42 protein-coding genes, 1 tRNA gene and 2 pseudogenes (1 of these 45 running past the window's edge) are annotated in these 57,671 nt (G+C 56.7%); 28 read left to right on the forward strand and 17 right to left on the reverse strand.

All coding sequences use genetic code 11. The features are described from left to right. The 4 genes from JSS95_00005 to JSS95_00020 form a co-directional block, all read left to right on the forward strand. Window positions 1–3,774, forward strand: a 3,774-nt coding sequence (locus JSS95_00005) for a hypothetical protein (GenBank protein MBS1798186.1), incomplete at its 5' end; no start/stop codon positions are given. A gap of 207 nt (window positions 3,775–3,981) precedes the next feature. Beyond that, window positions 3,982–4,281 carry a hypothetical protein gene (locus JSS95_00010; GenBank protein MBS1798187.1) on the forward strand — a complete coding sequence of 100 codons (300 nt, stop codon included), beginning with the start codon at window positions 3,982–3,984 and terminating at the stop codon, window positions 4,279–4,281. Between the two features lie 83 nt (window positions 4,282–4,364). Continuing rightward, a complete protein-coding gene (locus tag JSS95_00015) occupies window positions 4,365–5,687 on the forward strand; it encodes a hypothetical protein (protein ID MBS1798188.1) in 1,323 nt (440 codons plus the stop codon). 15 nt (window positions 5,688–5,702) lie between these two features. Beyond that, entirely contained in the window at window positions 5,703–6,206 is a 504-nt protein-coding gene (locus JSS95_00020; protein ID MBS1798189.1) for a hypothetical protein, read from the forward strand. Between the two features lie 243 nt (window positions 6,207–6,449). Here JSS95_00020 and JSS95_00025 read toward each other — a convergent pair whose 3' ends face one another. After that, window positions 6,450–7,226 carry a hypothetical protein gene (locus JSS95_00025; protein ID MBS1798190.1) on the reverse strand — a complete coding sequence of 259 codons (777 nt, stop codon included), beginning with the start codon at window positions 7,224–7,226 and terminating at the stop codon, window positions 6,450–6,452. Between the two features lie 77 nt (window positions 7,227–7,303). Between JSS95_00025 and JSS95_00030 the strand changes: the two genes are divergently transcribed. From JSS95_00030 to JSS95_00045, 4 genes and pseudogenes are all read left to right on the forward strand, one after another. After that, window positions 7,304–7,672, forward strand: coding sequence for a hypothetical protein (locus tag JSS95_00030; protein ID MBS1798191.1), 369 nt, complete (start codon window positions 7,304–7,306; stop codon window positions 7,670–7,672). A 96-nt stretch (window positions 7,673–7,768) separates the two neighbouring features. Further along, a complete protein-coding gene (locus JSS95_00035) occupies window positions 7,769–8,710 on the forward strand; it encodes a hypothetical protein (protein MBS1798192.1) in 942 nt (313 codons plus the stop codon). Between the two features lie 31 nt (window positions 8,711–8,741). Beyond that, a pseudogene (locus JSS95_00040) lies at window positions 8,742–9,203 on the forward strand (recombinase family protein). Further along, a pseudogene (locus JSS95_00045) lies at window positions 9,180–9,515 on the forward strand (recombinase family protein). The pseudogenes JSS95_00040 and JSS95_00045 overlap by 24 nt, the downstream one beginning before the upstream one ends. A gap of 663 nt (window positions 9,516–10,178) precedes the next feature. Here the strand turns inward: JSS95_00045 and JSS95_00050 are convergent. Then, window positions 10,179–10,255, reverse strand: a tRNA-Pro gene (locus JSS95_00050). 318 nt (window positions 10,256–10,573) lie between these two features. On the opposite strand from JSS95_00050, the gene cysD reads away from it, so the two are divergent. The 5 genes from cysD to JSS95_00075 are packed head-to-tail and all read left to right on the forward strand — an operon-like array spanning window position 10,574 to window position 15,564. After that, on the forward strand, window positions 10,574–11,515 hold the full coding sequence (gene cysD / locus JSS95_00055) for a sulfate adenylyltransferase subunit CysD (GenBank protein ID MBS1798193.1): 942 nt from the start codon (window positions 10,574–10,576) through the stop codon (window positions 11,513–11,515). Next, window positions 11,515–13,164: a sulfate adenylyltransferase subunit CysN gene (gene cysN / locus JSS95_00060; GenBank protein MBS1798194.1), complete on the forward strand. Its 1,650-nt coding sequence runs from the start codon at window positions 11,515–11,517 to the stop codon at window positions 13,162–13,164. The genes cysD and cysN overlap by 1 nt, the downstream gene beginning before the upstream one ends. Further along, the gene (locus JSS95_00065; GenBank protein ID MBS1798195.1) at window positions 13,161–13,856 is read left to right on the forward strand and encodes a phosphoadenylyl-sulfate reductase; all 696 of its coding nucleotides are present in this window, start codon (window positions 13,161–13,163) and stop codon (window positions 13,854–13,856) included. Before cysN ends, JSS95_00065 begins: the two co-directional genes overlap by 4 nt. A gap of 38 nt (window positions 13,857–13,894) precedes the next feature. Then, window positions 13,895–15,010, forward strand: a complete 1,116-nt coding sequence (locus tag JSS95_00070) for an XdhC family protein (protein ID MBS1798196.1) — start codon at window positions 13,895–13,897, stop codon at window positions 15,008–15,010. Continuing rightward, window positions 15,007–15,564 carry a nucleotidyltransferase family protein gene (locus JSS95_00075; GenBank protein ID MBS1798197.1) on the forward strand — a complete coding sequence of 186 codons (558 nt, stop codon included), beginning with the start codon at window positions 15,007–15,009 and terminating at the stop codon, window positions 15,562–15,564. The genes JSS95_00070 and JSS95_00075 overlap by 4 nt, the downstream gene beginning before the upstream one ends. A 49-nt stretch (window positions 15,565–15,613) precedes the next feature. On the opposite strand, the gene JSS95_00080 is transcribed toward JSS95_00075, so the two are convergent. After that, on the reverse strand, window positions 15,614–17,335 hold the full coding sequence (locus tag JSS95_00080; protein MBS1798198.1) for a S8/S53 family peptidase: 1,722 nt from the start codon (window positions 17,333–17,335) through the stop codon (window positions 15,614–15,616). A gap of 239 nt (window positions 17,336–17,574) precedes the next feature. Between JSS95_00080 and JSS95_00085 the strand changes: the two genes are divergently transcribed. From JSS95_00085 to fucP, 3 genes are all read left to right on the forward strand, one after another. Beyond that, on the forward strand, window positions 17,575–18,402 hold the full coding sequence (locus tag JSS95_00085) for an amidohydrolase family protein (protein ID MBS1798199.1): 828 nt from the start codon (window positions 17,575–17,577) through the stop codon (window positions 18,400–18,402). Window positions 18,403–18,424: 22 nt separating this feature from the next. Next, window positions 18,425–19,426: a zinc-binding alcohol dehydrogenase family protein gene (locus JSS95_00090; GenBank protein MBS1798200.1), complete on the forward strand. Its 1,002-nt coding sequence runs from the start codon at window positions 18,425–18,427 to the stop codon at window positions 19,424–19,426. A gap of 153 nt (window positions 19,427–19,579) precedes the next feature. Beyond that, entirely contained in the window at window positions 19,580–20,830 is a 1,251-nt protein-coding gene (fucP, locus tag JSS95_00095; GenBank protein MBS1798201.1) for an L-fucose:H+ symporter permease, read from the forward strand. Between the two features lie 132 nt (window positions 20,831–20,962). On the opposite strand, the gene JSS95_00100 is transcribed toward fucP, so the two are convergent. From JSS95_00100 to treS, 6 genes are all read right to left on the reverse strand, one after another. After that, window positions 20,963–21,601 carry a PepSY-associated TM helix domain-containing protein gene (locus JSS95_00100; GenBank protein ID MBS1798202.1) on the reverse strand — a complete coding sequence of 213 codons (639 nt, stop codon included), beginning with the start codon at window positions 21,599–21,601 and terminating at the stop codon, window positions 20,963–20,965. A gap of 33 nt (window positions 21,602–21,634) precedes the next feature. Next, on the reverse strand, window positions 21,635–23,122 hold the full coding sequence (locus tag JSS95_00105) for a DUF2271 domain-containing protein (protein ID MBS1798203.1): 1,488 nt from the start codon (window positions 23,120–23,122) through the stop codon (window positions 21,635–21,637). Further along, the gene (locus JSS95_00110; protein MBS1798204.1) at window positions 23,123–23,965 is read right to left on the reverse strand and encodes an EF-hand domain-containing protein; all 843 of its coding nucleotides are present in this window, start codon (window positions 23,963–23,965) and stop codon (window positions 23,123–23,125) included. Between the two features lie 112 nt (window positions 23,966–24,077). After that, window positions 24,078–24,809, reverse strand: coding sequence for a hypothetical protein (locus JSS95_00115; protein ID MBS1798205.1), 732 nt, complete (start codon window positions 24,807–24,809; stop codon window positions 24,078–24,080). A 46-nt stretch (window positions 24,810–24,855) separates the two neighbouring features. After that, window positions 24,856–26,070, reverse strand: a complete 1,215-nt coding sequence (locus tag JSS95_00120; protein MBS1798206.1) for a hypothetical protein — start codon at window positions 26,068–26,070, stop codon at window positions 24,856–24,858. A 56-nt stretch (window positions 26,071–26,126) separates the two neighbouring features. Further along, window positions 26,127–27,860 carry a maltose alpha-D-glucosyltransferase gene (gene treS, locus JSS95_00125; protein ID MBS1798207.1) on the reverse strand — a complete coding sequence of 578 codons (1,734 nt, stop codon included), beginning with the start codon at window positions 27,858–27,860 and terminating at the stop codon, window positions 26,127–26,129. 200 nt (window positions 27,861–28,060) lie between these two features. Between treS and treY the strand changes: the two genes are divergently transcribed. The 4 genes from treY (at window position 28,061) to JSS95_00145 (ending at window position 36,909) form a co-directional block, all read left to right on the forward strand. Next, window positions 28,061–30,760: a malto-oligosyltrehalose synthase gene (gene treY, locus JSS95_00130; protein MBS1798208.1), complete on the forward strand. Its 2,700-nt coding sequence runs from the start codon at window positions 28,061–28,063 to the stop codon at window positions 30,758–30,760. Further along, the gene (gene treZ, locus JSS95_00135; protein ID MBS1798209.1) at window positions 30,753–32,510 is read left to right on the forward strand and encodes a malto-oligosyltrehalose trehalohydrolase; all 1,758 of its coding nucleotides are present in this window, start codon (window positions 30,753–30,755) and stop codon (window positions 32,508–32,510) included. The genes treY and treZ overlap by 8 nt, the downstream gene beginning before the upstream one ends. Before the next feature lie 191 nt (window positions 32,511–32,701). Continuing rightward, window positions 32,702–33,889 carry a hypothetical protein gene (locus JSS95_00140; GenBank protein ID MBS1798210.1) on the forward strand — a complete coding sequence of 396 codons (1,188 nt, stop codon included), beginning with the start codon at window positions 32,702–32,704 and terminating at the stop codon, window positions 33,887–33,889. 50 nt (window positions 33,890–33,939) lie between these two features. Then, window positions 33,940–36,909 carry a TonB-dependent receptor gene (locus tag JSS95_00145; GenBank protein ID MBS1798211.1) on the forward strand — a complete coding sequence of 990 codons (2,970 nt, stop codon included), beginning with the start codon at window positions 33,940–33,942 and terminating at the stop codon, window positions 36,907–36,909. A gap of 260 nt (window positions 36,910–37,169) precedes the next feature. Here JSS95_00145 and JSS95_00150 read toward each other — a convergent pair whose 3' ends face one another. Both JSS95_00150 and JSS95_00155 read right to left on the reverse strand, forming a co-directional pair. Then, a complete protein-coding gene (locus JSS95_00150) occupies window positions 37,170–39,080 on the reverse strand; it encodes a M61 family metallopeptidase (protein MBS1798212.1) in 1,911 nt (636 codons plus the stop codon). 92 nt (window positions 39,081–39,172) lie between these two features. Then, on the reverse strand, window positions 39,173–39,739 hold the full coding sequence (locus JSS95_00155; protein MBS1798213.1) for a glutathione peroxidase: 567 nt from the start codon (window positions 39,737–39,739) through the stop codon (window positions 39,173–39,175). A 77-nt stretch (window positions 39,740–39,816) separates the two neighbouring features. Here JSS95_00155 and JSS95_00160 point away from each other — a divergent pair, with 77 nt between their 5' ends. Continuing rightward, window positions 39,817–41,685, forward strand: coding sequence for an APC family permease (locus tag JSS95_00160; GenBank protein ID MBS1798214.1), 1,869 nt, complete (start codon window positions 39,817–39,819; stop codon window positions 41,683–41,685). A 67-nt stretch (window positions 41,686–41,752) separates the two neighbouring features. Here JSS95_00160 and JSS95_00165 read toward each other — a convergent pair whose 3' ends face one another. Next, window positions 41,753–42,253: a hypothetical protein gene (locus JSS95_00165; protein ID MBS1798215.1), complete on the reverse strand. Its 501-nt coding sequence runs from the start codon at window positions 42,251–42,253 to the stop codon at window positions 41,753–41,755. Window positions 42,254–42,384: 131 nt separating this feature from the next. Continuing rightward, window positions 42,385–43,572 (reverse strand): cysteine desulfurase, encoded by a 1,188-nt coding sequence (locus JSS95_00170; protein ID MBS1798216.1) that lies wholly within the window; start codon window positions 43,570–43,572, stop codon window positions 42,385–42,387. 136 nt (window positions 43,573–43,708) lie between these two features. Here JSS95_00170 and JSS95_00175 point away from each other — a divergent pair, with 136 nt between their 5' ends. After that, the gene (locus tag JSS95_00175) at window positions 43,709–44,311 is read left to right on the forward strand and encodes a DinB family protein (GenBank protein MBS1798217.1); all 603 of its coding nucleotides are present in this window, start codon (window positions 43,709–43,711) and stop codon (window positions 44,309–44,311) included. Window positions 44,312–44,314: 3 nt separating this feature from the next. Here the strand turns inward: JSS95_00175 and JSS95_00180 are convergent, their stop codons facing one another. The 3 genes from JSS95_00180 to JSS95_00190 all read right to left on the reverse strand — a co-directional run bounded on the left by JSS95_00180 (window position 44,315) and on the right by JSS95_00190 (window position 47,726). Then, the gene (locus tag JSS95_00180; GenBank protein MBS1798218.1) at window positions 44,315–45,295 is read right to left on the reverse strand and encodes a hypothetical protein; all 981 of its coding nucleotides are present in this window, start codon (window positions 45,293–45,295) and stop codon (window positions 44,315–44,317) included. A gap of 123 nt (window positions 45,296–45,418) precedes the next feature. Continuing rightward, on the reverse strand, window positions 45,419–46,552 hold the full coding sequence (locus JSS95_00185; GenBank protein ID MBS1798219.1) for a citrate synthase: 1,134 nt from the start codon (window positions 46,550–46,552) through the stop codon (window positions 45,419–45,421). Between the two features lie 100 nt (window positions 46,553–46,652). Next, complete coding sequence (locus tag JSS95_00190; GenBank protein ID MBS1798220.1) at window positions 46,653–47,726, reverse strand: FAD-dependent oxidoreductase; 1,074 nt, start codon at window positions 47,724–47,726, stop codon at window positions 46,653–46,655. 111 nt (window positions 47,727–47,837) lie between these two features. On the opposite strand from JSS95_00190, the gene JSS95_00195 reads away from it, so the two are divergent. Beyond that, window positions 47,838–48,659 carry a hypothetical protein gene (locus tag JSS95_00195; GenBank protein MBS1798221.1) on the forward strand — a complete coding sequence of 274 codons (822 nt, stop codon included), beginning with the start codon at window positions 47,838–47,840 and terminating at the stop codon, window positions 48,657–48,659. A gap of 403 nt (window positions 48,660–49,062) precedes the next feature. Further along, complete coding sequence (locus JSS95_00200; GenBank protein MBS1798222.1) at window positions 49,063–50,256, forward strand: acetyl-CoA C-acetyltransferase; 1,194 nt, start codon at window positions 49,063–49,065, stop codon at window positions 50,254–50,256. 6 nt (window positions 50,257–50,262) lie between these two features. On the opposite strand, the gene JSS95_00205 is transcribed toward JSS95_00200, so the two are convergent. Then, window positions 50,263–51,774, reverse strand: a complete 1,512-nt coding sequence (locus tag JSS95_00205) for an L-serine ammonia-lyase (protein MBS1798223.1) — start codon at window positions 51,772–51,774, stop codon at window positions 50,263–50,265. 150 nt (window positions 51,775–51,924) lie between these two features. On the opposite strand from JSS95_00205, the gene JSS95_00210 reads away from it, so the two are divergent. The 4 genes from JSS95_00210 to JSS95_00225 all read left to right on the forward strand — a co-directional run. Then, window positions 51,925–53,517: a YifB family Mg chelatase-like AAA ATPase gene (locus JSS95_00210; protein ID MBS1798224.1), complete on the forward strand. Its 1,593-nt coding sequence runs from the start codon at window positions 51,925–51,927 to the stop codon at window positions 53,515–53,517. A 629-nt stretch (window positions 53,518–54,146) separates the two neighbouring features. Beyond that, the gene (locus JSS95_00215) at window positions 54,147–54,368 is read left to right on the forward strand and encodes a DNA-directed RNA polymerase subunit omega (GenBank protein MBS1798225.1); all 222 of its coding nucleotides are present in this window, start codon (window positions 54,147–54,149) and stop codon (window positions 54,366–54,368) included. 164 nt (window positions 54,369–54,532) lie between these two features. Further along, window positions 54,533–55,783, forward strand: a complete 1,251-nt coding sequence (rho, locus tag JSS95_00220) for a transcription termination factor Rho (GenBank protein ID MBS1798226.1) — start codon at window positions 54,533–54,535, stop codon at window positions 55,781–55,783. A gap of 247 nt (window positions 55,784–56,030) precedes the next feature. Next, a protein-coding gene (locus JSS95_00225) for an EAL domain-containing protein (GenBank protein MBS1798227.1) crosses the window boundary here: on the forward strand, window positions 56,031–57,671 show its 5' portion. The gene runs 549 nt beyond the window's last position; the window shows 1,641 of its 2,190 coding nt (coding positions 1–1,641); the start codon lies at window positions 56,031–56,033; the stop codon falls past the right edge of the window.

The following is a 57,671-nucleotide window of genomic DNA, read 5'->3' on the forward strand; positions in this document are numbered from 1 at the left end:
CTGAATGCCGATGGCACCACGGGATCACTCAGCCGTGTCACAACGGACGGCACACGAACCTATGGACGATCACCCAGCACCAATGGTTCAACGACCACCTTGCAGGATGAGGCGCTGAATCAGACGCTGTACACCTTTACCGATACGAGCGATTCATTTTACGAAACACATCGACAGGTTTATCAGGGGTCTGTGGCTGCCAGCACTCCCCTTCTCGATAGACAGACTTGCTACAACAATGCGGCGACGCCCTGCGACGGACAGGCAATTACACTTCCGATTACAGCAACAAAGATTATTTCGAGCCAAAACGGCGGAAGTTCGAGTCAGACTCAAGACACTTATGACGGCCCAAGCGGGCTGCTTATCACCCATAAAGACCTTGACTATGGTTCTGCTCTTCTCCAGACGACAACATATTCCTATGTCACCCCAGGCAGAGTTTCGAGTGTTTGGGTACAGGATGGCGCAGGCCATACTGTATCCCAGGTGACCTATGGCTACGACGAGCAAACACCGACTGCGACTTCGGGGCTTCCACAACACAATGCAGTCTCTGGTCCGCGTGGGAACCTGACATCGTCGCATACCGTAATCAATCCGGTTGTCGGCGGGGCGACGCTCGATACAGCCGCTACATATTACGATACCGGTGTTCCCGTTAGCTCCACCGATCCCAATGGAACGACACAGTACAGCTATGAGTCCACGCAGGGCTTCGCGACGCAGGCGACGCCACCTACTCCATCCAGCGGGGTCTCGCTTCCAGCGACAGCAAGCTACGATGTCGCCTCAGGCATTCCACTTTCAGCATCGGATGCCAATAACACCACCACGCCGATGGTGCAATTAACCCAATACGACAGGTTGCTGAGACCAAAACAGATTAACACTGTGGACGGCGGAAGCACGACGTACAACTACGGCATGTACTCTACCTTTCATACTGTCGACGTTTTGACTCCGAACGGAGGGTATACATCAACACTTTATGATCCGTATGGACGCACCAGCCGAGTTGCCGTTCATAACGGCAGCAGTGATCCACAGAAGGACTGGTATCAGGTCGACTACTGCTATGACGTTGCCGGGAACCTTCAGTTTGTTCCGTCACGGTATCAAGGGGCAGGATTTGATACGCCGAAACAGTGCTCAGGCACCGGAACCACGTACACCTACGATGCTCTTGGCCGCGTCACCAATATCAATACTCCCGATGGCAATACAACATATCAATATGCCGGCCGCGCGGTGAAGACCACCGACGTCAACCAGGTCATAAAGATCACGCAGTACGATGCGTTGGGGAGGATCGCAGCGATCTGCGAAGTTTCGGGCACCTCTTACCAGAGTGATTCACCGCAGAACTGCAATCTGGACATTGCTGGCACAGGCTATCTCACGACCTACGCCTATGATCTTGTCAACCACACAACAACGATCACTCAGAACGTACAGCAACGCATCTTCCAGACAGACTCGCTGGGTAGAACGATCTACACCAAAGAGCCTGAGCGGGGAGAGACGACGTACAGCTATGGATATAATTCGACCGGGTTGCAGGTGACTCGCACCAGGCCCAAAGCCAACCAAACCAATACCGCTACAAAGACCCATACTGTTACTCAATACGACTCTGCGGGCCGCGTTGTTTCGGTAAGCTATGACGACGGTACGCCAACAAAGACATACCAGTATGACCAGGCGACTGCCTGGGGAGCAGGCACCTTGAGCCTCGGAAGCAGTAAAGGGCGACTTACATCTGCAATCGCAAACCCTCCAACCAATTGGGTGGGAGGCGCCTACTTTATCTATGATTCGATGGGACGAGTTACGAGCACATCCCAGTGCCTTCCATCCGGATGCGGAAACGCCACTTACGATAAGACTCTGATTTACACATACGACACTGCCGGGAACATGACGAGTGCAACGGACGGCGCAGGCGCGTCGACCACATATCAATACTCGCCCGCATCTGAGGTCACCAGCATCACCTCGTCGGTGAATACGCCGACGAATCCTCCTGCTCTGGTTTCGTCCATCACCAATGGCCCCTTCGGGCCTACGGGCTGGAGCCTTGGCAATGGCCTGAATGTACTGAAGAGCTATACGAGTACAGGGAGGCCGTATGAGAGCCGAGTCTGTCAGGGAACGGCCAGCCTGAGTTGCGCGACGCAACCCTATGGCTTCAACGTCTATTGGGCCGGGAGCAACGTGAGCTGGGTGGACGACAACGTGATGCAGGCTGGAACGCAATATCAATACGACGACCTTGGAAGAATCTCGCAAACCAATATCGAGTTGTGGGCGCAGGGAAATCCGCTGACATACTACCGCTATGGTTATGACCGCTATGGCAATCGCGTGAGCCAGAGCATCACCCAGGACAGCAATGGGAGCGGACCCACCACGTCATACGCCATCAACACTGCCAGCAACCAGATCTCCGGCATACAATATGACGCGGCGGGCAACATGATGAGCGATGGCCTGACTCACACCTACGTCTATGATGCGGAGGGCAATGTCATCCAGGTGGACAACAACATCCACTATTACTACAACGCATTCAACCAAAGGGTCCGCGCGGAAAACGCCAGTTCGTCAACCGAATACGTCTACAACATCCTGGGACAGAGGGTTTCCGTGTGGGACGGCAGCACTCATTCTGAAATCAGCGGACAGTATTACTGGGGAAACAGCCCGGTGGCCTTCTATCAGGGGGGAGCTATTCACTTCCAGCACCAGAACTGGATGGGAACAGAGCGCTCCCGGACGGACCACAACGGCGCTGTGGAAGGCACCTATCAATCCCTTTCTTTCGGCGATGGCTTTAGCGCATCCGGCACCGACAATGACGCTTATCACTTTGCCGCGCTGGACCGTGACGCCGACGACACCCACCATGCCCAGTTCCGGCAATACTCCTCAACGCAGGGGCGATGGTTGAGTCCTGATCCCTATGATGGCAGCTATGACGCATCCGATCCCCAGAGCTTCAATCGCTATAGCTATGTGGGGAACAGGCCGCTAAGTTCGTTCGATCCAAGTGGGCAGCTTTGCGTCAGTGCCTTTCCATATGGCAATGCCGAGGAGCCCTACATTGATCCCTTTATTAACAGCGCAGAGGACTGCGGGGCTGCGTATGGCATTTGGTATGACTCAGACTCATCCATAACTGTAACCACCGACGAACCTGATCCGATGGACCCATCCTCCGGCCCTGGACTCGGTGCCATTGCCGTCAACCCCTCCAACTCCGGCGGTAGCAACAATGGCGGTGGCGGCGGTAGCAGTTCTACCCCGTTCCCAAATAAGACGAACTGTTCGGCGACTCCGAGTCTATGGCCCCACGGAATCGCTGGCGTTGTCGGGGGTGAAGGCACTCTAGGACTATCAAAACTTGGTGCAACAGCTCAAGGTTCAGCGGGCTTTGGATTGTTCGGGGGTAAGCCCGGAGGATTTTTTAACTATGTTGCAACTGCTGTTGCAGGTTTCCACAATCCGGGAGCACCGTATCAGCAGGGTGGCACGAACCCGACTATCTTTGGGGCCGGATTAGGAGCAGGACTAGGTGGAATGATTACCAATGCAGCAAGCGTCCAGCAAACTAGAGGTACCTTTCAACAATTCACACTATCTCTTCCGGCTGTGTCGTTTAGCTTTGCTTATGGCGGTGGAATCTGGACCGTCAATGTGACCGTTGGCCCAGGGTTCGCTGCTGCCACGACATCTACAACAACCAATACCAAAGTGAAGGGGCCGTGCTGAGGTCTACATGAGTAGCAAAGCAGAAATAGCGTACTTGCTGTTTACGTGCGCGGTATTTGCCGGTTTAGCCCTCAAGCCCGAGTGGCTTGCATTTGCCATTTTTAGAGGGAGTGACACGCCAAACGTTCGTATTTTGCAAGTAATCCGAATTGGTGCTCTCGTTTGTAGTGCAAGTGCACTCCTAACCCTGATTTGTGAGGTTCAATCATGTTGATAACGCATAAATGGCTGTCTCTTCTGGTGCCATTGGGAATCGGGATTTGGGTAGCTTGCGGGGTAGCGTCCGGGCTGTATTTCCTAAGGCGTCAGATCAAAGATGTTGAAAAGAAAATCATCTCGATCATTGGATTTGGCTCAACGTTGCTGGCCTATTCGATTGTCTATCAAGGGCCACTAGGCACGCGTCTTGGAAAAGCAGCGGTAGTTGGAACAACTCTTTTGTCAGTAGGGGTTGTCGTGGTTGGTGCGATCATGTGGCTTAGATCAGACACACGCCACAAAGTCTGACGGTAACGGACGGGTGGCTCCTACATCAACCCAGCCGATACCTCGAACCCGATAGATCCTCCCCACCCGGTTCACCTACGGTTATGACCGGCTATGGCAATCGCGTGAGCCAAAGCATCACCCAAGACAGCAATGGGAGCGGACCCACCACGTCATACGCCATCAACACTGCCAACAACCAGATCTCCGGCATACAATATGACGCGGCGGGCAACATGATGAGCGATGGCCTGACTCACACCTACGTCTATGATGCTGAGGGCAATGTCATCCAGGTGGACAACAACATCCACTATTACTACAACGCATTCAACCAAAGGGTTCGCGCGGAAAACGGCAGCTCGTCAACCGAATACGTCTACAACATCCTGGGGCAGAGGGTTTCCGTGTGGGACGGCAGCACCCGTTCTGAAATCAGCGGACAGTATTACTGGGGAAACAGCCCGGTGGCCTTCTATCAGGGAGGAGCTATTCACTTCCAGCACCAGAACTGGATGGGAACGGAGCGTTCCCGGACGGACCGCAACGGCGCTGTGGAAGGCACCTATCAATCGCTGCCGTTCGGCGACGGCTTTAGCGCATCAGGCTCCGACAACGACGCTTACCACTTCGCCGCACTGGACCGCGACGCCGACGACACCCACCATGCGCAGTTCCGCCAATACTCCTCGACGCAGGGACGATGGATGAGTCCCGACCCTTACGACGGCAGCTATGACGTTTTCAGCCCGCAAAGCCTCAACAGGTATAGCTATGTGGGGAATCGACCGCTCACCGAACTGGACCCTCTCGGACTTAACCCTGGTGACATAATAGGTAGCGACAATGGGGTCCCCACTATGCAAGGACCTGGCCTGATAGGGTGCGGCTTTAGTTGTTGGGGATGGGGTGCCGTTGGCGGAGGTGGTCCTACTCACCTTGAGCCAATGCAGCCGATACCATCCGACGGTGGAGGGGGAGTTGCGCCAATTGCCGTAGCCACTGCGAGTGTTGTCTTCATCAAATCCGTGCCCCCTTCTTGCCAGAAACAATTAGAAGACATGCTCGACGACATCAACGCCATCAGACCGCCGGGTGCAAGCATGATAATAAAGAAAGGCTTAGCTCAGCGATTTAGACAACTGTTCAACTATCGTGACATCGATGTGCTTCAAACGCATATCGGCGAATTCCAAGGTCGTCAACGTAATCTCAAGGATAAAATTGACCAATATCGCAATTCTTGCGGCGAACCTCCACCATTCATTGCCGAATGGGCAGACCAACCTGTTGTTGCCCCGTGGCCTAGAACTTCTAATTCCTCTGCACCGTATTGGATAGGAGCGGGCGTTGCAGCCGCAGTATGTGGTGCGCTAATCCCTGGTTGTTTAGAAATCGAAACCTTTGGCGCTCTAGCCCTTCCTTAGTTTTACGAGGAACATATGACTTTACAAGACAAGACTGTGACAAAGTTGCGTGAAGCGATTAAACGCTACTTCCCCGCGAATACTTATTTGGGAAAACTTACTCCTGTAGATCTACAGTGGACCGAGGAACTTGATGAAGAGAAAGCTCTCTATGAAAGCCTAAAAGGCAAGAATTGGACTCAAATACCCGGCGAGATACTGGATTCCCTTCCCAGCGGATACATGCTTTTGACAGATCAAGCATTTCCCCTTTTTTTCCCCGCTTGGTTGATGCGTTGTTTGGAGCAAGTAAGCCCAAGTGAAATCCAATCGTTTTTGATCTATTCCTTTTCGCCGAAACGTGACTTGGTGCCCGATACGACTAATCTCGCAGTAAGGAAGCTTAAGATACTGAACTGTGAGCAATTATCTACTTTGCGATACCTAATAGACGAAATTTCAAATTCTCATTCATCAGAGTACGTGCGTGAACTGGCAACAAAAGCGATAGCCTTGATCGATGAAGTCAGCGTGATCTGATCCTGATGTTTGCAGCCGAAAAGGTTAGGTATGGCCCCTCCACTCCCAGTAGAGGGTGCCAACAGCACAGAAAGTATCCGTCCCTCTCCCGGATGCCATCGTATAGATACGCCGTAACACTTGACGTGCTCCCCTGTATCCGCACATAGCGAAGTACGATTTTGTACTTTTGAGGCGGCCCCAAAAATCCGTACCAAACGGACTGCTGATTTCTGATCAAAAGGGCAGTTTGGTTGGGAGTAATTATCCGGGCATTCCTGCCTTCCAGAGTATGAGCAAGTGGTCTGCTGTAAGTCCACCGATGTTCAGGTCTTTGGTTCGGTATTTGCGCAAAAAGTTGGCCAGTTCTGCAAGGTTTGACGATGCGGATAGCTTCTGATAGAGCCTCGGGTGCTCTCTGCGGATATACGACCTCATGGCGCGGTGGTCAATGCCAAATCCGACTTGAATTCGCTGGCAACGCTTCAGCGATGCCCAGAAACCGAGGTCAGGACATCCGGCCAAGGCATTCGCTAATTGGCGAGGATTCGACGCAAATCTCCTCTGCTCTTTGGCAAGAAACACCTGAAGTTCTGAGAACGTTTTCGGTAGCAGAAGTCTCTTCGCGGCTGCGCTATGGTTTCCCACGAAACCAAATGGAAGCGATTGCACCGGAGTTCCCCAGGGAGTTGGGCGGGAGCCTGGATTAGCGAATGCTTCGAACGCTTGCTTAAGACCTTTGAACTTCGGCGTTGGTGCGCATAGTGGTTCCAACTCCGGCCAGTTCATTTCGAAGAACTGGACCAGTTCATCGCGCCGCTTTGCCAACTCGGAATCGGATATGCTCTTCGGTCCTCTCTTCTGAACCGGCTTCCCGACTTGAACATTCAGCAAGCCTTCGTAGGGATCGGCTTCGAGTCTCGCAATCTTGCCCTCCAACCGTCGCACCCGCGCCTCAAGTTTGCGCCACGACTGCCGTGCGTCGAATTTATTGCCGCTATGCACGCTATACGTCGAATTGTTCTGCGATTTGCGCGCCATGCGTGATGTTCTTTTTCTTTGCAAAATCAAAGTCTTTTTGAGGGATACAACAACAACAGTGTAAATCGACCTGGACAATGAAACTCGACGGACAACGCGCATCCGAGATGGACCTAAGCAACGAAGCGACTGTCGCGTCCAGTTCGGTACCGGTTGAGTTTGCAGAACGCGACGAACACCAGAGCGGGCAACGGTTCTTGAACGGCTCCGCCCCGCGACTTAAACGGCATGTCGCGTTCTGTGACACGGCAGCCGGAGATATAGCATCCCCGGCTGCCGGTAAGGATCAAAAGCCGTTCCGGGAGTTTGAGGGCAGCGCCCTCATCGGCGGCGAAGCCGCCGTGCCTTCCCCATTTCTGGACGACGATGATCTCCAAAAGCTAATCGAATTCTTTATCCTGCTGGACGCATGGGACCGGAGGCGCAATGTTTCTCCGGTCATGTAGCGGCAGATTTCCGGCGGTGCCGGGTTGCAGGCTGTGTCTAATAGCCTGCAACTCACGTCACGGTGACGAGGTTGGACAAAATTTGGAGTTGGTCCTGTGATCGACAAGATCGAACTCCGCTTGCCCGTCTCGACGTATTTCCGCAATCCTGTCAATGGTTTGTTGCGGCGCTACAGAGTTGCCAGACCGTCTCAGCACTATATCGGCGTCATGGACCTGCGGCCACATGGGTTTGACGCCATGCTGCACTACGGCAAGCGGCGCGAGCCGCATACGCACAAGCTCGAACTCTTTGAGACAGGGAAGAAGCCCTACAGCGAGTTGGTCGGCCTCGTGGAGAGCATCGTAGAGATGGATTCTTCGAAGTTTGAATTAACCCGTATCGACCTCTGCGCCGACATCCCAGATGTACCGGTTGTGTGGTTCCACGAACACGCAAGCTTCCGGTACAAACGCATCTCGCGCCGCGTCGGCAAGCTCAAATGGGATGTCATCAGCAACACCGACATTGAGACGATTACGGCGGGCGCGAGACCGAACGTCTACCGCATCTACAACAAGACGGCTGAAGAGCTATCGAGGTTTCGCAAGGCTCAGAGAAAACAGAGCCGCGATGCGGACCCGTTAGTCTTCGAACAGGAGTACGGGCACAAGGAAACGAACATGCTCACACGGATTGAACGACAGTACGGAGGTGGACGTTTGCCGAAGGAAGTACGAACTTTCGGAGAGCTGCACCGCGCGGCGGAGATCGACCCGTTCGACGCAATGATGATCGACAGCGCGCCGGTTTGCTTACCGCGCATCGAAGATGAGGAGTTCAGCGAGTGGCTGAAGGGAATGGCTCTGCGTCATGAAGCACAAGCACGAGGAAAACAGGAGTTCTGTCGCTGGCTCAATCGTCACTCCAAAGGAAATGGGGCGCGTTGGATGCGAAGGTATGCAGCCTACTTTCCCGGCTCGGGGGAGCGAACCCCCGATAAAGATTCGATTCGGCACACCTATCAGGAGTCAACTATACGGCAGTTGGCTGCGTAGCCAACCGGCCTGATAATACTCGTACTCGAAAATGAACGGAGAAATGATGACCGAAGCCCTTATCTACACCCGCGTATCGAGCCGCGAACAAGAGCAGGAAGGATATTCGCTTGGCGCACAAGCCAAGTTGCTCAAGGATTACGCTACCCGGAATGGCTTCAAAATCGTTGCAGCCTTCGAAGATGTAGAGACGGCCAAAAAGACTGGTCGTAAGCAGTTTGGAGAGATGATGGCCTACTTCAAACGAAACCGGTCCTGTCGGATTTTATTGGTGGAGAAGACTGACAGACTGTACCGAAATCCCCATGATGCTCTAAAAGTCCATGATCTCGATATCGTCGTCCATTTCATCAAAGAAGGACACATCATCTCGAAGGAATCGAAGTCGAATGACATTTTCATACACGACATCAACATCGCTCTCGCGCGGCACTATATCAAGAATCAGAGCGAAGAAGTGAAGAAAGGTATGCGGGAGAAGGCATCGCAAGGTATCTTTCCCGGCCACGCGCCATTCGGCTATAGGAACAACAAAGCGGAACGCACCATCGAAATCGATCCTGAAGATTCCATTACGGTGAAGCGGATGTTTGAGTGGTACGCAACTAGCGCACACACGCTCACGACGATAGCTAAAAAGATACGTATCGAGACGGGCAAGACGATCAGCCGCGCAAACATCCATCGTATTCTCACCAACCGCTTTTACATCGGTACGTTTCTTTGGCGAGGGGAAAGGTATCCCGGCACGCATCCGGTATTCGTAATGCCCAAGCTCTTCGATCAGGTACAAGGAATACTCTCAGGCCACAACAGGCCGAAGTATTCGAAACGCGACATTGCTTTCCGTGGCCTGATGCAGTGCGCCTATGACGGCTGTATGGTCACAGGCGACGTCCAGAAGCAAAAATACGTTTATTACCGCTGCACTGGGCATCGCGGCAAATGCGATCTTCCACGTTTCAGGGAGGAAGATATCGCTGAACGTCTGGGAGAGCCGCTGAAGGGCCTTCAGGTGCCGCAGGAGGTCGTCTCACGCATCGTTGCCACGATACGTAAAGACCAGCAACAATTTGCCAGCAGGGTCAATGCGGAACGTTCGCGCCTTGAATCCCGGCTGGCAGCGATCCGTAAAAGGATGGATGGAGCCTATGCGGATAAGCTCGACGGCAAAATCCCGGAAGACTTCTGGGAACGCAAGATGAGCGATTGGCGGATGGAAGAGCAGCAGGTCAGAATGTCCATGGACGGCCTGAGCAACGCCGAAACGGGCGACCGGGCATTGGACATGCAAAGGATTTTCGAACTCGCAAATAAGGCCTATTTCCTGTATGTTTCGCAGGATTCCACCGAAAAAGCCAAATTGCTCAGAATGCTATTTTCGAACTGCTCCGTAGACGCCGTAAGTGCAACGCCCACATACAGAAAGCCCTTCGACATTATCTTCAAAAGGGCCAAATCAGAAGAATGGTCGGGGCGATTGGATTCGAACCAACGACCCCCTGCTCCCGAAGCAGGTGCGCTACCAGGCTGCGCTACGCCCCGACTCTGTGCTATGAATGGCCGCAATCCGTAACGTCCGTGTCTTCAGGCGAGTTTCGGGACTCGCTGAGGCATTGCTCAGGACGCTGGTTTCCGACTGAGTTAGTTTAGCAGATATTGTTGCTCCGCTGCGATGTCGGTTCTATACTCATAGAGATGGTTGTTTTCGTAAATCGCGCGTGTTGTTGTTGCCGGATGCTCCCGTGTCCGTGTCCGCGCTGTTGCCGTTAGTTCGCGGTCGCCATCATCACCACCACAACCTTACTTACTGCTTGAAACTTCGCAGATTTCTTTTCTGTGGAGGTTCAGAGGTCCAACTTAATGACTTCCGCCGTTGCTCTTGAATCGGAGACTCTTCTTCAGCCTGAGAAGCTGAATCACTTACAGGCGCTCGAGGCGGAAAGCATCGCCATTATGCGCGAGGCAGTTGCGGAATTTGCGCGTCCCGTGATGCTCTACTCGATCGGCAAAGACTCCAGCGTCATGCTGCGTCTCGCGCAGAAGGCCTTCTATCCGGGCAAGATTCCGTTTCCGCTGCTGCACATCGACACCAGCTACAAGTTTCCCGAGATGATCGCATTCCGCGATGCCTACACCAAGGAGATTGGGGCGGATCTGATTGTTCATCGCAATGAAGAGGCGATCGCCGCTGGAGCAAACCCGTACACGCTTGGTACGCAGAACTGCTGCGGTCTGCTGAAGACAAGGAGCCTGCTGGATGGGTTGGCTGAAGGCGGCTTCGATGCGGCTTTTGGCGGCGCCCGCCGCGACGAGGAGAAGAGCCGCGCCAAGGAGCGTGTCTACAGCTTCCGCGATGGAGCAGGCCAGTGGGACCCGAAGAACCAGCGCCCGGAGCTTTGGAGCCTGTACAACTCCCGTCTGCGCAAGGGAGAGAGCATTCGCGTCTTTCCGCTCTCCAACTGGACGGAACTCGACATCTGGCTCTATCTCTACGCGGAAAAGATCCCTATTGTGCCGCTGTACTTCGCACAGGAGCGCCCGCTGATCGTTCGCGGCGGCCAGATGACGCTGGTTCATGAGGGGATGAAGCTATTGCCTGGTGAACAGGTGAGGACAGAAAAGGTTCGCATGCGTTCGCTTGGCTGCCTGCCTTGCACCGGCGCGATGCGCAGCGATGCGGACACGCTGCCGAAGATCATTGAGGAGCTGCTGACCTTCCGGCGCAGCGAGCGCGAAAACCGCGCCATCGACCACGACGAAGAGGGATCGATGGAAGTGAAGAAGCGGGAGGGCTACTTCTAATGGCGACGACTGACCTTTTGACCGCGGATCGCGGATTTGAGGAGTTTCTGGAGGCGCATCTCGGCCAGGAACTGCTTCGCTTCACCACGGCAGGAAGTGTTGACGACGGGAAGAGCACGCTGATCGGCCGTCTGCTGCACGACACCAAGAGCGTCTACGAAGACCAGCTTGCCGCGGTGAAAAAGAGCCGGGTGAACCGTGCCGCCAACGGCCACGTCGATTTCTCGTTGCTGACGGATGGGCTGAAGGCCGAGCGCGAGCAGGGAATCACGATCGATGTGGCGTATCGTTACTTCTCGACATCGAAGCGCAAGTTCATTATTGCCGACACCCCTGGGCATGAGCAGTACACGCGCAACATGGCCACGGGAGCTTCGACTGCGAATGTAGCTGTGGTGCTGATTGATGCCAAGGCGTATCTGCGCGAGGGCAAGCTGCTTCCTCAGTCGCGCCGGCACACCTATATTGCCTCGCTCCTCGGGATACCGCATGTCGTTGCTGCTGTAAACAAGATGGACCTCGTCGGCTACTCGGAGGAGACCTTCGCGGAGATCCGCGCGGAATTCGTCGAGTTCGCGGCTCGTCTGGGGTTGAAGAGCGTAACGGCGATTCCAGTCAGTGCCCTGGAAGGAGATAACGTTGTCTCTCCCAGCACGACGATGACCTGGTACGACGGCCCCACCCTGCTTGAGTTTCTTGAGACGGTGCCGCTCAGCACAGAAGAGCAGCAAGGCCCTCTGCGCTTTCCGGTTCAGCTTGTACTCCGCCCAGACGCAAACTTTCGTGGCTTCGCCGGGCAGGTAGCGCGTGGAGTATTGCGCGAGGGGGAGCGAGTGATGGCGCTGCCATCGCGCCGCGAGACGACAGTAAAGCGCATCGTCACCTGGGACGGCGATCTTAAAGCGGCATCGTACCCTCAGAGCGTAACGGTTGAGCTGGCGGATGAGATCGATCTTAGCCGCGGAGAGGTGCTTGTAGCGCCATTTCAGGATCAGCTACCTGCCGTATCCCGTCATCTACACGCCATGGTTGTGTGGATGCATGAAGAACCTTTGCACGTAGGGCGCACCTATATCGCCAAGCATACAACGCGCACCGTACGGGCCACGGTGAAGGCGATACGGTATAGGGTAGACGTCGGCTCGCTCGATCACGTTGCCGCGTCGCAGCTGGCTATGAATGAGATAGCAGAGGTTGAGCTTGAGACGAACCTCCCTCTGTTCTTCGACGCATATGCCGACAGCCGCACGACTGGCTCGCTGATACTGATCGATGGTGTAACCAACGCAACGGTTGGCGCTGCGATGATCACGGGCAAAGCTGAAACTTCCGAGCAGGACAGAGCTCATGCTGCACTGGTGCTTTTGCCGGGCAGGGAAGACTTCGCCGAACGTTTGCGAGAAGACTTTGAATCTCATGGCCGCCGTGCGGTAATAATCGATGATCCTTTGATTCCCGAAGGTTCGTTGATTGCAGCGGTTCGCGCATTGCATCTGGCGGGAGTTACGGCAATCTCTGCGCGTGCCATTACCGCAGAGGTTGCGGCTGAAATCGAGTTGTCCGTGGAAACCTTCTCAGACGGTGGTGTTTTAGCTGGAGACGGCTTGAGCGATGACGAAGTTCTCCGGTTGGCAGGAGTAAAGGGATGAGCGTGCTGGATACGACGATTGATTATGAAGCGATGACTGCCGAAGAGTTGTCCAGTGCCATTGTTCGCGAGGCCAATGGCGGGCCGGTCTGCCTGACGTCCAGTTTTCAGATTGAAGATATGGTTGCGCTGCACATGCTGCGCCGTCATCTTCCCGATGTGCCTGTAATTTTTCTCGAGACGGGATATCACTTTCCGGAGGTGCTTGCGTACCGTGATCGTATGGTCGCGGAATGGGGGCTAAACCTTATCAACGCCCTGCCCGCCACAACGGTTAAGGAGTTCGAGGGACAATTTGGAAAACTGCACATCGTTCAACCGACGGCGTGCTGCCAGGCACGCAAGGTCGAGCCCCTGATGCGCTCGCTTCAGCCCTACGATTGGTGGTTCACTGGTTTACGCCGGGAGCAATCGCCGACCCGCGCGGGGCTGAAGAAGGTGGAAGACCACAAAACGCCATCAGGCAAGCATCTGAAGAAGATCAGTATTCTGGCCGACTGGGATTGGGCGCGAGTAAACGAGTATGCAGAGCGCGAGGGTATTCCGCAACTTGAACTTTATGCGCGTGGATACACGAGCATTGGCTGCGAGCCTTGCACGGCCATACCTGAAGCAGGCGCTGACGCACGCAGTGGGCGATGGGGCGGTAAGAAGCTGGAGTGCGGTATCCACACGTTCTCTGAAAAGAGCTGAGCCTTGGCTCTCCGCAGAGTTAGGACTAAGCTCAATTGATGGTGGAACAGCGGCGAATCGTCGAGCAGTGGCGTCGTCACTCGGCGCGCGCGCTTGTCACGATTGTGCATGTTGAGGGGGCGAGCTATCGTCGGCCAGGGGCACGGCTGTTGGTCGGACTGGCGGGCGAATGTGCAGGGACAATCAGCGGCGGCTGCCTGGAAGCAGAGGTCATGCGTCGAGCGGCCTGGAAGGTCAGTTCTGGAGCTGTAGTTGAGCGATATTCCACCATGTTCGACGACACTGCGGAGGTGCCCTATGGGCTCGGCTGCGGGGGTGTTGTTGACCTTCTTCTGGAACCCACGGACACACCGGAGTGTTCGGCCCTGATGAACGCGATGGAAAGGGCCTTGACGGGCGAACCATCCATCGTTGTGACCTGGCTGCCTGGCGAAGCAAAATCACTTCGCCGCGCGATCTTAAGCAACGACGGGGAGCTCCTTTTTGCGAGCGATGGTTTGAGGGAAAAGAAACTCGAGTGTGCGCGCGGTCTCGAACCGGGGCTCGGATACGAAGGCCGCTTTGTCGAGGCATTGCAGGCTCCGCGGCGTCTTTTCGTGTTGGGCGCAGGCGACGATACAAAACCGCTTGTTAGCATGGCTGCCATGATGGGTTGGACAGTGACTGTAGCCGATGGCCGTCCGAACCTGGCGAAGCAAGAGCGCTTTCCTTTGGCAACCCGCGTATTCAGCGTTGCGGCCGGAAACATCGAAGCATTGGGCATACGTTCAGAAGATGTTGTGGTCTTAATGACTCACAGCTACGAACAGGACCGAGCGCTGTTGCCACCTCTGCTCCAACTTTCTCCGCGGTACCTTGGCCTTCTTGGCGCGAGGCACAGAAGCTCATTGTTGGTCAGCGAAGCGGCGACGCTTACTGGCCTCTCGGTTGAAGAGTGCTGCAAGCGTATCTGGGCGCCTGTTGGGCTTGACCTGGGAGGCGACGGGCCTGAAGCCATAGCTCTGTCGATAGTCGCCGAGGTACAGGCTGTCTGCATGGGGAAGGCGGGTACATCTCATCGTCTTTCGGCAGATGACATTGCTTTGCAGCTAAGCAACGGCGATGCTTCCCGCTATCTGCGGGTGCATTGCAGTGCGGATGCAAATCCATCATGAACATTGCTGCGATTGTGCTTGCCGCTGGAGCGTCACGGCGTTTCGGCGAACCGAAGCAGTTGGTTCAATTGGCCGATGAGACTCTTCTCGAACGGACCGTGCGTGTATGTCGTGAGGCGATGTGCGTACCGATTGTTGTGGTGCTCGGAGCATCGTCAGAGAGCATTCAAGAACAATGCAATCTGGAAGGCGCAATAACCGTAGTAAACGATGAATGGCGTGAGGGGATGGGTTCTTCGTTGCGAGTGGGCGTAAGGGGCCTCATCGGCAGCATCGATGGTTGCGTGATTGTCACTTGCGATATGCCTGCGGTTTCATCGGAACATCTGCGCAGGCTCATGCAAGGCGACGAAGTCACCGCGTCAGAGTATTCAGGAAGACGTGGTGTGCCAGCATACTTTCCTGCGTCGTATTTTCCGGCTCTGATGCAGGTGCACGGTGATGCTGGTGCGCGCGAATTGCTCAAAGAGGCAAACACTGTTCCGTTGCCCGGTGGCGAGCTTGATGTGGATACAGCGCAGGATCTTCAGCGTGCCCGCGAACTGTTCAGTTGAGCGTCATGCGAAAGGCACAAAACAAAGCATGAAAACTCAATTGACAGCGTTACTTCTTGCCCCTCTTGAGCGTAAGCGTTGGCGGTTTACGTTTGCCGGGTAGCTTCTTCGCGGCTACAGCTCGCGAGATATTTCTGATCCCGCGCTTTTTAGCCTTCTTAGTGGAGGTGTTCGTAGGGTTCACTGCCGCAATGAGTTGTGGCGCGACGGGAGAGCCCAGTCCCGTGCAGGCATCCCAGCCTGGACCGGCGCGGAATGCTCCATTGTTTGTCGCAAGAATATCTCGAAAGGCATTTTTTGCCTTCGCCATATAGATGGCTGGATTGATAAAGCCGGCAGAGATACCGTTCTGTTGATTGGCAAGCGCAATCAATCCGGCCCACAACGGCGCGACGGCACTCGTCCCCCCGATCACCATGATTTTGCCATCGACACGAACGATATAGCCGGTGGCTGGATCGGCATCTCCAGCAACGTCGGGCACTCCCCGCCCGCCCGCCGGGTTATCCGGCGAGGGGACTTTGGCGCTGGACTGCCACGAAGGAAGGGGAAATACGTTGGAGACGCCGCCACCTGTGGCGCCTCCTTTTGGCTGCTCATTCCATACTGTCTCCGATGTAATGGCGGAGCCAGAACTTTGGAGATTGGTTCCTCCGCAAGCGAGAACATGCGGACTGGCTGCCGGAAAGTCAACGTGGTTCTTGCCGTCCGTTACTCCATCCGATGATCCGTTATCGCCTGATGCGACAGTGATCGTAATGCCCAAAGCGGCAGCGGACTGACAGGCAGCATCGAGCGCAGCCATGGCCTGCGCAGTCCAGTTGATCTCTGCCGCACCCCAGGAGATTGAAATCACGCTGGGCTTATAGGTGGTGTCGTGGATCGCATAAGCAACGGCATCGAGAAAACCCTGGTCGGTATTGGGAGCAAAGTAGACGACAATGCGCGCACCCGGAGCAACGGCCGCCGCAACCTCGATGTCCAGCATCACCTCGCCGTCTGCGCTATTGGCGTTCGAAGGAGAGTTCTTCCCACCGGAGACAGAGACCGCAACCACCTTCGGCGTCTTCTGCTTCAATGCCTTGAAATAGGCAGTAAGATCGGTTTGGCGAAAGCCCCCACCGAGTTCGATGATGCCAATGGTCTGGCTGGAAGCTGTTGCACTGGAAGGAAAGCCATAAAGTTGCCCCACCTGAACTGGAGTGTAGGAGGTGCTTCCGCTGGCATGTGGACGAGCAAAACCTGATGCTTGCGCCTGGTTGGCGGCTGCCGCTGAATCGTCACCGGCAACGCGAAAGTGCGGGGTTGCCTGAGGTCGGTTGTCGAGACCGAGAACGGCGACGACATAATCCTCAAGCTGGCCTGGCAGATCGATGCTTCCTTCGCGCACTCGATAGGTCGTGCCGTTGAGTGTTCTGTGAAGCAAAGAGACCCCGAAAGCGCGCTGCATATTCGCTATCGTGCCCGACAATTTGATGGTGCGGCGTCCAGGAGCGGGCGTTCCGGGCTGAACCTTCAACGCAAAATCCTTTGCAAAGGAGCGAACCAACTTCACTGCAACCGGATCAGCTGCATGGTTGGAGCGAAAATGGGCTCGTGTCATGCGCTGCTTACCTGTAGTGTGTGCTGTGGGCAGCGGTTTCTTGCGCCGGACAACGACTGAGACGGTAATTAGGGCGGACGGGGGGGCAGGCCTTTCGCCGGTTGTTCTTGGGAGAGGCGCTTTTTCGCTGCCACGAAGCACGATGCGGGGCTGCGCGCCTATTGTCATTGTGGATTTGGTGGGTTTCTTCTGTTTCGGCATGCTGAACCTCTTTCGGAGAAGATCGAGAAAAAGGGGCCGGGCGGGAGAGTCCGCAGTTCACCATAGTATTCCTGTGTGGCCGCGAGAAGAAGGCGTAAATAAAAATAAGATGGCCGGGGGTAGTGCGGGTTTGGACCGCCAGCGTCGTATTCTATATTTTCATTATTGGAAATTTTATTTCAAATAAAGTGAGAGTGAGAAAAGAAGTGACGATCGATTCGCATCATCACCTTTGGCGATATTCATCCGAGGAGTACGGCTGGATTGACGATGCGATGAGTCCGCTCAAGCATGACTTCCTTCCCCGCGATTTGGTTGCTGTCATGCAAGAGGCTGGGATTGACGGCTCGGTAGCCGTACAAGCCCGGCAGTCTGTCGAAGAGACGCGCTGGCTGCTGAAGCTGGCCGATGAATGCGATGCGATAAGAGGCGTAGTTGGCTGGGCTCCGATTGTAGGGAGCGAGTTCCCGGGCGTCCTTGATGAATTCCGCCAAAGAAAAAAACTTAGCGGACTGCGTCATATTCTGCAGGCGGAACCAGTCGACTACATGCTGCGGTCAGATTTCAATTCAGGTATTCGGATGCTGCTCCAGTATGGGCTTGCATATGACGTTCTGATTTACGAGCGACAATTGCCGCAGGCGATCGAATTTGTCGACCGCCACCCTGAGCAGGTGTTTGTGCTGGATCATATTGCGAAGCCGCGGATCCGCGATGGAATGGTCGAGCCATGGTCCAGCATGGTGCGAGAGATGGGGAAGCGTGAGAATGTGTGGTGCAAAGTGTCCGGTCTGGTGACGGAGGCCGACTGGACTTCGTGGACCGCCGGTTTGCTGAAGCCCTATCTGGATACGGTCGTCGATGCGTTTGGACCGCAGCGGCTATTGGCTGGCTCGGATTGGCCAGTATGTCTTGTAGCAAGCGGTTATGTCCGGTGGTTTGAGGTGTTGAACGATTACTTTGCGAAGTTCAGCGACGCGGAGCGTGAAGCGATATTCGGCGGGACTGCGATACAGGTCTACAAACTGAGATAACAGTAGAGATCTAAGGAGAAGGATGAGGGCGTTTCAGATTACCGGTTCCGGCAGTGCAGGTGTGATTTCGGTCCCAGACATCACTCCGATAACGAATGAGGTTCTGCTGCGCGTAAAAATGGTGGGGCTGTGCGGGACTGATCTGAACACGTTTCGCGGCAGGAATGCGATGGTTGAGTTTCCGCGTATTCCTGGACACGAGATTGCTGCAGAGGTCGTTGATGGCGGCGGCGACCTGATACCTGGGACGCTGGTGACAGTACTGCCCTATACCAGTTGCGGCCGCTGTGCTTCGTGTATGCGAGGACGTGTCAATGCGTGTCAGCACAACCAGACGATGGGAGTTCAGCGCGATGGCGCAATGATGGAGTACATCAGCATACCCAGGGAAAAGCTGTTTACGGCAAAGCTGTCTGCGACAGAGCTAGCGCTGGTCGAACCTTTAACCGTCGGCTTTCACGCAGCAGCCCGCGGTAGAGTCACAGGGCAGGATATTGCCGCGATCTTTGGTTGTGGTGGCGTGGGCCTTGGGGCCATTACCGCGTGCGCATTTCGAGGTGCCAAGACGATTGCAATCGATGTGGACGATGCCAAACTTGAGACAGCGAAAAAGGCTGGAGCGCAACACCTCATTAATACTGCACGTGAGAATCTGCATGAAAAATTGAGCCAGATCACTGGAGGCCATGGTCCCGATGTGATTGTCGAAGCGATCGGACTGCCGCAAACATTCCGAGCGGCAGTTGAAGAGGTTGCCTTTACCGGCCGAGTCGTCTACATCGGTTACGCTAAAGAGCCCGTCTCTTACGAGACGCGTTTGTTTGTGCAAAAGGAACTCGACATTATGGGATCGAGAAATGCGCTGCCGGAAGATTTTCTGGACGTGATCCGGATGCTCGAAGCTGGAAGATTTCCGGTAGCAGATGCGATCAGCGGCGTTGTTCCCCTGGAAGCTGCGGGGACGATGCTTGCTGAATGGGGCGATGCGCCCGGGCGCTTTACGAAGATCATGATTGAGATATAGTGCCGAACGTTTTGTTCGGAATGTAAGATTCTCGTCGACGCAAGCAGCGCGGCGATAACTCAGGGAGAGCAGATGCAGATTTCGGCACCGGTCGGAACAAAGAGTACGGCAGAAGTTAAGAATGGCAAGCATCCAGTGTTTCCGGCTGGGCACATGCTGCCATTTGTTCTTGTTACGGTACTGTTCTTCCTGTGGGGCATGTCGAATAATCTCACCGACATTCTTGTTCAACAGTTCAAAAAATCGCTCGAGTTATCGCAGTTCAGCGCGCAATTGGTGCAGACGGCTAACTTTCTGGGTTACTTCTGCATGGCGATTCCCGCTGGGCTGCTAATGCGCCGCTGGGGCTATAAGGCCGGCATGGTAACTGGCCTTCTTCTCTTCGGTTCGGGGATGCTGTTATTTCTTCCTGCTGCTTTGCGCGGCGAGTATGTAATGTTCCTGATCGCGCTTTTTACTGTCGGCTGTGGCGCATCCATTCTGGAGACGGCTGCGAACCCGTTTATTGCGCAGTTTGGCGACCCGGCGACATCGGAGCAGCGGTTGAATTTTTCGCAGGCGTTCAACCCTCCAGGCACGGTTGCTGGAGTTCTCATCGGCACATATTTCATCTTTTCTGGGGTTGAGCCGAACGCGGCCGAGATAGAGCAGATGAAGCACGCCGGGACCTACCAGAGCTATCTGCATGGCGAGATTATGCGCGTGGTGCCGACATATATGGCGTTCGGCGCCGTGGTGCTGATTTTCGCTTTTCTTCTCATGCGAACGAAGTTCCCGGTGATTCAGGTTGAACATGAGGGAGCCGGTGAAGACCACGGCAGCCTCGGTTCACTATTGCGAGTACCTGCAATCTGGATTGCAGTTGCTGCGAATTTCTGCAACGTAGGAGCGCAGATATCCTCCTGGAGCAGCCTGATCCCTTACATGAAGCAGTACACTCCCGCCAGTGAGAGGACGGCGGCTCATTATCTAACGGCCGTCTTGGTGGTGATGTTGTTTGGGCGTTTCCTCTCGACTCCGCTGATGCGATATATCAGGCCGAGCTTGATGTTGGGAGTTTACGGGGTGTGCAACGCGATCCTGATGCTGGTTGTCGTGACTAGGCCCGGAATGGTTGGAGCATATGCAATTGTCATCAGCGGCTTTTTTATCTCCATCATGTTCCCTACAATCTTTGCGCTTGGGCTGAAGGGGTTGGGAAGGAACACGAAGCTGGGCGGGTCGCTGCTGGTGATGGCAATCGTTGGCGGCGCAATTTTTCCGCCAATTCAGGGATTGATCGCCCGGCAAACCGGAAGTGTTGCGCTCGGGTATATTGTTCCGGCGATAGGTTTTGCAGGTGTTGCGCTGTACGGGTTTTATCAATCGACGCAGCGAACGCTGCTCTCCGGTCCTGCTTACTGAAGCGCCCTTTTCTAAAGGCAATTGTGAAGTTTGTCCGTAGTCATGTTCTCCTCCGAAAAGGTAGAGAAGCCGAAAACTACTTCCACGCGACTGTCGCCCGAGGCTGTAAGCTCCTGAGTATTCAGTGAGGCGTTACGGGACGAAACGCACGTATATGAGGTAGCAGATAACAGTTGCTGCGGCGGCAAGGACAAGGCCCGATGTACGCCGTTTGTAGACGAAGAAGAGAAGTAGTAGCCCGGTGAGAGAGACCAGTGTCAGCAGGATGGCTGAGGCGTCGATAAGCCCCGACCAGACCTTGCCTGAGTCGCGGCCTTTGTGGAGGTCGTTGATGACAGCGATGAAGCCGTTGCGCACCTCAACGACGTCGTAGCGGTTTGAATCGCGGTCGATGAAGGCGTCGGCTGTGTAGCCGGGAGCCTTGAAGGAGATGGAGATCTGCGAGTCGTCGACGCGGAAGTCGGAGACGGCCCCGTGCAGCTTGTTGGCTGCGCGAAGCCGTTCGACGATCTCGAGCTTCGCCGGTTCAGCGCCATGGGCGAGACGCAGCCACTCATGCGGCATCTGGCCCGTGGTGCGGGTGGTCTTTTCGGTGTTGCCGAACCAGTCGGCGTGATTGAGGGTGAGGCCGGTAACGGCGAAGAAGAGCACGATAGCGAAGGAGACCATCGAAAGATAAATGTGCAGCCAGCGCGAGACCACCGCCGTCTTTCTTCGCAGATGGGCGCGGAAGGTAACGGACTTTGTTGCTGCGATCTTTGTTGAGGTCATCATGTTTGATCGTGGTGGCGCTTCAAGCAGCGTCTAGTTGTGCCTGCTGTAGTCCAGCGATACGCTTGCGATCTCCTTGTTGCCGGGCGGGCTGAACTGCGCCGATGTCTTGCCGTCGAAGTTGATCTCCTGTTTGATGAGGCCATAGGTGCCGTGTTCGCGCGCGGCTTCGATCAGAATGGTGTATTTGCCAGGCTTGACTTGCTTGCCGGCGTTGTCCTTGCCATCCCAGCGCAGGGTGTACTTCCCCGGCGACCTCGTGGCCGAAGAGATTGTGGTTGACAGGTCGGTTCCCTCGGCTAGGTTGCGCACCTGGTCGGAGTGATACCAACTCTTGAGATCGGGCAGCCAGCGCGGCTTCTGAAACCACAGTGCGAGCGTGCGGACAGGGAAGTGGTCGGCGTCCTCCACCCAGACGGCAACGTAGGGGCGGCGGTAACGCGGGTCATCGAGCCGCGCGAGTTCGAGGTTGATGAGAAGGTCCATGGATGGGGCCGCCTTATTTGCCGGGGCATAGGCGACTGTCTGTAGACGAGGAAGCTCGCGCGAAGACCAGTTGCGGCTGGCAATGGTGCGGCCATCGCGGAGGACGAGCATGTAGTCGACGCCAGGAAGAGTCGATGCGATGCGGCTGCTCTGTTCCGGTGTCATGACGGAGAACGCAGTCGCCAGAGCGCCTGCTGTAGCGGGATCGGCGGCGATGACGGTGGAGGAGATGACGGATTCAGCAGGTTCAGCTGTGCGTGGGTCGATGATGTGCGAGTAGTGTGTGCCGTGAATCTCGAAGCCGCGGCGGTAGTCTCCGCTGGTCGCGATGGTGCGGTTGGAGAGACGAACGAGGTCGATGGGCTCGTCGTTCTCTGCTGCGGCGCGTGGGTCTGTGATCGCGACGCGCTCGGTAATGGCTCCGCGAACGACGATGTCGCCCCCGATGTTGAGCAGCACTCCGGTAGCCCCTGCCGCGAGAGCACGATCGGCGGCGTGGCCAGCGATGTAGCTCTTCGCGAACGAGTTCAGCGCGATGGGCGCGTCGTCGAGGTGGGTCGCGGTGCGATGCACAGGATCAAGCCTCCAGTGCGGGCGCTGCATTGTTTCGACGGCCTTCTGCAACTCGGCTGCGCTGGGCTCGCGGTTTTCGACTGCGGCGAGCTTCCAGGCACGCGTCGCGGTCTCGGCGGAGGCGTCGAGTGAGCCGCCGGTGCGTTCGCGCCAGCGATCGAAGAGCGAGAGAACCTCGAAGAGCTCAGGCGAGACGCGGACGGGAGTGTTGTGCGTGCGCGTCCAGTGCGAGAACTCGCTCGTAGAGGACCATGCGCTGAGGATGCGGTTCTCGCGGTCGATCTCGCTGAGGACGGCGGCCTCGGCCTTGGCGGCCTGCGCTTCGCTGGAGGTCTTGAGCTTCAGTTCGAGCGATGTGCCGAGGACGTTCTCGTGATGGAAGACGCGGACGCGGGATTGTGCGGAGGCAGCAGTGAGCGCGAGAGAGAGCGAAAGTGCGGCGGAGATATTCAAAGCGTTCATTTAGAGGCGCTGTCCTTGGGGTTTGGCTTCCTGGCTGTTGTTGCCTTCAGCGCGCCGCGGCTGCTGCGGCATGTTGGCGAAGTAGACAGTCAACTCATCTTCGGTGAGCACGCCGTCGTGGTTGGTGTCGATAGCCTCGAACTGCTGCATACGATCGGGAGCTTCGGCTTTGGAGATTTTGCCGTCCTTGTTGGTGTCCCACTCGTCGAGCATGTGTTGTGCGCGATCAGCGGGCGTCATCTGTTTAGGACGAAGTTCTTCCGCGGAAAGTTCACCATCGCCGTTTTTGTCGAGCGTTTTGAGAGAAGTGGGTGCGGCGGCGATCTCGGCGGTGGAGATCACGCCATCGTGGTCGGTATCGAGTGCGCTCAGGATCGGGTCCATGCGGGTAGCGTTGCCGGTGTGCTGCGCACGGCCTGTGGGGCCGCTCTGGGTCCTCGCGGATGCACGGATCTCGTCAGGCGTGAGCTTGCCATCGTGGTCGGTGTCGATGCGGGAGAAGATGCCCTGCATACGCTCGGGGACCTCATCTTTGGTGAGGATGCCGTCGCCGTTGCGATCGAGGAGCATGAGGCGCTGAACCGTCTCGTCGGGCTTGTTGGCGTTGGGATCGTTCTGGCTGGGGAGATACTCAAGGGACGTAAGCTGGCCGTCGTGGTCCTTATCGAGCGTGATCAAACCAACGCTGGCCGCGGCGATCTCTTCGACGGAGAGCTTGCCGTCGCCATTGGTGTCGATAGCCAGAAGTGCAGGACGGGGAGGGGGCGGTCCGCCACCTGGTCTCTGGGCAGACGCCAAGGGAACCGCGAGGAGCAGAGAGAGAAGCAGGGGCTTACTGTGCATGTTTTCGAGCGCCTGTTGTCCGCAGATTTGAATAAGGACAGATTCAGTCCTATATCTTTATAGGACAAAATTAGTCGTATATCAAGTCCGATCTTGGAAACCCAGGCTTCGATCAGAAATGACGCAAGGTTTCCGACGTAGCTTGCGTACGGGGGGCCTGGTCGATCGGTGTCACTTCGCTGTCGACGTTCTTTTCCAGCGAGCGGCTGACAATATCGCGGGAGCCGATACCGATTGCGAGCGAGAGTGTGAGGACGATTCCGCCGAAGAGAATTCCGAAGGCCAGGTCGACGACGGTGCCTCCGATCTCAAGGTGATCGAGCACCATGGCCGTTGTAAGGACGAGCACGAGCCATTTGACGCCAAGCGAGAGAAAACGGGCATAGGAAAGGCGTGCGTTGACGGCTTCGATCAGGACGGTTCTCGCAAGGAAGCGTGCGATGAGGGTTCCGATGATGAAGAGAACGATTGCGCCGACGGAGTGGGTGAGATAGGGCACCAGGAAGAACGACATCTGCGAGTTGCCGGCGTAGGCCGCATCGAAGGCCGAGATTCCGATAAGGCAACCGAGAACGACCGAACCCCAGAAGACAACCCGCGTAATGAGCAATGTGGGACTGTGCGAAGGCGCCCACTCAAGGGGGATGATCGAGCTGCGAGTAAGGCGCTCATCAAAGCGAAGCAGAGTTAAGGTGCGCCCGAGCAGTGCCGCGAGCAGTGCTCCCACGATGGTCAGAATGAAGATTGCGAGCAGGAGCGCAAGAAGTCCCGGGAGGAAGTTGGCGAGAGTCACCAGTGCCCGGTGGGCGGATTGGCTAAGGGCGAGTTCGACTTGTTGCCACATGGGCGAATCTCCTTACATTTGGATGCTGGCTGACGTTCCTGTGCGGCTAGGGGTTGAAGCGGTCAGGCCAGCGCCAGCGGGATACGAGATACGGCTTATCGGTTTCGAAAGCGAGTGCTTGTTCCTCAATATGGCGTTCAGGAGGAATTCCGCTATGAACGAGGATCAGATGCGAAGCCACCCATGCGAGATAGAGCGGTGTAAGCGCTCCGAGAAGGTGGTTGCGGTTGATCGTGCGCAGGCGGTAAGCCAGGATGAAGTCGTAGACGATGCGCGCCCATAAGTTGTCCTGCATGCGAAAGCTCTCCTGCGGCATGATGGAGAGGTGCTTGAGTCCAAGCAGGGCATGAGGCGGTAGAACCAGGGCCCAGATCTCGTGCAGGTTGGAATAGGCGAGATGAAAGGACTCGAGCATCGGCGTCACGTCGAGCGCTTCAGTCGGTTCAGGTATCTGGGAGATACTGCGCGCTGGGTGTGTACTGCGCATTCGCTGCCAGAACGCTGCCTTCGTGTCGATATCTGCAAATAGCGAGCCGCAGATATGGTTGAGCAGGGAGTTCAGGTCGGCCGAGGCAGGAGAAGGAGCGCTACGGACAGGTATATCGGCTTCAGCCAGCGTGTAACCCGCCATGGCAGCCTCCGACACCGGCCATAGAATGGCATCTTCCTGAGTTGCCGTTGTGAAGCGTTGCGCTATTGTGGCCAACCGCTCTGCCATGCGAACGGAGACTCCAAGATCGATGGCAAGAGGAAAGCGCGGCCTGGCGCAGAACAGGGCGCGAGATACCGGATACAGAATGGCTGAATTGAGCAGGCTTTCTCGAGGGCCAGGATGATAGCGTGCAACAACGAGATCAGCACCGGGAGAAAGAGTAGTAGCGGCGAGGCCCCGGATGGACTCCGGGGGGATCGTGTACGAGTCAGCGCCGAGCATAAGGCATGTTGTTGCGGAATGCTCCCGCGCAAGTTTGTATGTGTTGACGTAGTCGGAGGCTGTCAGTACCCAATTGGTCGCAGAGGGGGCGGCAGGTGTATAGGGAATTAGTTTGAGCTTGTCGAACGATTGACTTGCCGTGAGGTTAGGAGCTACGTCGGGAATGGCGACTGAAAAAGATTGTCCCGGGAACGCAAGCGCCAGGTTGGACAGCGCCGGTTCAATGGCTTCAGGAGAACCCTCTGTAAGGTGAATAAGCAGGCTGGTCGCTTCCGGCGTTGCAGCGCCGGAAGCGAGTGCGGCCGTATTGGTGGATGTCGTTGCCATGCGATTTGGAGAGCCTGCCTCTGCTTAGATTAGGACGCGGGAACGATCTATAAGGTTCATTGCGAAATGGTCTCCGGCGCTGGCTGTAGCTCAAGCCAGAAGAAGGTGTAAGGTGCAAGCGTCAAAGGGTAGGGCTGGTCGGTAATGACGGGAAAGGCGACATACCCGAGCATCTCGACAGGGGTCATGCTTGAAAATTCGCTGAGATCGAGCGAGACCGGCTGTGCAAACCGTGACAGATTGGCGACGCAGAGGATGGTTTCGGTCCCGCGGGCGGAGAGATTGCGCTTTCCGCCCGCCTCGGTATCTTCGCGGGAACGGGACGTCGGATCGTAGTGACGCACATAAGCGAGAACGCGACGGTTGTCCGGGCTGAGAAACTCCAGAGTGCCGCGACCGAAGACCTGGAAGAGCTTGCGCAGCGCAATCATGTTGCGTGTCCAGTGCAGTAGCGACGACTGGTCCGCCAGCTCCGACTCAACGTTGACAGCCTGGTAGCCGTAGACCGGGTCCATGACGACAGGGAAGCTGAGGCGTGCTGGATTCGCAGTAGAAAAGCCGGCATTCCGGTCGGAGTTCCACTGCATGGGCGTGCGAACCGCATTGCGGTCGCCAAGGTAGATGTTGTCTCCCATGCCGATCTCGTCGCCGTAATAGAGGATGGGCGTTCCTGGAAAGCTGAGCAGCAGAGAGTTGAGCAGTTGGATGCGCTGACGGTTGTTGTCGAGCAATGGCGCCAGCCTGCGTCGAATGCCCGAGTTGACGCGCATACGTGGATCGGCTGAATAGGCGAAATACATATAGTCACGCTCGTCGGAGGTGACCATCTCGAGTGTCAGCTCATCGTGATTGCGTAAAAAAAGCCCCCACTGACAGCTATCGGGAATGGCGGGAGTCTGCGCCATGATGTCGGTAATGGGTAAGCGGTCCTCCTGGCGAAGGGCCATATAGATGCGCGGCATCAGCGGAAAGTGAAAAGCCATGTGGCACTCGTCGCCGTTGCCAAAGTACGGGCGGACCTCAGGCGGCCATTGATTGGCCTCCGCGAGCGTAAAGCGGTTGGTGTACTCCTCGTCGATGGCAGCGCGTAGACGGCGGATGATGGCATGTGTCTCGGGAAGGCTCTCGCACATCGTGCCGTCCCTCTCGCAAAGGTATGGAATGGCATCGAGACGGAGACCATCGACGCCAAGGTCGAGCCAGAAGCGCATGGCCTTTAAAACCTCGTCCATGACGGCCGGGTTGTCGAAGTTGAGGTCGGGCTGGTGTGAGAAGAAGCGGTGCCAGTAGTAGGCCTTCGCCGTATCGTCCCAGGTCCAGTTGGACTTCTCTGTGTCCGAGAAGATGATGGGTACACCTTTGTAAAGCTGATCGGTGTGGGACCACACATAAAAATTGCGCTCTGGCGAGCCCTCTGGCGCACGACGCGCAGCCTGAAACCACGGGTGTTGATCCGAGGTGTGATTGATAACCAGCTCAATCAATACCTGCATGTTGCGCTGGTGAGCTCCGGCTAAAAACTGCTTGAAATCCTCGATCGTTCCGTAGCTGGGATTGACGCTCGTATAGTCGGCAATGTCGTAACCATCATCGCGAAGAGGTGAAGGAAAGAACGGCAGCAGCCAGAGACAGGTGACACCGAGTTCCTGTAGATAATCAAGCCGCGAGATAAGCCCCGGAAAATCGCCTATGCCGTCGCCGTTGGAGTCCTGAAAAGTGCGGACGTGCAACTCATAGATGATTGCGTCTTTATACCAAAGTGGATCGGTGGCGCTGCCGGCTTTCTTCACGATAGTGTCAGCTCTCGAAATTCCGTTGCATAGGAAGATGCGCAACCTGCGCCAGCGGTTGTAGCGTACTCATTCCTAAGACGATAGGCCGAGAGTACAACCGTTACTCCCAAGCTGGACTCTAACCTCTCAAGTCTTCTCCAAGATGTTCAGCGTACTGTGCTTGCACCTAACCTGCGATCTTCAACTGGGCTGTTTCAATGTTGCGTGTTCCGATCTCCACTTACAGAATCCAGCTCCATAAGGAATTCACATTTGACGATGCCGCTGCGATAGCGGACTATCTGCGCGCGCTTGGCATCTCGCATGTTTACTGTTCTCCGTATCTACAGGCAGCACCGGGCAGTATGCACGGCTACGACGTCGTGTCGCATCAATACGTCAATCAAGAATTGGGTGGACAAGATGGCCATGACCGCTTCTCTGCGAAGCTCAACGAGCTTGGCATGGGCCAGGTCCTCGACATTGTGCCAAATCACATGTCCCTGGGTAAGGAGAACCGCTACTGGTGGGACGTGCTGGAGAACGGTACGTCCAGCCGTTATGCGTCCTTCTTCGATATTGACTGGCAGCCGGCTGAAGAGAGGCTGAGAGACAAAATTCTGGCTCCGGTACTGGACGACCAGTATGGCCGCGTCCTGCATCGCGGCGGCATACGGGTCGTGCGGGTAGGAAATAAGTTCCACGTAGAAGCAGCGGGCCACGCATTTCCGGTATCGCCGCAGACGCTGCCCGTAATTCTCGGGCGGGCGGCAGAGGTTGCGCGGTCGAAGACGCTCAGCTTCCTTGCGGGGTCTTTTGGAAGACTGCCAGCGCCACCGTATGAAGACCGGCGCAAAGTGCTCGCGCTGCACAATGACAAGGTCGTTCTCTATACCTTGCTTGAACGGCTCTGTACCGAGGAACGTGGTGTCTGCGATGGAATCGAGCGATCGATCGAAGAGCTAAATGGCAACGAAGACGCTCTGGATGATTTTCTGAATCAGCAGAACTATCGATTGGCGTACTGGAAGACCTCCGGTCAGCAGCTGGGGTATCGCAGGTTCTTCGATGTGAACTCTCTCGTGGGGCTGCGCGTGGAGCGCGAGCATGTGTTTGAAGAGACGCATGCGCTGGTACTGGACTGGCTGAAGCGCGGCGTAATCGATGGTGTTCGTGTCGATCATCCCGATGGCCTGCGCGATCCTTTGGAATACTTGACGAGGTTGCGAGAGCGCGCTCCCGAGGCATGGATTGTGGGGGAGAAGATTCTGGAACCCGGTGAATATCTGCGCGAGAGCTGGCCAATCCAGGGGACGACAGGTTACGACTTCATGCACATCGCAGGCGGTGTGTTGTTATCTCCGCAAGGGCTACAGGAGCTGACTGGGATATACCAGGCATTTCTTGGCAGAGAAGCTGCCGCCGGTTTGATGGACTACCCCGCGATGGCCCACGATAAAAAGATCAATGTCTCACAGGAGGCGCTGGGCAGCGATGTCAACCGTCTGACAACCATGTTCGTGGAGATATGCGAGTCGAACCGCGACCGCCGCGACTACACGCAGACCGAGGTCCGGCGCGCGATTCGCGAACTGGCAGCGTGCCTCGACATCTACAGGACGTATATCGTTCCAGGACGTAACGAGATAACCGATGAGGACCGCGGACACATTGCGCAGGCAACGGTATGCGCCAAGGCGCGGCGTCACGATATTGACGGCGATCTGTTCGATTTTCTACGCGATGTACTGACGATGGTCGTGACAGGGAGGCGCGAGAGCGAGTTTGTTCTGCGTTTTCAGCAGTTCACTGGGCCAGTGATGGCGAAGGGTGTTGAAGATACGGCGTACTACTGCTACAACCGCCTCTCCGGCATGAACGAGGTCGGAGGCAATCCAGGCGGCAGCGGCGTGAGTGTGGCGGAGTTTCACGCCTACAACGAGAAGATGCAGTCGTCACATCCGCTTACGATGACTGCGCTGGCTACGCACGATACCAAACGCAGCGACGACGTTCGTGCACGGCTTGCAGTCCTGTCGGAGATTCCGTTGCGCTTCGGTTCAGTAATTCAGCGATGGTCACGTTTGAACAACCAGTTCCGCGTCCGTACTGTCACTGGCTCTATGCCCGACGCCAATACGGAATATCTCTTCTATCAGACCCTGATTGGCGCGTGGCCTCTTTCGGTTGAGCGAGCGCAATCCTACATGCTCAAGGCAGCGCGCGAAGCAAAGTTGCAGACCACCTGGATTGCGAACAACAAGGAATTTGAAGACGCTCTGCTGGAGTTTATCGCTCGTACGATGGAGCACGCTCCTTTTGTGAAGGACGTGGAGCAGTTTGTAGAACGAGTGAAATACGCGGGAAGAGTGAACTCTCTGACGCAGACATTGATCAAACATACGGCGCCGGGCGTCCCCGATCTATACCAGGGAACGGAGGTGTGGGACCTGAGCCTGGTCGATCCAGACAACCGCAGGCGCGTGGATTACGATCACCGCCGTCAGCTATTCAACGAGATGCGTGCCATGGTGGGCGAGAATGTGGCGGCTAAGGTCATGGAGCGCATTGACGATGGGTTGCCAAAGATGTGGGTCATCCATCAGGCATTGCAGTTGTGCCGTGAGCGGCCAGAGGTCTTCGGCGCTGATGCCGCCTATACGCCGCTGGCCGTTACTGGAGCAAAGCTGGATAACGTGATTGCATACACGCGTGGCAATGCCGTTGCGACGATCGTTCCCAGGCTGACGATGAAGATCATGGATGCGTGGCGCGATACCGCTGTGGTTCTCCCTGAAGGCATATGGACGAACAGGTTGACTGGCGCGGCGATGAGCGGAGGCGCGGTGCAGATGCGCTCTTTGTTGCGGGAGTTCCCGGTTGCCTTGCTGGTACGCGAGGACAGCCCGCATGCGTAGGTTCATGGTATGGGCACCCGTAGCGGGCAAGATGGCAGTGAAGATTGGTAACGCCCGTTATGAGATGGAGCGCTGTGACAACCGTGGTTGGTGGGCCGTGCAGGTGGAGATGGCTGGCCCGGGAACAGACTACGGTTTTCTCGTGGACGAAGATCCTAAAATTTATCCCGATCCTCGCGCCATGTGGATGCCGCACGGCGTCCACGGCCCCTCACGGGTGTACGACACAGGAGCCTTCAGATGGAGCGATGAACGTTGGAACGCTCCGCCGCTGGCCGATGCAGTGATCTACGAGATGCACGTTGGGACCTTTTCACCTGAGGGAACGTTCGATGGCGCTATAGCGAAGCTCGGCCATCTGGTCGATCTCGGGATTACGCATATTGAGCTGATGCCCGTGGCGGAGTTTCCCGGCGATTTTGGCTGGGGGTACGACGGGGTCGCGCTGTTTGCCGTGCGCCATCAATACGGCGGCCCGGATGCGCTGAAGCGGTTTGTCGATGCCTGCCATGCGCGGGGACTGGCCGTGCTGGTGGACGTTGTCTACAACCACTTCGGTCCGGTAGGGAACTATACTGGCCGGTTTGGGCCTTATATGACCAACCGTCACTGCACGCCATGGGGCGATGCTGTGAATCTTGAGTTTGAGGAGAGCGATCAGGTCCGTCGGTTCTTCTGCGATAACGCGTTGATGTGGATGCTTGAATTCCACATGGACGGGTTGCGTCTGGATGCCGTGCATGAGTACATGGATCGCTCGGCCATCAACTTCATGGAACAGCTTGCAATCGAGACCGCGCAGTTGTCCGAGGCACTCGGACGGAGGCTTGTGCTGATTGCAGAAAGCGATTTGAACGATCCGCGTGTGGTCCGCCCCCGCAAGGCCAATGGTTATGGCATGGATGCGCAGTGGAACGATGATTTCCATCACGCACTGTTTACGGTGCTCCACGCAGGCGATAGAGGCAGAGGGTACTATGCCGACTTCGGTACGATGGAAGCTCTGGCAAAGGCGTTGACCGGTGCCTTCGTCTACGACGGCATCTACTCCCAATATCGGCATAAGATCCACGGACGGCCAGTCCAGGGAATACCAACGGAATGCTTTGTCGGATTCATCCAAAACCACGACCAGGTAGGAAATCGTGCGACTGGCGATCGTCTGGAACACATCGTCGGCTTCGAGCGTGCCAAGGTAGCTCTTGGACTGGTGATGACGTCGCCGTTTGTGCCGTTGCTCTTTCAAGGAGAAGAGTTCGCCGCTTCTACACCGTTTCAGTATTTTGCGCATCATGAGGAAGAGGCGATGGCCCGCGCCGTATCTGATGGGAGAAGGCGAGAGTTCGCCGCCTTCGGATGGCTGCCTGAGTTGGTGCCCGACCCCGAGAGCAGGGAGACGTTCGAGAGGTCGAAGCTACGATGGGACGAGATAAATGAAGGCAGACATGCCGAGATGCTGGAGTGGTGCCGCAGCTTAATTGCGTTCCGTCGTAAGGCATCCTGGTTGCATAGTGAAAGGCCAGGGCATACCCATGTGCGGTTTGATGAAGATGCGAACTGGCTCACGATGGAACGCGGGCAAATCTACGTCATGCTCAATCTCGGAGAACATGCAATCGAGCTCGATTGTAAAGATGATTGCAGATTGGCCTTGTACTCCAATAGTGATATCTGTGTAAGAGATGGGAAGGTTATTCTTGGGCCTTCAAGGCTGGCCGTCCTTATATCGGACAGGGCCGATTGTCCCTAAAAGGGTTACTCATACAGTAAACTGGTGCAACTAGCCTAAAAACCGGAAACTTTTGGAACGCTTGACCGTCTGTTCACGTATCGGGCTTTAGGACGCGGATGCGTTCGGTGCAACCCTCGTGTTTAGAGAGTGCATCGAGTCCGGCACAAGGATTGAGCACAATGCAAACAGGTTCGAGCTTTCGCACGGCAATGCTGGCTGCGGCACTTTTTACGGTAGGCGCAGTTGCAGCACCGCGTGTCGTGGCGCAGGCCCCTGCTGCAGCTCCGGCGGCAACACGGCAGATTGGGACCGTTAAGGCTATTGCCGGAAACAGCGTCACACTGGCGGCTGATAGCGGCGCGCAGACCTCCGTTACTGTTGCGGACGGCGCGAAAATTCTTCAACTGGCGCCCGGAAGCACGGACTTAAAATCGGCGCAGCCGATAACGCTTGGAGACATTACCGCCGGCGATCGTGTTCTCGTGACGGGCAAGGGCGCCGACGACGGCTCATTTACGGCAACACGCGTAATTCTGATGAAGTCGACGGATATCGCTCAGAAGAACGAGCAGGAGAAGGCGGACTGGCAGCGGCGCGGTTCAGGCGGTATTGTGAGTGCAGTCAACGGGCAGACGATCACAATCTCCTCCGGTACTCGCAAGGTTGCCGTCGAGACAGGCCCCACCACGAAGTTCCGCCGTTACGCCGGCGATTCCGTGAAGTTTGAAGATGCGAAGCCTGGAACCCTCGCGCAGGTACAGACCGGCGATCAGCTTCGCGTTCGTGGCAATAAATCGGAAGACGGGGCAACGATCCAGGCCGACGAGATTGTTAGCGGGTCGTTCAAGAACCTCTCCGGGTTGATCGCCACAATCGATCATGCGGCGGGAACTCTGACGATGAAGGACCTTGCCACGAAGAAGACGGTGACAGTCAGCGTGACGTCGAACTCCGATCTGCGCAAGCTGCCTCCTGAGATGGCGGCGCGGCTTGCTGCGCGTGAGCGTGGTGGTGCAGCGGCTGCCGGTGCGAATGGCGACGGTGCGCCGCGCGCGGGTGGCGGAGCATCTCCGGCTGCTGGAGCGCCGGCCGAGGGCGCCGGTCGCGAAGGGCGCGGCCCTGCTGGTCCCGGCGGCGCAGCGCGGCCAGGAGGCGGCGACCTGGCGCAGATGCTGTCGCGTCTACCCACTGAGACGGTTGGTGATTTGAAGGTTGGAGAAGCGGTCATGGTTGTGGCATCGCAGCCCGATGCGGGCACTTCCACCATGACTGCGGTAACGATGCTTTCGGGAGTAGAGCCAATTCTGGCTGCATCGACTGGAGCGCCTGCAATGACGCTTTCGCCCTGGAATATGGGCGGAGGGGCTGGCGCAGCGGAAGCTGGCGGCCCACAGTAAGCCAGGTCCGCCCAACAGATAATTTGTGTTCCTTTTCTTGAGGAGAAGTAATGGTATTGCGTAAAACACTGAGTCTCTTTGTGTGCCTTTTTGTCGCCTTGATCTCTCTTGCTGCTCATGCGCAGCAGCCTGCCGGGGCGGCAGCAGCGACGGTACACGGTATCGTCACCGATCCCGACAACGCGTTGATCCCCGGCGCGACCGTGACACTCACCCCTGCAAAAGGGAAGGCCATCGTTGTGCAGTCGGGTAGCGACGGAGCGTATACCGCTCATGGCGTTGCTCCCGGCGCTTATACCATGACGGTGACGATGACCGGATTCGCGACATTTGTCCGGGAGAACGTCCACATTACCGCTCAGTCGCTCGCAATCGACGTGAAGATGGCGTTGCAGGTGGAGTCGCAGCAGATTCAGGTGACCGCTCAGAGCGCGCAGGTCAGCGTGGATTCGGACAGCAATGCCAGCTCGACCGTGATCAAGGGCAAAGATCTCGATGCGCTTTCAGACGATCCTGATGAGCTGTCGTCAGAACTCTCCGCGCTTGCTGGTCCGTCCGCTGGACCGAACGGCGGACAGATTTATGTCGACGGATTTACCGGTGGCCAGCTTCCTCCCAAATCGTCCATTCGCGAGATTCGTATCAACCAGAACCCGTTTTCCGCGCAGTACGACAAGCTGGGATACGGCCGCGTCGAAGTCTTCACCAAGCCCGGAACCGATAAGTACCACGGCAACTTCAGTATGCAGGGCGGAGATAAGTCGTTCAACACCTCCAACCCTTTCCTCGGGCCTTCCAATACACAGCCGGATTACCACACGATCTTCATGTTCGGTAACATCAGCGGGCCAATCAATCACTTCTCATCCTTCAGTGTAGGAGGGTCGCACCGCGACATCGAAGACAACAGCATCGTGAATCCCAGCGGGTTCTATGCCACTTCGTCGACCTCAACCACGCCTTGCAAGCCGGGTACTCCGCCGCCTGGGGTGACGTGTTCTTACTTCACGTCCTATCCTGTAGCGAACCGTGCAGTGGCGCATCCGCAAACCCGCAGCGACATCTCGCCACGCCTCGACCTTGCACTGGGCGAAAAAAATACCCTGACCTTCCGTTATCAATACGAAGTGAGCGACGTTCAGAACGCTGGCGTCGGCAACACCAGCCTTCCGACCGTAGGTTATAACTCCCACTCCAACGAGAACACGATCCAGATCAGCGATACGCAGATCGTCAGTTCGCGCGTGATCAACGAGACCAGGTTCGAGTATCAGCGGGCCGCATCCTCAACAGACCCATTGGACAAGACGCCGACGCTCTCTGTGCAGGGAATCTTTACGGCTGGCGGTTCCAGCCAGGGGACTCAGCGTAGCGCCAGCACGCACATCGAAGTGCAGAACTACACCTCGGTTGCCTTGGAGAAGAATTTCATGCGGCTGGGCGCACGCATGCGAACCAACAGTCAATCGACCACCTCGGACCAGGGAGCGAATGGAACCTTCACCTACTCGTATCTGCTCGACCCTTGCACCGACCCCAACCAGACAAAGAGGCCGAGCTCCTGCAATCCAGGGGCAACGGTTCCTTGCGCAGCCAGTAACGCAACGGGGTACATCTCGTCATACCAGTGCGGCACTCCCGGACAGTTTGCGATTACCAAGATCAACAATGCAACGATTGGTGGCCGCGTAACCGATATCGGCCTTTATGCGGAAGACGACTGGAAGATCAAGCCAAACCTCACGTTGACCCTGGGTGCTCGCTACGAAGCGCAAAACGTGATTCACAGTAACCACGACTTTGCTCCGCGCATCGCATTCGCATGGGGAATTCCGCGTGCCGGTGGAAAGTCTCCCATTACCGTCATTCGCGGCGGCTATGGAATCTTCTACGACCGCTTTGGGTTAGGCAACTATCTGAACACCGTGCAATTGAACGGCGTCAATCAGCAGAGATCGACATTCATCAATCCCGGGGTGGCTTGCACACCCGACAATCCAGCGAACTGCGGAACGGCAACACCAAGTCGGTCGACTCAATACACGCTTGGCAATAACATCCGTAGTTCGTATACATTGCAGGCTGCTTTGGGGATCGATCAGCAGTTGGGACGCGCGGCTACTATGTCGGTCAACTATCTGAATGCGCGTGGAGTACACCAATTTATGGCCCGCAATTTCTACGATTCTGCTGCGCCGACAACGCCTTACTATGACTTCCAGTATCAGTCCGGTGGAGTCTTCCGCCAGAACCAGTTGATGTTCAACGGAAGAGCCGCGCTGCGTAATGCCAACCTGTTCGGCTTTTATGCCATCAGTTTTGCGGACGCGAATACGTCGGGAGCCGGGTTTATCCCGACAAGCAACACAAACACGAAGGTCGATTATGGCCGCGCAACTTTTGCTTTCCGTCAATTTGGGGTCTTCGGTGGAAGCGTGAATCTTCCATACCTTATCTCCCTGAGCCCGTTCATGATTGCGCAGGCAGGCACTCCGTACAACATCATCAGCGGAACAGACCCTCTCGGCTCGTCGATCTACAACACCCGGCCTTACTTCGCCAATGGCAACAGTGGAAACTGCGCCGTAGCATCCGACTTCAGCGCAACCCAGACCGGCAGCCTTACACCTGTGCCGATCAACTACTGCACCGGTCCTGCCAACGTCTCTATCAATCTGCGTGTGGCAAAGGTCTTCGGCTTTGGTCCTAAGACGGGAGCGGCAGCCGCAGGCGGTGGTTCGGGTGGCGGTCCTGGCGGCGGTCGTCGCGGTGGCCCAGGCGGCGGCGGTGGTGGTCGTGGCGGCGGACCGATGGGCATGGGCGGTCCAAGCTCTGGCCATCGCTACTCTCTCACCCTGGGAGCGCAGGCGTCCAACCTGTTCAACATGGTGCCCTACGGTACCCCGACCAGCACCTTGACCTCGCCGAGATTCGGTCAGTTCACGACGCTCTCTACTGGCCCGTTCAGCTCACAGACTGCGGTACGGCGCATCATGCTACAGGCAACCTTCAACTTCTAAACTTTGAACAATTGAATTGGGCGCAGCGAACTCCGCTGCGCCCATCAGTTTTAATACACAAGGCGTTTCAGATGCCGTCAGGCATTGAATCGATTAGAGCATTTTCCTTATAGGTGTAGTTCTTGCTTTCAGGGCCGAAGGCCCGCCAACATACCAGCCTGGGCCGAAGGCCCAGGTTTACAGGCCGACGATCAACCAGAGCGCTGAAGGCGCGACACATACCTTCTCGGGAGATGAACTACACCTCAAGGGAAAACCATCTAGTCGGCACTTTTCTTTTCTGTAGGGGCCTTCTCAGGAGTCGTAAGCGGCTTCGTAATCTCGTCGAGATAAGCCGGCGTACCCTCCACTCGTAGGAGCGCAGGGTAGCGCTCGCCCTCGTGGTAATCGACATCGGCGCTTGAGACAAAGGTATCCGATTGCAGAATCAGATGGATCGGCTCGGTCTTCCCCTTGGCTTCACGGATCGCCGAACGCAATGCTTCTGCTGAGAAGATGTTCCCGTTGATCGCAAGAATCTTCGTGCCGGGAGCGAGGTTGGCCTTGTCCGCCGGGCCTCCCCACCGAACGTCTGAGATGACGCCTTCACTGGAGAGGCGAAGACCTATGGAGTACCAGACGTTGATCCCACCGCCGCGGCGTCCACCAGTCGAGGCCATGGTGTGCTCCGAAGCATTCGGTTTATCGGTGTAGACCAGCTTGTACCCACCCTGTTCAATGCCCGCGAGATCGGCGCGAGGATTGATGTTGTCGATTCGGTCATGAATGAAGGTGGCCCAATCGTATTTCAGCACCTGGTTCAGATCGGCGATCAACTCGTTGCGGTCGTAGGTTATGATGAGCGGACCGGTATTGCCGCCTTTTGCGAGAAAGATATGCTGGAAGTCGGTAAGCGACTTCTGATTGTTGGTTTGCTTTCGTATGAGCGTATCGGCGTCGAGCCAGAAGAGCTCCCCCTCCTGGTAGTAGTCCTGTCCGCGGCGCCAGTTGTTCCAGGCAGCGCCTTGGCCGCGCAGAATGCTGGCGGCGATCGCGGTGTCTTCCGTCGAGCGCCACTGACGGCCGGGTTTGTAGTAAAGATTGGCGGCCGACATCGCCAGTTGATCGCGATACTGTGCCTGCGACTTCAACCCCGAGCGCGCAGCCAGCACGTTGCCCATGTACTGCGTCATACCCTCATACACCCACAGCAACGAGCCCTGTTGCATCTTGGCGAAATCGTCCTGGTAGAGGTTGTAGGGGCGGCGATACTTGCCGTTCCACGAGTGTGTAAATTCATGCGCCAGCAGGTCAGCCTCCGAGAGCTGATGCGCATCGTCGGCAAAACCCTTCTCGCCGACACCATTGTCCGACGATTGACCATGCTCCAGCCCCTCGCCGCCGGCGACGTCGGAGAGGGTAAGCAGGAAGTGATAGACGTTGTAGTGACGTGAGTTGTATGCAGCGCCTGTCTCACGAACGAGGTTGTTCAGCTCGGCCAGTAGCACCGGACGCAACTTTGAATCTTCCGGAGAGTCGGAGACCACATCGATGTAGTGCTTAGGAGTGACCTCGGGGGCAAGAGCAAACTCGTGGAAGTATTCGCCTGTGATGACTGGCGAGTCTTCAAGCTGCTCGACTGTGGTGGCGGCAAAGTGCGTCGTTCCACCCATTGGATGCTGTGGATCGTAGCCGTCAGTCGGAGTCAGAGCCGTACCGATTCCCCATCCTTTGGGTACCGTGACCGAAGGCTGCACAGCAATGTCCTTAACTGGTGTATTGGCGGGGTAGAGCAGCAGCTTCTCCCACTCCAGTACAGCGAGTTTCTGGCTCACGCGGGCGGTCACAATGCAGTCAAGGTGCGCGTGAAGCGTCGTCACCCCGGCGGGAACGGTGACGTGATACTGATACAGGTCTTCATCGTCGCGGCGCCAGGCCAGAGGTTTCCCGTTTGCAGTAAAGACAACGCCGGTGATTTCGCTCACAGGCCCGGTGGGTCGGTGATTGCCGGGAATCCACTTCGGAGTTGTGAGGGCGACCGTGCCTGGCTTCACGGGGATATCGATCTCCGCATGGTAAATTTTGCGTGGCGCGTCGGAGAGATCGGCTGCGATCTGAATAGGTGTCTTCTGTCCGATGGCTGAGGTGGAGACGAGCAACGGAAGCGCAAGGACGGCAAAGCGAATTCGCATAGAGGATGGAGTTCCTGTCGAGGCTGGTTTGGAGATGCCGGTTGGAGAGATTGTAGAGGGCAGGCCCTCCAACCGGATTCAAAAACGCAGTGTCAGGATCTCAAGGCCGATTCGACGGCCGCAATGACGGACGGATCGTCCGGGGTGATCTCCGGCGAAAACCGTTCAACGACCTTGCCCGTGCGATCGACCAGAAACTTCTCGAAGTTCCACAGAACTCCGGGCTCCGGGTTGGTGGAGGCGCCATTGTGCTTGGAAGCCAGAAATCCGTTTAGTTTCTGCCGGAAGCCCTCGCGGGAGTCACCGTTTGCCTGTGGCCGGGCGGCGATTAACTCGCGGTACAGTGGATGGGTCGCAGGGCCGGTGACGGCGATCTTCGAGAACATGGGGAAGTCAACGGAGAAGTTCGTCGCGCAGAACGCCTTGATCTCGTCATCCGTACCCGGCTCCTGCGCTCCGAAGTCATTGGCAGGAAAGCCGCAGACGACCAGACCGTCGCTTTTAAATCTGGAGTAGAGGGCTTCCAATGCCTTGTACTGTGGTGTCAGACCGCACTGTGAGGCGACGTTCACCACAAGGAGGACCTTGCCGCGGTATTCGCCGAGGGAGGCTGTTTCGCCTGTAATTCGCTTGACGGGGATGCTGTAAATATCTGCCATACCAGCCAGTCTATCGCCGATTGGCTGCGAAAATAGGCCTGCAAACTTTGGCGAACGCAGTAGTATCGAATAAGCCCATGACTTTTATTGATGTACTTTTTGGAAGACCCCTTGCGACCAGTGACGAACGTGCCGAACATATTGGAGTTGCGGCAGGAATTCCGATCTTTGGGTTAGACGCCCTCACCAGTGCGGCATATGGACCCGAAGCCGCAATGACGCTCCTGATCCCGTTGGGGATAGAGGGTGTCACCCACATCGTGCCGGTGATTACGGCCATTCTGATTCTGCTGGTCATTGTCTTCTTCAGCTACAGGCAGACCATCGAGGCCTATCCGGGGGGCGGCGGGTCATATACCGTTGCAACCGAAAATCTTGGGGAAGGCGCAGGCCTGCTGGCGGCTGCGGCCCTGATGATCGATTACATCCTGACAGCAGCAGTTGGGATCTCGGCCGGCGTTACAGCACTGACGTCTGCGGTTCAAAGCCTACAACATCACACGCTTGCCATCTGCCTGGTCATTCTCACGATTCTAGCGATCGTCAATCTGCGTGGCGTCAAGGACACGGGTGCAGCATTCATCCTCCCCACATTTTTCTTCGTCGCCACGCTACTGACCGTCATTGCTGTCGGCGTATATAGGGTTTACACCACGGGAGGTCATCCGGTCCCGGTGATTGCCCCCCCACCGCCTGCCTTCCCAACCGTGAAGTATTTGAGCCTATGGCTGCTGCTGAAGACCTTCTCCAGCGGTTGCGCGGCCATGACAGGCGTTGAGGCCGTCTCGAACGGTGTGATGGCCTTTGAAGAACCGCGGCCAAAGAAGGCCCAGCGCACTCTGAGCATCATCGTGGCAACCTTGATCGTGCTTCTCTATGGCATCGCATGGCTCTCGAAGGCATACGGCGTCACGGCGATGGAGCCGGACGCGCTCCACTACCAGAATGTACTCAGCATCCTTACAAGCGCGGTCTTCGGACGCGGCTGGTTCTACTACCTGACCATGGGAAGCGTGCTCATGGCGCTCTCGCTGAGCGCGAACACGGCGTTTGCCGACTTTCCCCGGCTTACCCGCGCGATCTCCATGCACGACTACCTGCCGCACGTCTTTACGCTGCGGGGACGCAGGCTGCTCTATTCGCATGGCGTCTATGCCCTGACAGGATTCACCGCACTGATCCTGATCCTGTTTGGCGGAGTCACTGACAGGCTTATTCCCCTCTATGCGATTGGTGCTTTCCTGGCCTTTACGCTGTCGCAGGCGGGCATGGTCGTCCACTGGCTGAAGATGGAAGAGCACCCGGGTCGCATGTGGCACATGTTCGTCAACGGCTTCGGCGCGGTGGCTACCGGGATCACCCTGGTGGTCGTCCTGGTTGCCAAGTTCCACGATGGAGCATGGGTGACGGCGTTGCTTGTGCCGACGCTCATCCTCATCATGATGGTGATCAAGCGCCACTACACCCGCGTCAAGCGCGAGATGAAGGACATGACTCCGCTAAGCCTGGCAAACATGCAGGAGCCGCTGGTCGTCATCCCCATGGCACGCTGGGATCGCATCTCGGAGAAGGCACTGCGCTTCGGTTTGCTGATGTCGAAAGAACTCAAGATTGTGCATGTCCACTCGGACGACGAGCCAGCCGGAATTGAAGAGGAGTGGCAGGCGAAGATTCTGACGCCGATCCGGAACGAGCGCCTGCCGGAGCCGGAGCTGGTCGCCATCCCTTCGAACTACCGCTTCATCGTTAATCCTCTGATGGACTACATCCTGGAGCTTGAAGAGACGAACCCAGGCCGAAAGATCGCAGTGCTTCTTCCAGAGCTGGTCGTGCGTCACTGGTGGGAAAACGCTCTCCACAACCAGCGCGTACAGCTTCTTAAACTGTTGCTGCTGCTCAAGGGAAACCAGCGAATTGTCGTCGTGAACATTCCCTGGTATCTGTAACAGAATGAAAAGGAAGAGCGCAGCCCCTTTGTTAAGGTACTGCGCTTTTCTTCATGTGAATGACGGGCTATCGGATACGGAAGACGACGCCAGTACTTACCGTGAAAAGTCCGAGGTTATTGCCGTTTATGTGAAGTGCTCCTCCGCCAACTTCCACGGCGCGCCAGTCAACGTGGGGGAAGAAGGCTACATCCAACCCACCGAGAGCCTGGTACAGAAAGCCAGATTTCGTAATGCTGCCTGCGCCAAAGTTTGTGCTGCCGACACCGACCGATCCCTGCACATATGGACGCAGCGGAAGGACAGGCGGTTTGAACGCCACGCGCACACCTCCAAGTCCGCTGCTGATCTTGTGTTGGTGCGTGTTGAGGATGCTGCCTCGGGCGTCGAGACCAAGATGTATCGGTCCAAATTTTCCAAAATCGTTATAGAGGCCGAAGGTGCCGCCTGCAGTCCAGAAACCGTAGGAACCGGTGTAGGGATAGGGTGGCTTCATATCGCCGAGATGTCCCCCGGTCACCGTTCCGTAGATGCCGGTTTGTGCATTTGCGACTGTGGAGAGAATCAAGGCTGCTGCAAAACACAATAAGTACCGAAGACGCATGAAGTCCTTTTCATTTGTAGAGGATTTCTCAAAGAAAACATGAACAGGATGTGCGTCGCAAGTATGTACTCTGATACGCCGAAGAGCCGTCGAGTCTAAGTTGCTGCAACAACTGCGCCAGGTTTTTTGTACGTCGGCGAAAGCTCGCGAAGATGCGCCACCGCCGCTGGAATCAGTTTGAGAACTTCATCGATCTCAGCTTCTGTCGTGAGCTTCGACAGAGAAAAGCGCAGGGTCGCTCGTGCGCGCGCAGGTGAGAGCCCCATAGCGGTCAGCACATGCGAAGGCTCCGATGCTCCGGAGTGACATGCACTCCCCCCGCTTACAGAGAGTCCCTTCAGGTCCAGTGCGATCAGCAGCGCTTCGGCTTCCACATGGTCGAAGTAGATGCTGGTTGTATTTGCGACCCGTGGAGACCCTGCCCCGTTGATCCCAGTCTCATCGACTTGCGCGAGGATTCCCTGTTCCAGGCGGTCGCGCAGTGCAGTGAGCTTTGCCGCCCCATCCGTTTTCAGCCAGTCGGTGCACATTTCGGAGGCCTTGCCCAGGCCGACGATACCCGGCACGTTTTCCGTGCCCGCACGGCGCTGGCGTTCATGCGCTCCGCCATGAAGCATTGGCGAAAGACGCACGCTCCTCCGCACATACAAAATTCCCGTTCCCTTCGGGGCAAAGATCTTATGCCCGGAGAGCGTCAAAAGGTCGACATCTTTCAGGAATCCATGTGGGCTTACGTCGAGCGGGAGCTTGCCACCTGCCTGGACGGCGTCGGTATGGAACAGCGCGCCCCCTGCATGTGCGATGCCTGCCAGCGCATCCAGAGGCTGAATAGCTCCAGTTTCGTTGTTTGCATACATGATGCTTACCAGCCGCGTGTTCGGCTTCATTGCTGCCAGCAGAGCGGCAGGTTCAACTACGCCCTGGTCCGTAACCGGAAGAAAGGTAACCTCGACGCCGCGAGAGGCAACCGCCTCAGCCGCTTGCAGGATGGCATTGTGCTCGATCGACGTTGTAATCAGATGGTCGCCCGGAGCAAGTACGCCGAACAGGGCAAGGTTGTCGCTCTCGGTGCCACCCGACGTGAAGACCACCTCGGCCGGACGGCAGTGCAACATGCGGGCCACTGCCTCGCGCGCATGGTCGACTGCTGCCCGCGCGTGCTGGCCCTGCTGGTGGATGGAGCTGGCGTTGCCATAGTGCTCAAGGTAGAAGGGGCGCATCGCTTCAAACACTTCTGGTAGAAGAGGTGTCGTTGCGTTGGCGTCGAGATAGATGCGCTGCATGTGTTTATTTTACGTCGAACAGACAAAGAACAACGCGGTTCAGGGACGAATGCCAGGCGGTATGTTGAACAAATCTGATAGCCTGAGCGCGGTTTTGCAGCGAATGGTGCATATCAACATCCAACGGAGATCAACGATGGTTAAGCAGATGGTAGTGGCAATGGCTCTGGCAACCTGTTGCTTCACAGGTGTCAACGCGCAGATGAGCCCGGCGACCCCGAAGATTGCGCCCGGAACGGCGGTCGAACCGGCGAAGTCTTTCGAGGATGCATTAACCGCCTTCGAGGGGCAGTTTGTGGGCCTGGCCAAAGCGATGCCGGCAGACAAGTACGACTTCGCCCCGAGCGCCGCGATCTTTGCAGCCTCTCAAAAGACCGACTATCTCTCCCCGAACAACCAGGGCGTGCGCAGCTTTGGGCAGATGGTCGCACACGTCGCCCAGGCGAACTACTTCTACGGCAGTCAGGTCGGAGCGATGAAGCCCGATGTGGATGTGAAGGCCATCGGCACCCTCAAGGACAAGGACCAGATCATCGCCGCGCTCGAGAAGTCCTTCACCTTCCTGCATCAGGCGATGGGCACCCTGACTGCTCAGAATGCGTTTGAAAGCACACGCGGTACTGCAACGCGCGCCAGCACGGCTGGCGGCGTTATCGCGCACGGCTTCGATCACTACGGCCAGCTGGCGGAGTACCTGCGCATGAATGGAATCATCCCTCCGGCAAGCGACAAGAAGTAGGCTTCACCGAAAGAGTTCGTTCATGACAGCATCGTCGCTCTCCTCCTGCGGCGCACCCCGCAGGAGGAAGGTCATGCTCACTCCAACGGTATCTACGCTACGGCGAAGACTGCGGCTGTAGTAGCTTGAAAACGTGGTCCGGTGATCGAGTGGGACATCGAATGTGCTGATAAAGCCATTGTCCTCAGTGACGTTGAATCCCGTAACGATGATCGGATGCCCTTTGCGATAGGCGCTATATATCTTCTGGTCGCCAATCGGGAGTTGTTCGTAGGCATCGGTTTCAAAGGACAGATTGCGGAATAGCATAATCCCGCAACCAACCTCGAAGTGTGCTAAAGGTCCGAGCGAGGTGTAGGTCTTCGTGACCTCACGATTGATGAGCGTCGTCGTATCTCCAGCCCCAATCTCGAGGACAGGTGTGAGGCGCCCGAACGTTCGCTCGAAATGGTTGTTCAGGTCAAACGTCACGCGGCCGGTAGTAAGTGGGTAGTCCTGGTCGCCAGTCGGAGCGGTGAACGAAAAGGTCGACTCGTAGATAAAGAGCTTTGGCAGAAACTGGCCATGGAGTGCAAAGACCGCGTCGCCAAGCTCCCCGCGTTGCGCAACCAACAGATTGTTGGGCTTGGGGTGGGCTTTCGTGCTTTCAGCAAGTCGAAAAAAATAGATCGGGATCGAGGCATCGACCGAGAAGGTGTCGTTGATCGTGTAAGAAACAGCCGGCATCATCAGCGTCGACCAGCCTGTCAGGGACTCATGGAAGCTGGATAGAGTAACCCCACCGTTGAACCGTTGCAGCGCAAATACCCCCGGCGTCTTGGATGGATTGCGCGCCGGTGCGATCATGGCTCCCGTGGAGGAAGATGATGTCTCTCCGGAGAGAAGGGAAGCAGTATGTACGCCCGAAGAGATGGCGGGCAGGGATGTAACAGTCTGGGCGGCGACTGGTGCGACGAACAGAATCAGCAGACAAGATACAACCATGTACCTCGAAAGGTTCAAAGCAAAAGTCCCTGAAAAGGCTATGCTCAGAGCATTTCACCTTCCAGGGACCTTGCCAAGAGGGTTTTCGCCTCAGCGGGTCTGGTTCCTGCTACCGGTTTTGATCTAACGGTCCTGAATAGCCGTGTACTTTGAGGGATAAGCCGGTCCCACATACTCGGCGCGCGGGCGGATCAGCCGATTGTCGTCATGCTGCTCAATCACATGCGCTGCCCAGCCGGCAATGCGGCTGACCGCAAAGATCGGGGTAAACAGGTCAATGTCGATGCCGAGCAGGGTATACGTCGAAGCTGAATAGAAGTCGACGTTCGCGTTCAGCTTTTTCTCCTGCTTCACAAAGAGCTCAATCTTGCGCGACATGTCGAACCACTTCATGTTGCCGGCGGTCTTGCTCAACTCCTCCGACATGCGGCGCAGGTGCGTCGCGCGGGGATCTTCCGTGTGATACACGCGATGACCGAAGCCGGAGATCTTCTTCTTCTCCGCAAACATCTGGCGGACGTACTCCACCGGGTCGGCGCCTGCCTTGTCGATGGCATACAGCAACCGCATCGTCGCTTCGTTGGCTCCGCCATGCAGTGGCCCCTTCAGCGCGCCAATGGCTCCAGTGATCGCCGAGTGAATATCCGCAAGCGTCGCCGCGATCACGCGGGCGGCAAACGTACTGGCATTCAGTTCATGGTCGGCATGTAGGATCAGCGCGATATCGAAGGTGCGGACAGCAGTCTCCGACGGCTTCTCGCCGGTCAGCATCCACAGAAAGTTTGCAGCGTGCGAGAGCGACGGGTCGGCTTCGACGACCGGCTTCCCCTTGCGAATTCGGTCGAAGATGGCGACGATCATGGCAATCTGCGCGGTAAGCCGATAGGACTTGCGTACGTTGGCGTCGTGCGAGTTGTCCTTCTCGTCCGCATCGTAGAGGCTCAGCATCGAAACAGCGGTACGCAGAATCTCCATCGGCGAACCGCTCGTGGGAACGCTGCGCAGCAGTTCGATAATCTTGGGGTCTAGCTTCCGTGCGTCGGCGAGCTTCTTTGTGAAGTCCGCAAGCTCTGCCCGGTTTGGCAGACGTCCGAACCATAGAAGGTAGGTTGTCTCTTCAAAGGTCGAGTGTTGCGCCAGCTCGTGAATATCGATGCCGCGATAGGAGAGAACTCCCGCATCTCCGTCGATCCAGCAGATCGATGAGGTGGTGGCGACAATACCTTCCAGTCCCTTTGGTGCGGTGGCGGTGGCCATAGAAATGAGTCTCTCCCAGCAAACTAAATTACATCGGTTATAGCGCAGCAAAGAAACGATTGTCACGACGGACGGGCGAATATCGAGCCTTTGTGCGAAGTTAAAGGTCTCCCTGGCGCAGGGGAGAGAATGCGGTCAGATCCAGCGGTGGAGCATTCCCCGCCAGTAGCTCATACATCACCCGGGCTGTTGCCGGGGCCAGCAGGATGCCGTTCCGGTAGTGTCCGCTGGCAATCAGATGGTTCTCAGTGACGCTCCCAATTAGCGGAAGGCCGTTCGCAGTTGCCGGGCGCAAACCGGCCCATGTCTCAAGCTCGCGTGCTTCAGCCAGCCCCGGAACCAGGTCCGCAGCAAGTGAACGGAGCCGCGCAATATCTTCGGCGTGAACGGTCTTATCGAACCCTGCATCTTCCACCGTAGCTCCAATCACGGCTCGCCTGTCTTCCGTCGATGCTGTCCGAGGGACGATATAGATCTCCGGCGTCCGGATCACCATATGCAGCGGTAGAGAAGGAGGCAGGGCAACCGCCAACATCTGGCCTTTCCGGGGTGTGACGTGCAAGTGTGACGGAATCGCAGGCGTGAAGGCCCATGCTCCGGTGCAGTCGACAAATCGCGATGGGTGAAATACCTCGCTGCCGGCATGAACTTCAACGTTCTTCGATCCGCTCCGTGCCAGACGTACCGGCGTCTTCGATCGCAGGTCGATCGTGGTCGCTCGAACGGCGGCGAGCAGGGCAACGGCCAGCTCTCGCGGGTCGAGGCTGTTCTCGTTCAGTAGAAGGAAGCGCCGGTCGCCGGCGTTCAGGTACGGAGCCGCAAGCGCCAGCGTCTCCGCGCACAGGACCGGCAGCTTTGCCGCAGCCCTGCCATGTCGCTCCGGCAGCGCCTGCAAGGTTGTGCTGGTGTGTAGCGGTACAGGGATCCCGGACAGATCGAATAACCGATCGAGAAATCCCGGATAGAGCGAAAGGCTGAGCTCGGAGAGCTTTCGCAACTCTTTTGGATTCTCCGGGTCATAGGCAGCAAGCATTCCAGCGGCTGCGGTGGAGGCCTCCGCAAGCGGCTCTCCCTTATCAAAGACGGCAACCCGGGCGCCGCCGCGGTGAAGTTCCAGGGCCAGCGAAAGACCCACAATCCCGGCCCCGGCAATACATACATCTGGCTGAAGCATGATTCCAGTTTATTGTGTCTGAAGAAGATATAGTTTGTGTGTGCCGCCGGTGCGATGATCGAATAGGACGGCCTTCGTCTAAAACCAAATGCAGTGGGTAAGGAGAGTGCAATGAGTGAAGAGGGATACGTAGAAGAGCGGTCAGTCTCCGGAGCGCTGCTTGCGACCGTAGCGGTCTCGTTGCTTGCCGCGCTGGGTGGACTGATATGGTGCTACACCTTGCAGAAAGACCTGTCCGCGGCCAATCAGAAGCTGACCGTAGCGACCCAAAAGGACGTCGAGCTTACACAGAAGCTGGAAGCCACCAATGCGCGCCTGCGGGCGACCAGCGAAACCCTGGGCCAGAGCGTAGGCATGACCCAAAAGCAGATCGAGCTGAAGACGCAGAGCATCATTGCCCAGCAGAAAGTGGCTCAGGCGAAGATCGAAGAGCAGCAGCAGGCGACGCAGAAGCAGATCGGCGCCGTCTCCACCGAGGTATCGAGCGTAAAGACCGACGTCGGCGGCGTGAAGACCGATGTTGCCGCGACCAGGACCGACCTGGAAGCGACCAAGTCCAAGTTGACCCGCGTCATCGGAGATGCCGGAGTGATGAGTGGCCTGATCGCAACAAACCACGATGAGCTGGAGATTCTGAAGCATAAGGGTGATCGCAACTACTACGAGTTCACCCTTCAGAAGGGAGCACAGCCCACTCTGCTCTCGACCATCAAGCTGCAATTGAAGAAGGCGGACCAGAAGCATTCGCGGTACACCATGAATGTCAGCGCCGACGACAGGATCATCGAGAAGAAGGACAAAGGGCTCGATGAGCCTGTTCAGTTCTATACCGGCAAAGATCCCGCTCTCTATGAAGTCGTCATCAACAACATCGAGAAGAACAAGGTATCCGGCTACCTCTCGACGCCGAAGAATAAAGCGGTCGCACAATAACAAGCCGCATCGACGCAAAACGGGGGACGCTTTCCGCGTCCCCCGTTTTTGCTTTGCCTTGGTTGAAACTACTTCTTTTTTGCTGCCTTCTTCGCTGGCTTCTTTGCTGCTTTCTTTGCTGCCTTCTTGGTTGCCATTTGCCTATTCTCCCTAGTGATTAGACATTGACTCTACAACACGCTGCATTGCAGCTAACGAAGGTATAGATTCATGAAAATTCACTGTCAAGAAAAATCGAATGCTTTATGCAATTTTTTTTTGGACGATCTTTTCCTCGATGGACCTCCACAGAGATGCTTCTGACCCTTTTGTGTCATACGAAGTTCGTCTCGCGTCGATGAGTTGATGAGATGTACTCTCAATCTGCACGTTTGAATTTTGCCACTGCAACAGGAGTCTGATGATGAACGACGTTGTCATTGTGTCGGCTGTGCGCACCCCGGTTGGAAAGTTTCAAGGCTCGCTTGCAGATCTCTCCGCTGTCGATCTTGGTGCGATTGCAGTGCGCGAAGCAGTGCGCAGGGCCGCAATTGACGCGGCTTTTACATCGTCAGTCGATGAGTGCATCATGGGCTGCGTTCTTCCCGCCGGACTCGGACAGAACCCCGCGCGACAAGCTGCGTTGCGCGGCGGCCTCAGCGATACCGTCTCCGCCCTGACGATCAACATGGTATGCGGCAGCGGTCTTCGAGCAGTCGCACTCGCCGCACAGAACATCATGGCCGGCGACTCGGAGATCGTCGTCGCTGGTGGAATGGAGTCCATGTCGAACGCGCCTTACCTTCTTCCCGCTGCTCGCCGCGGAATGCGCATGGGCGACTCGACAGCGGTCGATTCCATGATTCGCGACGGTCTATGGTGCGCCTGCGAGGACTGGCACATGGGCATGACCGGCGAGCTCGTCGCAGAAAAACATGGCTTCACTCGTGAGCAGCAGGACCGTTACGCGCTCGAATCGCATCGCCGCGCCGCAGCAGCTTGGCGCGAAGGGCGCTTCGACGCCGAGGTCGTTCCCGTTGCACTTCCTCCGAAGAAGAAAGGCAGTGAGCCGGTCTTCTTCTCGCGCGATGAGAGCGTTCGAGAGGACGCATCACTGGAAGCTCTCGCCGCGCTAAAGCCCGCATTCAAAAAAGATGGAACTGTCACAGCCGGCAACGCCCCCGGGGTAAACGATGCTGCCGCCGCTGTCGTGGTCATGTCCGCGGAGAAGGCGAAGCAGCTTGGATTGAAGCCGATGGCGACGATCAGGGCTCAGGCCACTAGCGGAGTCGCTCCCCGTTGGGTGATGCTTGCTCCGGTCATCGGAGTACAGCGCGTTCTGGCGAAAGCAGGCTGGAGCCACGACGAAGTCGATCTCTACGAGTTGAACGAGGCCTTCAGCGTACAGGCGCTGGGAGTGACGAAGGAGCTTGGCCTTCCGCTCGACAAGGTGAACGTCAACGGCGGCGCTGTGGCCCTCGGCCATCCCATAGGGGCCAGCGGAGCCCGCGTTCTGGTAACGCTCATCCACGAGATGATTCGCCGCGATGTAAAGAAGGGTGTCGCGGCGCTTTGCCTCGGTGGAGGGAATTCGGTCGCGCTCGCGGTTGAGAGATAGTGCTCCTCAGCACTCGATAATGTTCAGAGCCAACCCTGCAAGCGAAGTCTCTTTATACCGCGACTGCATATCCAGCCCCGTCTGATACATCGTCGCGATCACCTGGTCGAGCGAGAGTTTATGTCCCAGGGTCTCGTGCATAGCCATGCGCGCTGCGTTGATGGCTTTGACCGTGCCCATGCCATTGCGTTCGATGCAGGGGATCTGCACCAGTCCGCCGATGGGGTCGCAGGTCATCCCGAGGTTGTGCTCCATGGCGATCTCCGCCGCGTGCTCGACCTGATCGTTCGTCCCGTTGAGCGCGGCGACGAGTCCCCCTGCCGCCATCGAGCAGGCGACGCCAACCTCGCCCTGGCAGCCGACCTCGGCCCCGGAGATGCTGGCGTTCTCCTTATAAAGGATGCCGATCGCTGCGGCGGTCAGGAAGTAGCGGATGATCCCAGCCTCATCCGCACCATCGGTGAAGCGCATATAGTAGTGCGCGATAGCCGGGATGACGCCCGCAGCTCCGTTCGTTGGTGCGGTGACGACACGGCCTCCGGCGGCATTCTCCTCATTGACCGCCATGGCGTAGACGGTGACCCAGTCCATAGGAGCAAGCGGATCGCGTGAGCCTTCCGTCTCAAGCCGCCGTGCGAGACGAGGTGCGCGACGCCGCACATTAAGGCCGCCAGGAAGAATGCCTGCGGTGGCGAGGCCGCGCTCGGTACACTGTTGCATCGTTCGCCAGAGCGTGAGAATGCTGGCCTTGATTCGTTCTTCAGGGGGTTGTGCGGCGGATCGGTTCTGGCTCTGCGAGCTTTGTTCTTCCCACCCTTCGCTTTGCGAAGGATGGGGCCCCCGATCTTCAATGGCTGGTGGCGGGCGATTGATGGTTGTATCTGAAAGTAGAGCGACCTCGTTAGCGAACAGAAGATTAGCGATGGTGAGGTTGTGCGCTGCGGCGGTCGAGAGCAGCTCAGCCGCGCTCGTGAACGGATAGGGAACGACGCGGGTCGAGGTCGCCCTGGCAAGTTGCTGCGCTTCAAACTCCGCAGCTGAGAGGATGAAGCCTCCTCCGACGGAGTAAAAGATGTCCTGCGCGATCAATTCACCCGCTGCATCGAAGGCCGAAAAGCGCATCCCGTTCGGGTGTGTTGGAGTCGCGATGTCCGGGTACATCTGGCCGCGATGAAAGAGCAGATTCTCGGCTTCGTTGAAGGGGATAGCTTCGCGGTCCAGCACGTAGAGCGTACCTGTGTCGCGCACTGCTGCCAACTCTGCTTCAATCACTGCCGGATCGACGGTGTCCGGGGCCTCTCCCATCAGGCCAAGCAGAATGGCGCGATCAGTTCCGTGGCCGTGACCGGTAAGCGCGAGCGAGCCGTAAAGATCCACCGTAACGCGGGCTGTATCGGCAAGCCGTTCCTGCTCGTCAATCGACTGCGCAAAACGCAGTGCCGCACGCATAGGGCCGACAGTGTGCGAACTCGAAGGGCCGATTCCGATCTTGAAGAGTTCGAAGAGACTGGTATTCACGGGGACTATTGTAGGCGCACGCAAGGTCCGCTGCCGTTGTTCGTCCAGAGGTAGGGAGAGTTCTGCGACCTTTGTGCCAGCGTGGAAGGGGAAGAGTGAGTGCTATACTCGCCGAACACTCCACCGCCTCAAGGACATACCAGGCTCACGATGCTTTTCAAGGCCCGCAGTGCTGCCGTATACGGAATCGACGCTCACCTGATCGACGTTGAGATCGACTTCTCTCAGATCAAACTCGACAAGGAGCAGTTCAGCACGGTTGGACTTCCCGACGCAGCGGTGCGCGAGAGCCGCGACCGCGTACGCTCGGCGATCAAGAACTCGGGCTTCGAGATTCCTCCAACCCGCATCACCATCAACCTCGCCCCGGCCGACCTGAAGAAGGAAGGCTCTGGCTTTGACCTGCCTATTGCCATAGGCATTCTTGGCGCATACGGCGCATTGACCATCAAGGACCTCTCCGACTTCCTGCTCGTAGGCGAACTAGGACTCGATGGAACGGTACGCGCGGTCCCCGGTATGCTGCCCATCGCGGTTGCAGCCCGTGCGCATGGAATCAGGAACCTGGTTGTCCCGGCAAGCAATGCTCGTGAGGCGGCAGTCGTTGAAGGCGTGAGAGTTTTCCCTGTAAGGAGCCTGCTGGAAGTTCGAGAGTTGTTGAACTCTGCGGCAACCGGAACTCTGAGCGTCCCTCCCCTGGAGGTCCGTGCGAGTGCTCTTCTCGAGGAAGCCCAGACCTTCCCTTTCGACTTCAAAGATGTTCGCGGTCAGCACGTGGCCAAGCGCGCGCTCGAGGTTGCCGCCGCCGGTGGACATAACATCCTGATGATCGGGCCTCCCGGCTCCGGCAAGACCATGCTGGCCAAGCGGCTTCCTTCCATCCTGGCCCCACTCAAGTTCGAGGAGGCCCTGGAGACGACGAAGATTCACTCCGTTGCCGGAGTCCTGGACGGTGAGCAGGGCCTGGTGGCCTACAGGCCCTTCCGTTCTCCTCACCACACCATCTCCGATGCAGGGTTGATCGGCGGCGGCATGGTCCCCCGCCCAGGCGAAGTCTCGCTCGCTCACAACGGCCTGCTCTTTCTTGACGAGCTGCCGGAGTTTCCCCGCAACGTCCTCGAAGTGCTGCGGCAACCCCTGGAGGATGGAACAGTGACTATCTCCCGGGCAGCCATGAGTCTCAGCTTTCCGGCGCGGTTCATGCTGGCAGCGGCAATGAATCCCTGTCCCTGCGGTTACTTCAACGATAAGCGGCGCGAGTGCATGTGCACGCCACCGATGATCCAGCGCTATGTCTCAAAGGTTAGCGGCCCTCTGCTGGATCGCATCGACATCCATATAGAGGTCCCCGCAGTTGAGTACAAGGAGCTGCGAGGCGGAGCGGCCGCCGAGGGCTCAGCCGAAATTCGCGAGCGGGTCCTGGCCGCGCGGAGCAGACAGCACGAACGGTTCCAGCAGCCTGCTGCAAAACTGAAGGGTTCCGGGAAGACCGCTGCGCATAGGGTCTATGCCAACTCGCAGATGACAACCCAGCAGATTCGTGCCTTTTGCGTCCTCGAACCTGAGGCCGAGCGCCTGCTGGAGCGGGCCATGCAGCAGCAAGGGTTGAGCGCCAGGGCGCATGACCGGATTCTAAAGGTCGCTCGGACGGTTGCCGACCTGGATCAGGCCGAAAGCATAGGAACAAAGCACATCGCTGAGGCGATCCAATATCGCACACTCGATCGGAGCTATTGGTCCTAGATCGAACTGGCCGGCGTAGAAACGGGTACCGGCTTTACCTGCATCAGACTTATTTTAAGTGATTGATTGTAAATGCACTTAATGGCGATACGTCACCCATTGAATCCGAATGCCGGCCTGCTCGATAAAAAATCCCGATTCTGGAATGTTTTCCACCTGTAGATTTCCAAAATAAAGATTGACCTGAGAGCGCAGAAGATTTATTTTTCATGAGGTCGAGGATATTGCAGCTCAGATCAACTGAGTTTCGGTATGAAAAATACATCCGGCACCCAAGGTTTAAGTTTTACCTTGAGCGGGGCTTTTATCTGCTTGTCTGTGTTCCCTTGAGACGCAGGTTGCCGGTGAAAACAAAGCAGACAGGGTTCTTCACGATCAGCGCAGGCGGAGACGCGGGCGCGGTTTGGTTTGTCCGCCCGATAATCGGCGGATCGTTTTTGGATTGAGATAGTTAGCAGAGAATTACCAAAAAATGACAGAACCCTTTTTCGGGTTTCTGCGTCTAATTGAAGTGTGGCGGGATAAGATTGTTGCGATTCCTGCCAAAGCGAAGAGACGGAAGATTGCGGGCGATGGAGCGTGAACAGCACACGTCTGCTCGTGACAAAGATTGAATAAAGGAGAAGATGATGCGCTCAGACCTTATTTTTGGAGCTCTCACTCACGTAAAGAACCGCTATGAGCTCTGTCAATTGGCCTCGAAGGCGACGCGTAAGCTGCACAAGCCGAACACTCGCCTGCAGGACACCACCAACGAGGTTCTTGATCGGTTCAAGGATTCTCTGCCCGCTGGCGAGCACGCAGATGCGCCGGTACAGAAGATTCAGGTTCAGGAGCGCCGCGCGGCTTAACGCGCGGCTGTTCCTTTTTTATTCACCTCTAACGCCTTGTCCGCAAAAAAAAATCCCTCAAAATTGAATATCCCGCAGGCCTTCCCGCACGACCCATCTGTCAGGCAGATCCCGCCAAGATTTCAAAATCCCTCCTATCGCTAATCGATACAACAAGGTAAAACATGACCATCTCTGAGTTGAAAGAACACAATATCGCCGAGCTGGGTAAACTTGCCCGCGGGCTCGACATCGCCGGCACCAGCGGCCTCCGCAAGCAGGACCTCATATTCAAGATTCTTCAGGCGCAGAGCGAGAAGGAAGGCCACATTTTCGCCGAAGGCGTTCTGGAGATTCTGCCCGACGGCTACGGCTTCCTTCGTTCCCCCGACTACAACTACCTGCCAGGCCCGGATGACATTTACGTCTCGCCTTCGCAGATTCGCAAGTTCGACCTGAAGACAGGCGACACGATCTCCGGCAATGTCCGTCCCCCGCATGAGGGCGAGAAATACTTTGCGCTGGTGAAGATCGAAGCGATCAACTTTGAGTCTCCCGAGGAGACGCGCAATAAGATTCTGTTCGATAACCTGACCCCGCTCTATGCCGAAGAGCGGGTGAAGATGGAGACGGTTCGCGACAATATATCCGGCCGTGTGATGGACCTGCTGACTCCGGTAGGTAAGGGGCAGCGTGGATTGATCGTCGCTCCTCCGCGTACCGGCAAGACGATGCTTCTACAGTCGATCGCAAACTCGATTACCTCGAACCATCCCGAGGTGGTACTGATCGTTCTGCTGATCGACGAGCGCCCGGAAGAGGTCACCGACATGCAGCGTTCGGTCAAGGGCGAGGTCATCAGCTCGACCTTCGATGAGCCGGCGGCCCGCCACGTACAGGTAGCCGAGATGGTGATCGAGAAGGCCAAGCGCCTGGTCGAGCACAAGCGCGACGTCGTGATTCTGCTGGACTCCATCACCCGTCTGGCCCGTGCCTACAACACCATCGTTCCCCCCAGCGGCAAAGTGCTCTCGGGTGGTGTGGATTCCAACGCTCTGCAGCGGCCGAAGCGGTTCTTCGGTGCGGCCCGCAACATCGAAGAGGGTGGTTCGCTCACGATTATCGCAACGGCCCTCGTCGACACCGGTTCCAGAATGGACGAGGTCATCTTCGAAGAGTTCAAGGGTACCGGCAACATGGAAGTGATCCTCGACCGCAAGCTGGTCGACAAGCGTGTCTTCCCGGCGATCGACATTCAGCGTTCCGGTACGCGTAAGGAAGAGCTGTTGATCCCGAAGGAAGACCTGCAGCGTATCTGGGTGCTCCGTAAGGTATTGAATCCGTTGTCTCCTGTGGAAGCGATGGAGCTCCTGACGGACAAGCTGGCAAAGACGAGAAACAACCAGGAGTTCCTCCACAACATGAGCTCGATCTGACGATTGGGAGAGATTCCCCGGTCCGGGTGGTACTGGTTCGGGTGATGAGCGAGGGCGCGGTCAATTTGGCGGCGCCCTCGTGCTTTTCAGTGTGGGTCGTGCCACACAAACATCGGAGTACCCATATGGGTAAAGTCATGCCCTTTTTGGGCCATCGATCTTTTCTATTTTTGTGATATTCCAGTAACCATCCTTGCTTGCAGGGATAATTTTGATTGCACTGGATTTTTTCGCGGAGCTGGTCCTGATGCATGGTTCGTACAACTACTATCTTGTTGCGCTTTCTCTGCTGGTAGCGATGTTTGCGTCGTACACGGCGCTGGATCTGGCGGGACGCATCCGTTCGATCCATGTGTCGGCGAGAAAGCGGTTTATCTGGCTGATTGGCGGCGCGGTCGCTATGGGGCTGGGCATCTGGTCGATGCACTTTATCGGGATGCTGGCCTTCCAGATGCCGATCCAGCTGGGGTATGACGCCCGGATCACGGGATACTCCCTGTTGATTGCGATCCTGATCTCCGGTTTTGCGCTCCATATCGTAACGAGAGATGAGTTGAGCAGGGAGCGTCTGGCCGCCGGCGGCGTTCTGATGGGGCTCGGCGTAGCCGCGATGCACTATACGGGCATGGCCGCCCTGCGGATGCACCCGGCGATTACATATAGTCCGAGACTGTTCTGGACCTCGGTTGCAATTGCTATCGTTGCGTCGTGGGCGGCGCTATGGATTGCATTTACACTGCGGGAAGGGAATCATCGTTATCTCCTGCTGAAGCGATGCGGTGCCGGTTTTGTCATGGGCGTGGCGATCGCGGGAATGCACTACACGGGCATGGCGGCGGCCATGTTTCACAGCGGGGCTATGTGCGAAGCGTCGAACGGCGTCAGTACCAGTTGGCTGGCGTTTACCGTGACAGCTTCCACTTTGTGTGTGCTGACGATGACTTTGATCTACTCCATGCTGGATGCGCGATACGATCTGCAGGAGTTTCAGTTGAAGGCATCGCTGGAGAAGGCTGAGTTGAACGCCTCGTTGGCCGATGTCAATGAGCGGTTGCTCACGATGGCGACAGAAGATGCGTTGACGGGGCTTCCAAATCGTAGCGCATTGATCGAGCGCCTGGAACAGGCAATCTTTGACGCTCGTAGACACGGCACGACCTTTACCTTGATGTTTATGGATCTTGACGGGTTCAAGACCGTAAACGACTCACTGGGGCATACCGCGGGCGACAGGCTGCTGAAGGCATTTTCGCGGCAACTGGTACATAGCGTCAGGCACGAGGACACGGTAGCGCGACTGAGCGGCGATGAGTTTATCGTTCTGCTGGAGCGGATCGGCTTTCAGCAGGAGGTAGCTCCCATTGCCGAAGGAATACTTCGCCGGATGCAGCAGGACTTTGTGATCGACGGAGCTCCGTTACGGGTGACGGCATCAATCGGGATTGCCGTATATCCAGGAGATGGCGAATCGGTCGAAGAACTGCTGAAGAACGCAGATACGGCGATGTATGAGGCAAAGCACGAGGGCCGGAATACCTACCGGTTCTTCGACGTGGGGATGAGTCAGGCAGTAGCCAGGACGCTTTCTATTCAGCGTGGCCTGGCGGAGGCCCTGGAGAAGAAACATCTGACATTGCACTTTCAGCCGAAGTTTCGTGGGCCGAATCGCGAGATCGTCGGCGCCGAAGCCCTGATCCGTTGGGAGCACCCGAAGCTAGGCGATATTCCTCCGCTGGAGTTTATTCCAGTAGCAGAGCGCACAGGCCAGATTCTGCCAATCGGCAATTGGGTGATTGCCGAGGTGTGCCGGTATATCAAGCGATGGCAGAGGGCAGGATTACCGTTGGTGAAGATAGCCATCAATCTCTCGCAGGAGCAGTTGCGCAAG

The organism is Acidobacteriota bacterium (assembly GCA_018268895.1).
Taxonomy (GTDB): Bacteria; Acidobacteriota; Terriglobia; order Terriglobales; family Acidobacteriaceae; genus Edaphobacter.

Excerpts from the sequence above, each read along its gene's own strand:
- JSS95_00010 (MBS1798187.1), top strand. The coding sequence starts at position 3,982 with ATGTTGATAACGCATAAATGGCTGTCTCTTCTGGTGCCATTGGGAATC.
- JSS95_00015 (MBS1798188.1), top strand. The coding sequence starts at position 4,365 with ATGACCGGCTATGGCAATCGCGTGAGCCAAAGCATCACCCAAGACAGC.
- JSS95_00020 (MBS1798189.1), top strand. The coding sequence starts at position 5,703 with ATGACTTTACAAGACAAGACTGTGACAAAGTTGCGTGAAGCGATTAAA.
- JSS95_00025 (MBS1798190.1), bottom strand. The coding sequence starts at position 7,226 with ATGGCGCGCAAATCGCAGAACAATTCGACGTATAGCGTGCATAGCGGC.
- JSS95_00030 (MBS1798191.1), top strand. The coding sequence starts at position 7,304 with ATGAAACTCGACGGACAACGCGCATCCGAGATGGACCTAAGCAACGAA.
- cysD (MBS1798193.1), top strand. The coding sequence starts at position 10,574 with ATGACTTCCGCCGTTGCTCTTGAATCGGAGACTCTTCTTCAGCCTGAG.
- cysN (MBS1798194.1), top strand. The coding sequence starts at position 11,515 with ATGGCGACGACTGACCTTTTGACCGCGGATCGCGGATTTGAGGAGTTT.
- JSS95_00065 (MBS1798195.1), top strand. The coding sequence starts at position 13,161 with ATGAGCGTGCTGGATACGACGATTGATTATGAAGCGATGACTGCCGAA.
- JSS95_00070 (MBS1798196.1), top strand. The coding sequence starts at position 13,895 with ATGGTGGAACAGCGGCGAATCGTCGAGCAGTGGCGTCGTCACTCGGCG.
- JSS95_00075 (MBS1798197.1), top strand. The coding sequence starts at position 15,007 with ATGAACATTGCTGCGATTGTGCTTGCCGCTGGAGCGTCACGGCGTTTC.
- JSS95_00080 (MBS1798198.1), bottom strand. The coding sequence starts at position 17,335 with ATGACAATAGGCGCGCAGCCCCGCATCGTGCTTCGTGGCAGCGAAAAA.
- JSS95_00090 (MBS1798200.1), top strand. The coding sequence starts at position 18,425 with ATGAGGGCGTTTCAGATTACCGGTTCCGGCAGTGCAGGTGTGATTTCG.
- fucP (MBS1798201.1), top strand. The coding sequence starts at position 19,580 with ATGCTGCCATTTGTTCTTGTTACGGTACTGTTCTTCCTGTGGGGCATG.
- JSS95_00100 (MBS1798202.1), bottom strand. The coding sequence starts at position 21,601 with ATGACCTCAACAAAGATCGCAGCAACAAAGTCCGTTACCTTCCGCGCC.
- JSS95_00105 (MBS1798203.1), bottom strand. The coding sequence starts at position 23,122 with ATGAACGCTTTGAATATCTCCGCCGCACTTTCGCTCTCTCTCGCGCTC.
- JSS95_00110 (MBS1798204.1), bottom strand. The coding sequence starts at position 23,965 with ATGCACAGTAAGCCCCTGCTTCTCTCTCTGCTCCTCGCGGTTCCCTTG.
- JSS95_00115 (MBS1798205.1), bottom strand. The coding sequence starts at position 24,809 with ATGTGGCAACAAGTCGAACTCGCCCTTAGCCAATCCGCCCACCGGGCA.
- JSS95_00120 (MBS1798206.1), bottom strand. The coding sequence starts at position 26,070 with ATGGCAACGACATCCACCAATACGGCCGCACTCGCTTCCGGCGCTGCA.
- treY (MBS1798208.1), top strand. The coding sequence starts at position 28,061 with ATGTTGCGTGTTCCGATCTCCACTTACAGAATCCAGCTCCATAAGGAA.
- treZ (MBS1798209.1), top strand. The coding sequence starts at position 30,753 with ATGCGTAGGTTCATGGTATGGGCACCCGTAGCGGGCAAGATGGCAGTG.
- JSS95_00140 (MBS1798210.1), top strand. The coding sequence starts at position 32,702 with ATGCTGGCTGCGGCACTTTTTACGGTAGGCGCAGTTGCAGCACCGCGT.
- JSS95_00145 (MBS1798211.1), top strand. The coding sequence starts at position 33,940 with ATGGTATTGCGTAAAACACTGAGTCTCTTTGTGTGCCTTTTTGTCGCC.
- JSS95_00150 (MBS1798212.1), bottom strand. The coding sequence starts at position 39,080 with ATGCGAATTCGCTTTGCCGTCCTTGCGCTTCCGTTGCTCGTCTCCACC.
- JSS95_00155 (MBS1798213.1), bottom strand. The coding sequence starts at position 39,739 with ATGGCAGATATTTACAGCATCCCCGTCAAGCGAATTACAGGCGAAACA.
- JSS95_00160 (MBS1798214.1), top strand. The coding sequence starts at position 39,817 with ATGACTTTTATTGATGTACTTTTTGGAAGACCCCTTGCGACCAGTGAC.
- JSS95_00170 (MBS1798216.1), bottom strand. The coding sequence starts at position 43,572 with ATGCAGCGCATCTATCTCGACGCCAACGCAACGACACCTCTTCTACCA.
- JSS95_00175 (MBS1798217.1), top strand. The coding sequence starts at position 43,709 with ATGGTTAAGCAGATGGTAGTGGCAATGGCTCTGGCAACCTGTTGCTTC.
- JSS95_00180 (MBS1798218.1), bottom strand. The coding sequence starts at position 45,295 with ATGGTTGTATCTTGTCTGCTGATTCTGTTCGTCGCACCAGTCGCCGCC.
- JSS95_00185 (MBS1798219.1), bottom strand. The coding sequence starts at position 46,552 with ATGGCCACCGCCACCGCACCAAAGGGACTGGAAGGTATTGTCGCCACC.
- JSS95_00190 (MBS1798220.1), bottom strand. The coding sequence starts at position 47,726 with ATGCTTCAGCCAGATGTATGTATTGCCGGGGCCGGGATTGTGGGTCTT.
- JSS95_00195 (MBS1798221.1), top strand. The coding sequence starts at position 47,838 with ATGAGTGAAGAGGGATACGTAGAAGAGCGGTCAGTCTCCGGAGCGCTG.
- JSS95_00200 (MBS1798222.1), top strand. The coding sequence starts at position 49,063 with ATGAACGACGTTGTCATTGTGTCGGCTGTGCGCACCCCGGTTGGAAAG.
- JSS95_00210 (MBS1798224.1), top strand. The coding sequence starts at position 51,925 with ATGCTTTTCAAGGCCCGCAGTGCTGCCGTATACGGAATCGACGCTCAC.
- JSS95_00215 (MBS1798225.1), top strand. The coding sequence starts at position 54,147 with ATGCGCTCAGACCTTATTTTTGGAGCTCTCACTCACGTAAAGAACCGC.
- rho (MBS1798226.1), top strand. The coding sequence starts at position 54,533 with ATGACCATCTCTGAGTTGAAAGAACACAATATCGCCGAGCTGGGTAAA.